At 72.3% G+C, this 55,949-nt stretch carries 49 protein-coding genes, 1 tRNA gene and 1 pseudogene (1 of these 51 cut by a window edge); 17 read left to right on the top strand and 34 right to left on the bottom strand.

What is annotated here, in order from left to right; genetic code table 11:
• Positions 1 to 163: 163 nt before the first annotated feature.
• On the bottom strand, positions 164 to 1,516 hold the full coding sequence (locus BZZ08_RS12090; RefSeq protein ID WP_104632179.1) for a M6 family metalloprotease domain-containing protein: 1,353 nt from the start codon (positions 1,514 to 1,516) through the stop codon (positions 164 to 166).
• A gap of 284 nt (positions 1,517 to 1,800) precedes the next feature.
• Between BZZ08_RS12090 and BZZ08_RS12085 the strand changes: the two genes are divergently transcribed.
• On the top strand, positions 1,801 to 3,690 hold the full coding sequence (locus BZZ08_RS12085) for a putative bifunctional diguanylate cyclase/phosphodiesterase (RefSeq protein WP_104632178.1): 1,890 nt from the start codon (positions 1,801 to 1,803) through the stop codon (positions 3,688 to 3,690).
• Here the strand turns inward: BZZ08_RS12085 and BZZ08_RS12080 are convergent.
• The 4 genes from BZZ08_RS12080 to BZZ08_RS12065 all read right to left on the bottom strand — a co-directional run bounded on the left by BZZ08_RS12080 (position 3,666) and on the right by BZZ08_RS12065 (position 6,446).
• On the bottom strand, positions 3,666 to 4,766 hold the full coding sequence (locus BZZ08_RS12080) for an LLM class flavin-dependent oxidoreductase (RefSeq protein WP_104632177.1): 1,101 nt from the start codon (positions 4,764 to 4,766) through the stop codon (positions 3,666 to 3,668). The two genes, BZZ08_RS12085 and BZZ08_RS12080, sit on opposite strands and share 25 nt — an antisense overlap.
• Before the next feature lie 88 nt (positions 4,767 to 4,854).
• The gene (locus tag BZZ08_RS12075; protein WP_104632176.1) at positions 4,855 to 5,319 is read right to left on the bottom strand and encodes a pyridoxamine 5'-phosphate oxidase family protein; all 465 of its coding nucleotides are present in this window, start codon (positions 5,317 to 5,319) and stop codon (positions 4,855 to 4,857) included.
• A gap of 79 nt (positions 5,320 to 5,398) precedes the next feature.
• On the bottom strand, positions 5,399 to 5,590 hold the full coding sequence (locus tag BZZ08_RS12070; RefSeq protein ID WP_104632175.1) for a DUF397 domain-containing protein: 192 nt from the start codon (positions 5,588 to 5,590) through the stop codon (positions 5,399 to 5,401).
• A 4-nt stretch (positions 5,591 to 5,594) separates the two neighbouring features.
• Complete coding sequence (locus tag BZZ08_RS12065) at positions 5,595 to 6,446, bottom strand: helix-turn-helix domain-containing protein (protein WP_104632174.1); 852 nt, start codon at positions 6,444 to 6,446, stop codon at positions 5,595 to 5,597.
• A gap of 217 nt (positions 6,447 to 6,663) precedes the next feature.
• Between BZZ08_RS12065 and BZZ08_RS12060 the strand changes: the two genes are divergently transcribed.
• Positions 6,664 to 7,074, top strand: a complete 411-nt coding sequence (locus BZZ08_RS12060; RefSeq protein WP_104632173.1) for an ATP-binding protein — start codon at positions 6,664 to 6,666, stop codon at positions 7,072 to 7,074.
• A gap of 8 nt (positions 7,075 to 7,082) precedes the next feature.
• Here the strand turns inward: BZZ08_RS12060 and BZZ08_RS12055 are convergent, their stop codons facing one another.
• From BZZ08_RS12055 to BZZ08_RS12035, 5 genes are all read right to left on the bottom strand, one after another.
• Positions 7,083 to 7,649, bottom strand: a complete 567-nt coding sequence (locus BZZ08_RS12055) for a dihydrofolate reductase family protein (RefSeq protein WP_104632172.1) — start codon at positions 7,647 to 7,649, stop codon at positions 7,083 to 7,085.
• A 255-nt stretch (positions 7,650 to 7,904) separates the two neighbouring features.
• On the bottom strand, positions 7,905 to 9,266 hold the full coding sequence (locus BZZ08_RS12050) for an AAA family ATPase (protein ID WP_104632171.1): 1,362 nt from the start codon (positions 9,264 to 9,266) through the stop codon (positions 7,905 to 7,907).
• Positions 9,263 to 10,897: a hypothetical protein gene (locus tag BZZ08_RS12045; protein ID WP_198601429.1), complete on the bottom strand. Its 1,635-nt coding sequence runs from the start codon at positions 10,895 to 10,897 to the stop codon at positions 9,263 to 9,265. Before BZZ08_RS12045 ends, BZZ08_RS12050 begins: the two co-directional genes overlap by 4 nt.
• A complete protein-coding gene (locus BZZ08_RS12040; protein ID WP_446750253.1) occupies positions 10,894 to 12,126 on the bottom strand; it encodes a hypothetical protein in 1,233 nt (410 codons plus the stop codon). Before BZZ08_RS12040 ends, BZZ08_RS12045 begins: the two co-directional genes overlap by 4 nt.
• Entirely contained in the window at positions 12,023 to 13,012 is a 990-nt protein-coding gene (locus BZZ08_RS12035) for a phosphatase PAP2 family protein (RefSeq protein WP_104632170.1), read from the bottom strand. Before BZZ08_RS12035 ends, BZZ08_RS12040 begins: the two co-directional genes overlap by 104 nt.
• Before the next feature lie 213 nt (positions 13,013 to 13,225).
• Between BZZ08_RS12035 and BZZ08_RS12030 the strand changes: the two genes are divergently transcribed.
• Positions 13,226 to 13,822, top strand: coding sequence for a histidine phosphatase family protein (locus BZZ08_RS12030; protein WP_104632169.1), 597 nt, complete (start codon positions 13,226 to 13,228; stop codon positions 13,820 to 13,822).
• A 222-nt stretch (positions 13,823 to 14,044) separates the two neighbouring features.
• On the opposite strand, the gene BZZ08_RS12025 is transcribed toward BZZ08_RS12030, so the two are convergent.
• The gene (locus BZZ08_RS12025; protein ID WP_104632168.1) at positions 14,045 to 15,367 is read right to left on the bottom strand and encodes a hypothetical protein; all 1,323 of its coding nucleotides are present in this window, start codon (positions 15,365 to 15,367) and stop codon (positions 14,045 to 14,047) included.
• 284 nt (positions 15,368 to 15,651) lie between these two features.
• Here BZZ08_RS12025 and BZZ08_RS12020 point away from each other — a divergent pair, with 284 nt between their 5' ends.
• On the top strand, positions 15,652 to 16,032 hold the full coding sequence (locus BZZ08_RS12020) for a hypothetical protein (RefSeq protein ID WP_198601428.1): 381 nt from the start codon (positions 15,652 to 15,654) through the stop codon (positions 16,030 to 16,032).
• A gap of 55 nt (positions 16,033 to 16,087) precedes the next feature.
• Entirely contained in the window at positions 16,088 to 16,957 is an 870-nt protein-coding gene (locus BZZ08_RS12015) for a spermidine synthase (RefSeq protein ID WP_104632166.1), read from the top strand.
• Between the two features lie 28 nt (positions 16,958 to 16,985).
• Here BZZ08_RS12015 and BZZ08_RS12010 read toward each other — a convergent pair whose 3' ends face one another.
• Positions 16,986 to 17,552, bottom strand: coding sequence for a hypothetical protein (locus BZZ08_RS12010; RefSeq protein WP_198601427.1), 567 nt, complete (start codon positions 17,550 to 17,552; stop codon positions 16,986 to 16,988).
• A gap of 119 nt (positions 17,553 to 17,671) precedes the next feature.
• Here BZZ08_RS12010 and BZZ08_RS12005 point away from each other — a divergent pair, with 119 nt between their 5' ends.
• The 3 genes and pseudogenes from BZZ08_RS12005 to BZZ08_RS11995 all read left to right on the top strand — a co-directional run bounded on the left by BZZ08_RS12005 (position 17,672) and on the right by BZZ08_RS11995 (position 21,484).
• Positions 17,672 to 18,376 carry a response regulator transcription factor gene (locus tag BZZ08_RS12005; protein ID WP_198601426.1) on the top strand — a complete coding sequence of 235 codons (705 nt, stop codon included), beginning with the start codon at positions 17,672 to 17,674 and terminating at the stop codon, positions 18,374 to 18,376.
• Complete coding sequence (locus tag BZZ08_RS12000; RefSeq protein ID WP_104632163.1) at positions 18,373 to 19,848, top strand: sensor histidine kinase; 1,476 nt, start codon at positions 18,373 to 18,375, stop codon at positions 19,846 to 19,848. The genes BZZ08_RS12005 and BZZ08_RS12000 overlap by 4 nt, the downstream gene beginning before the upstream one ends.
• 177 nt (positions 19,849 to 20,025) lie before the next feature.
• A pseudogene (locus BZZ08_RS11995) lies at positions 20,026 to 21,484 on the top strand (glycoside hydrolase family 18 protein).
• 115 nt (positions 21,485 to 21,599) lie between these two features.
• Here the strand turns inward: BZZ08_RS11995 and BZZ08_RS11990 are convergent.
• The 4 genes from BZZ08_RS11990 to BZZ08_RS11975 all read right to left on the bottom strand — a co-directional run bounded on the left by BZZ08_RS11990 (position 21,600) and on the right by BZZ08_RS11975 (position 26,425).
• A complete protein-coding gene (locus BZZ08_RS11990; protein WP_104632162.1) occupies positions 21,600 to 23,042 on the bottom strand; it encodes a GH1 family beta-glucosidase in 1,443 nt (480 codons plus the stop codon).
• Between the two features lie 114 nt (positions 23,043 to 23,156).
• Positions 23,157 to 24,068, bottom strand: coding sequence for a carbohydrate ABC transporter permease (locus tag BZZ08_RS11985; RefSeq protein ID WP_104632161.1), 912 nt, complete (start codon positions 24,066 to 24,068; stop codon positions 23,157 to 23,159).
• Between the two features lie 12 nt (positions 24,069 to 24,080).
• Entirely contained in the window at positions 24,081 to 25,094 is a 1,014-nt protein-coding gene (locus tag BZZ08_RS11980) for a carbohydrate ABC transporter permease (RefSeq protein WP_104632160.1), read from the bottom strand.
• A 5-nt stretch (positions 25,095 to 25,099) separates the two neighbouring features.
• On the bottom strand, positions 25,100 to 26,425 hold the full coding sequence (locus tag BZZ08_RS11975) for an ABC transporter substrate-binding protein (RefSeq protein ID WP_104632159.1): 1,326 nt from the start codon (positions 26,423 to 26,425) through the stop codon (positions 25,100 to 25,102).
• A gap of 364 nt (positions 26,426 to 26,789) precedes the next feature.
• Between BZZ08_RS11975 and BZZ08_RS11970 the strand changes: the two genes are divergently transcribed.
• Complete coding sequence (locus tag BZZ08_RS11970) at positions 26,790 to 27,845, top strand: LacI family DNA-binding transcriptional regulator (protein WP_104632158.1); 1,056 nt, start codon at positions 26,790 to 26,792, stop codon at positions 27,843 to 27,845.
• 121 nt (positions 27,846 to 27,966) lie between these two features.
• Here the strand turns inward: BZZ08_RS11970 and BZZ08_RS11965 are convergent.
• The 4 genes from BZZ08_RS11965 to BZZ08_RS38975 form a co-directional block, all read right to left on the bottom strand.
• Positions 27,967 to 28,039: transfer RNA gene (locus tag BZZ08_RS11965), tRNA-His, on the bottom strand.
• Between the two features lie 123 nt (positions 28,040 to 28,162).
• Positions 28,163 to 28,765 carry an oligoribonuclease gene (gene orn, locus BZZ08_RS11960; protein ID WP_003976007.1) on the bottom strand — a complete coding sequence of 201 codons (603 nt, stop codon included), beginning with the start codon at positions 28,763 to 28,765 and terminating at the stop codon, positions 28,163 to 28,165.
• Between the two features lie 170 nt (positions 28,766 to 28,935).
• Positions 28,936 to 30,126 carry a helix-turn-helix domain-containing protein gene (locus BZZ08_RS11955; RefSeq protein WP_104632157.1) on the bottom strand — a complete coding sequence of 397 codons (1,191 nt, stop codon included), beginning with the start codon at positions 30,124 to 30,126 and terminating at the stop codon, positions 28,936 to 28,938.
• A 386-nt stretch (positions 30,127 to 30,512) separates the two neighbouring features.
• Positions 30,513 to 30,791, bottom strand: coding sequence for a hypothetical protein (locus BZZ08_RS38975; RefSeq protein ID WP_198601425.1), 279 nt, complete (start codon positions 30,789 to 30,791; stop codon positions 30,513 to 30,515).
• 292 nt (positions 30,792 to 31,083) lie between these two features.
• On the opposite strand from BZZ08_RS38975, the gene BZZ08_RS11945 reads away from it, so the two are divergent.
• The gene (locus BZZ08_RS11945; RefSeq protein WP_104632155.1) at positions 31,084 to 31,611 is read left to right on the top strand and encodes a universal stress protein; all 528 of its coding nucleotides are present in this window, start codon (positions 31,084 to 31,086) and stop codon (positions 31,609 to 31,611) included.
• Positions 31,612 to 31,692: 81 nt separating this feature from the next.
• On the opposite strand, the gene glmS is transcribed toward BZZ08_RS11945, so the two are convergent.
• The 3 genes from glmS to BZZ08_RS11930 all read right to left on the bottom strand — a co-directional run bounded on the left by glmS (position 31,693) and on the right by BZZ08_RS11930 (position 34,794).
• Positions 31,693 to 33,510: a glutamine--fructose-6-phosphate transaminase (isomerizing) gene (glmS, locus tag BZZ08_RS11940; RefSeq protein ID WP_104632154.1), complete on the bottom strand. Its 1,818-nt coding sequence runs from the start codon at positions 33,508 to 33,510 to the stop codon at positions 31,693 to 31,695.
• Positions 33,511 to 33,561: 51 nt separating this feature from the next.
• Entirely contained in the window at positions 33,562 to 33,819 is a 258-nt protein-coding gene (locus tag BZZ08_RS11935) for a hypothetical protein (protein WP_003976012.1), read from the bottom strand.
• Positions 33,820 to 33,906: 87 nt separating this feature from the next.
• Positions 33,907 to 34,794, bottom strand: coding sequence for a DUF4429 domain-containing protein (locus tag BZZ08_RS11930; protein WP_104632153.1), 888 nt, complete (start codon positions 34,792 to 34,794; stop codon positions 33,907 to 33,909).
• A 114-nt stretch (positions 34,795 to 34,908) separates the two neighbouring features.
• On the opposite strand from BZZ08_RS11930, the gene BZZ08_RS11925 reads away from it, so the two are divergent.
• Complete coding sequence (locus BZZ08_RS11925) at positions 34,909 to 36,516, top strand: beta-N-acetylhexosaminidase (protein WP_104632152.1); 1,608 nt, start codon at positions 34,909 to 34,911, stop codon at positions 36,514 to 36,516.
• Between the two features lie 72 nt (positions 36,517 to 36,588).
• Here the strand turns inward: BZZ08_RS11925 and desD are convergent, their stop codons facing one another.
• From desD to BZZ08_RS11875, 10 genes are all read right to left on the bottom strand, one after another.
• The gene (gene desD, locus BZZ08_RS11920) at positions 36,589 to 38,373 is read right to left on the bottom strand and encodes a desferrioxamine E synthetase DesD (RefSeq protein ID WP_104632151.1); all 1,785 of its coding nucleotides are present in this window, start codon (positions 38,371 to 38,373) and stop codon (positions 36,589 to 36,591) included.
• Positions 38,370 to 38,927 carry a GNAT family N-acetyltransferase gene (locus BZZ08_RS11915; protein WP_104632150.1) on the bottom strand — a complete coding sequence of 186 codons (558 nt, stop codon included), beginning with the start codon at positions 38,925 to 38,927 and terminating at the stop codon, positions 38,370 to 38,372. Before BZZ08_RS11915 ends, desD begins: the two co-directional genes overlap by 4 nt.
• Positions 38,928 to 38,932: 5 nt before the next feature.
• Positions 38,933 to 40,213 carry a lysine N(6)-hydroxylase/L-ornithine N(5)-oxygenase family protein gene (locus BZZ08_RS11910; RefSeq protein ID WP_198601424.1) on the bottom strand — a complete coding sequence of 427 codons (1,281 nt, stop codon included), beginning with the start codon at positions 40,211 to 40,213 and terminating at the stop codon, positions 38,933 to 38,935.
• Complete coding sequence (gene desA, locus BZZ08_RS11905) at positions 40,197 to 41,639, bottom strand: lysine decarboxylase DesA (protein WP_104632149.1); 1,443 nt, start codon at positions 41,637 to 41,639, stop codon at positions 40,197 to 40,199. The genes BZZ08_RS11910 and desA overlap by 17 nt, the downstream gene beginning before the upstream one ends.
• 146 nt (positions 41,640 to 41,785) lie before the next feature.
• Positions 41,786 to 42,646, bottom strand: coding sequence for a siderophore-interacting protein (locus tag BZZ08_RS11900; protein WP_104632148.1), 861 nt, complete (start codon positions 42,644 to 42,646; stop codon positions 41,786 to 41,788).
• 25 nt (positions 42,647 to 42,671) lie between these two features.
• Positions 42,672 to 43,712, bottom strand: a complete 1,041-nt coding sequence (gene desE, locus BZZ08_RS11895; RefSeq protein ID WP_104632147.1) for a siderophore-binding protein DesE — start codon at positions 43,710 to 43,712, stop codon at positions 42,672 to 42,674.
• Between the two features lie 131 nt (positions 43,713 to 43,843).
• A complete protein-coding gene (locus tag BZZ08_RS11890; protein ID WP_104632200.1) occupies positions 43,844 to 45,004 on the bottom strand; it encodes an acyl-CoA dehydrogenase family protein in 1,161 nt (386 codons plus the stop codon).
• Positions 45,005 to 45,009: 5 nt separating this feature from the next.
• Positions 45,010 to 45,957 (bottom strand): hydroxymethylglutaryl-CoA lyase, encoded by a 948-nt coding sequence (locus tag BZZ08_RS11885; RefSeq protein WP_104632146.1) that lies wholly within the window; start codon positions 45,955 to 45,957, stop codon positions 45,010 to 45,012.
• Positions 45,954 to 47,900, bottom strand: coding sequence for an acetyl-CoA carboxylase biotin carboxylase subunit (locus BZZ08_RS11880; protein WP_104632199.1), 1,947 nt, complete (start codon positions 47,898 to 47,900; stop codon positions 45,954 to 45,956). Before BZZ08_RS11880 ends, BZZ08_RS11885 begins: the two co-directional genes overlap by 4 nt.
• Positions 47,901 to 47,938: 38 nt before the next feature.
• Complete coding sequence (locus BZZ08_RS11875; RefSeq protein WP_104632145.1) at positions 47,939 to 49,555, bottom strand: carboxyl transferase domain-containing protein; 1,617 nt, start codon at positions 49,553 to 49,555, stop codon at positions 47,939 to 47,941.
• Positions 49,556 to 49,661: 106 nt separating this feature from the next.
• On the opposite strand from BZZ08_RS11875, the gene BZZ08_RS11870 reads away from it, so the two are divergent.
• From BZZ08_RS11870 to BZZ08_RS11855, 4 genes are all read left to right on the top strand, one after another.
• On the top strand, positions 49,662 to 50,261 hold the full coding sequence (locus BZZ08_RS11870) for an SACE_7040 family transcriptional regulator (RefSeq protein WP_104632144.1): 600 nt from the start codon (positions 49,662 to 49,664) through the stop codon (positions 50,259 to 50,261).
• A 125-nt stretch (positions 50,262 to 50,386) separates the two neighbouring features.
• Complete coding sequence (locus tag BZZ08_RS11865; protein WP_104632143.1) at positions 50,387 to 51,544, top strand: acyl-CoA dehydrogenase family protein; 1,158 nt, start codon at positions 50,387 to 50,389, stop codon at positions 51,542 to 51,544.
• A gap of 10 nt (positions 51,545 to 51,554) precedes the next feature.
• Positions 51,555 to 52,427 carry an acyl-CoA thioesterase gene (locus BZZ08_RS11860; protein WP_104632142.1) on the top strand — a complete coding sequence of 291 codons (873 nt, stop codon included), beginning with the start codon at positions 51,555 to 51,557 and terminating at the stop codon, positions 52,425 to 52,427.
• Positions 52,428 to 52,432: 5 nt separating this feature from the next.
• Positions 52,433 to 53,413 (top strand): cation diffusion facilitator family transporter, encoded by a 981-nt coding sequence (locus BZZ08_RS11855; RefSeq protein ID WP_104632141.1) that lies wholly within the window; start codon positions 52,433 to 52,435, stop codon positions 53,411 to 53,413.
• Positions 53,414 to 53,422: 9 nt separating this feature from the next.
• On the opposite strand, the gene BZZ08_RS11850 is transcribed toward BZZ08_RS11855, so the two are convergent.
• Positions 53,423 to 54,211, bottom strand: a complete 789-nt coding sequence (locus BZZ08_RS11850; protein ID WP_104632140.1) for a phosphatase — start codon at positions 54,209 to 54,211, stop codon at positions 53,423 to 53,425.
• A gap of 209 nt (positions 54,212 to 54,420) precedes the next feature.
• Between BZZ08_RS11850 and speB the strand changes: the two genes are divergently transcribed.
• The gene (gene speB, locus BZZ08_RS11845) at positions 54,421 to 55,389 is read left to right on the top strand and encodes an agmatinase (RefSeq protein WP_104632139.1); all 969 of its coding nucleotides are present in this window, start codon (positions 54,421 to 54,423) and stop codon (positions 55,387 to 55,389) included.
• A protein-coding gene (locus BZZ08_RS11840; protein ID WP_104632138.1) for a thiamine pyrophosphate-binding protein crosses the window boundary here: on the top strand, positions 55,386 to 55,949 show its start. The gene runs 1,128 nt beyond the window's last position; only the first 564 of its 1,692 coding nucleotides appear in the window; it begins with the start codon at positions 55,386 to 55,388; its stop codon lies beyond the right edge, outside the window. The genes speB and BZZ08_RS11840 overlap by 4 nt, the downstream gene beginning before the upstream one ends.

Genomic DNA, 55,949 nt, shown 5'->3' with positions numbered 1-55,949 from the left:
GGGTGTTGCCGCGGGCTGTGGGTGTGGGCCGGTCCGGGTGTCGCCGTGGTCCCGGGGGTATGGCTCGCCCGCCGCGGTTGTGGGTGTCGGCCGGTCCGGGTGTCGCCCGCTGTGGCCGGGGGGGCGGCTCGGGCGGGGGTCCGTGGAGTCCGGGGACGGACGGTCAGCCGGGGGTGATCTGTACGGTCCAGGTGCCCGACTGTGTGCGGTCCTCGACCTCCACCCGTACGTTGTCGCCCGGCACCGTGAAGCTCTCGCCGAGTGCCACGGGAGCGTCGGCGAGCGGGGGGTAGACCGAGTCGGCCCAGCAGGCCTCGGTGTCCGGGTGGGCGTCGACCACCTCGACCGGCCCGCCCCCCGACTCCGCCCCGCTGTGCACCCGGTACACCAGCACCCCCGCCCGGCAGGAGGAGACGTCGTTGCCGACCGGCGTGCGCACCTCGAAGGCGAGCGCGCTGCCCGCGCCGGTGCGCACCACCGCCAGCTTCGTGCCCCGCCCGAGGCCGAAGGCCGGCGCGCCGGCGGCGCCGGTCACCACCACCCCGGGGCCCGCCCCCAGCGGCTCCAGCGTCAGCCGGGTCGGCTCGCCGCCCCGCACGCAGGCCACCTGCCGGGGCTGCAGCCAGCCCAGCTTCCACTTGTGCCAGCCGAGCAGGTCGGGAGAGAGCCCGAACTGGCTGCCCATCAGGTCCCAGTCGCCGACGTGCGTGTCCCAGTCGCCCTTGCCGTCCACCGGCCGGTGGTACAGGTCGGGCAGGTCGAAGACGTGCCCCGTCTCGTGGGCCAGCACCAGCCGGTCCGGCGGATGGTTCTCGAAGACCGTGACCACCCGCCGGATGTCGGTGCCGTCGGCCCGCATCGGGGTGTCCAGGTTGACGACCTTCGTGGCGTCGGAGTCCACCCCGGGCGCGTCCGGGTCCGCGACGAAGTAGACGACGTCGTACCGGGAGAAGTCGACGTACCGGTCGGACGCGGCCAGCGCGTCGCGCAGGTAGGCGGCCCGGTGCTCCGGGCTCCAGTCGCGCCGTATGGCGTACGACGTCGACGGGCTCGGCATCCGGATCCAGTCCCGCAGTGGATGCGGGCGGAGCGTGAAGGCGCCGTAGGAGGCGCGCCGGAAGAAGTCGCCGGTGGCGGGGAAGTGGTCGGCGGCCAGTTCCGCCGGTGACGTCAGCGGCTGGGAGTCGGGGAAGGACAGGAACACCATCACCGCGTCCAGGGTGCGGGCGGGCCGCGGGTACGTGGCGTTCCAGGTGTCCAGGCCCTCCGAGTGGTGCACGTCGGTGCGCTGGAGCGCGCAGGGCTCCGGGGAGAAGGGCTCGGCGACCGAGGGCGCGGTGATCAGCGAGGTCGCGGCGAGCGCCGACATCGTCGTGCACACCGCGGTGGTGCTGCGCAGCCTGCTCCGCGCCGCCCGCGCCGTGCCCGCCTCCCGGGGAGACCGCCTCAGGGGGAGCTGGCGCGGCACATGGACCTCCGGACGCGGTTGACGGGACACCGCGTCCAGCTTGTGCATGATTGTCGTATTGCGCCCTGTTCGCCTGCACCGGATGGGTGAGCCGGCCGGGATTTCGACGGAGTTCTCCCGGCCGACACCGCGAAGACACTCACGGAACGTCACAACTGGTCGGAGGCGTGACGGGCCCGTCCAGGTGTGAGCAGAAACGATCTGCCGGAGGGGTCGCTCGGTCCGGAACGCGGGACGGCGGCTGGAAGGGTCCGGTGTCAGCCTCTATGATCGGCACACTTTCCTGCACGAACAGAGCACGAACAGAGATCGAGGCACTGCGGGAGCGAGCGGTGAACGGAACCTCCGAAGGGCCGGCGCCCGCGGCAGACCTCGGCCCGGTGATTACAGAGAGTGACGACGGTCTGGCTCCCCGTGCCGGGCGTACGGGGCCGCCGACCTACCGGTCGGTGTTCACCGCGGCCCCGCTCGCCATGGCCGTCGTCGACGCCGAGGGCCTGGTCGTCAGCGCCAACGACACCCTGGGCACCCTGCTCGGCACCGACCCGGCCGCGCTGGCCGGCTGCGTGGCGGCCGATCTCGTCGACCTCGCCTCCGACGCCGGTACCTGGCACGCCTACCGCGAGGTGCTGCGCGGCCACCGGCCCCGGCTGCGCTGCACCAGACGGCTGAAGCGGGGCGACGGGCACTCCCTGTGGGCGCAGGTGACGGTCGAGCCACTGGCCGACTCCGGGGACTCCGGCGGCGGGGACACCCCGGGCCTGCTGCTCTCCGTCACCGACGTCAGCGCCCGGCGCGAGCTCCAGGCCCGGCTGCGCCACCTCCAGATGCACGACCCGGTGACCCGGCTGCCCAACCGCGCCCTGTTCTTCGAACGCCTGACGGCCGCGCTGGAGGCGGAGTCGTACGAGCACGGCGGCACCGGCCGGATCGGCGTGTGCTACCTGGACCTGGACGGCTTCAAGGCCGTCAACGACACCCACGGCCACCGCGTCGGCGACCGGCTGCTCGCCGCCGTGGCCGAACGGCTGACCAGGTGCGCGGAGGAGGCCGCCCACCCCCGGTCCGGCGCGCCCCTGGTGGCCCGGCTCGGCGGTGACGAGTTCGCCCTGCTGGTGGAGGACTCCACCGGCACCGACCAGCTCGCCGACCTGGCCGGGGCGGTCCTGGCGGCCCTCCAGCCGCCCTTCGAGCTCTCCGACCGCCGGCTGTCGGTCACCGCCTCGGTCGGCGTGGTCGAACGCCACACCGCCGGCACCACTCCCACCGCGCTGATGCAGGCCGCCGACACGACCCTGTACTGGGCCAAGGCCGACGGCCGGGCCCGCTGGACCCTCTTCGACCCCGAGCGCAACGCCAACCGCATGACCCGCCAGGCGCTGGCGGCCACGCTCCGTCCCGCCATCGAACGCGGCGAGTTCGCCCTCGAATACCAGCCGCTGGTCGGCATGGAGGACGGCCGGGTGCGGGGCGTCGAGGCGCTCATCCGCTGGAATCATCCTCAGTTCGGCGTACTGGCGCCGAATCGGTTCATCGCACTGGCGGAGGAGGATGGTTCGATCGTTCCCCTCGGCCGCTGGATCCTGCGCACCGCCTGCCACCAGGCCCGACGCTGGCAGCTGGCCCATCCGGACGAGCCGCCGATCTTCGTCAGCGTCAACGTGGCGGTCCGCCAGGTCTGGGACTCCGACCTGGTGGCCGACGTGGCCGGCACCCTGGAGGAGACGGGCCTCGCCCCGGAGCTGCTCCAGCTGGAACTGACGGAGTCGGCCGTGATGGGCTCGGCGGGGCGCCCCCTCCAGGTCCTCAAGGCGCTCAGCGACATGGGCGTCCACATCGCCATCGACGACTTCGGCACCGGCTACTCGAACCTGGCCTACCTCAGTCGCCTGCCGGTCTCGGTGCTGAAGCTGGACGGCGCGTTCGTCCGGGGCTTCCAGTACGCGGCCGTGTCCGACGCGGGACCCGGCGAGGTGGCCAACCCGGCCGACGAGGTCATCGTCGAGGCGATGGTCCAGCTCGCCCACCGCCTCGGCCTGACCGTCACCGCCGAGTGCGTGGAGACCTCGGACCAGGCGACCCGGCTGCGCCGCATCGGCTGCGACACCGGCCAGGGCTGGCTCTACTCCCGGCCGGTGGCACCGGACCGCATCTCCGCGCTGCTGGGCCACGCGGGACCCGGCGGCCCCGCCGGGGTTCAGGCGGGCGTCGGCAACCCGTAGGCGTCGGCGATCAGTTCGTAGGAGCGCAGGCGTACGTCGCCGCCGTGGGCGTTGGCGGTGAGCATCAGCTCGTCGGCGCCGGTGCGCTTCTGGAGATCGTCGAGGCCGGAGCGCACCTCGTCGGCGGTGCCGTGGATGACGTTGGCGTTCCAGGTCCGCACGAACTCCTCCTCCATCGGGCTGAAGTCGTACGCCTCGGCCTCCTCCGGCGCCGGCACCAGACCCGGGCGCCCGGTGCGCAGCCGGACCATGTTCAGCGCGGCCGCCAGCACCTGCCTGCGGGCCTCCTTCTCGTCGTCGGTGGCGAGCGCGGAGACCCCGATGAGGGCGTACGGGGCGTCCAGGACGGCCGACGGGCGGAAGGAGTCGCGGTACAGGTCGAGCGCCGGGACCGTGTTCTGCGCCGAGAAGTGGTGCGCGAAGGCGAACGGCAGCCCGAGGGTGCCGGCCAGCCGCGCGCTGAACCCGGAGGAACCGAGCAGCCACACCGGCGGCCGGTGCGCCGACTGCACGCCCCCGGGCGAGGTGGCCTGCACGGGGCCCGGGACGGCGTGGATCCGGGCGTACGGGTGGCCGTCCGGGAAGTCGTCGTCCAGGAACCGGATCAGCTCGGCGAGCTGCTGCGGGAAGTCGTCGGCGCCCTCGTTCAGCCGGTCGGTGCGGCGCAGGGCGGCGGCGGTGGCCCCGTCCGTGCCGGGCGCCCGGCCGAGACCGAGGTCCACCCGTCCCGGCGCCATGGCCTCCAGCGTCCCGAACTGCTCCGCGATGACGAGCGGCGCGTGGTTGGGCAGCATGACGCCGCCGGACCCGAGGCGGATGCGGTCGGTGTGGGCCGCCAGGTGGGCCAGGATCACCGCGGGGGAGGACGAGGCGACACCGGGCATGGAGTGGTGCTCGGCGACCCAGTACCGCTGGAACCCGCGGGCCTCGGCGAGCCGCACGATGTCCACGCCGGTCCGCAGCGCGTCGGTGGCGGTCCGGCCGGCCCCGACGGTCACCAGGTCCAGTACGGAGAGGGGGACGGGAGCGGTGCCGTGGGCGGTGCCCCGGATCTCCTCTGCGGCGTCTGCGGGCATGGTGGGGTGCCTCCTGGGCTCGACGTGTTCGTACGCGGGTCGTTTCGCGACGTAACAGGAGGGGGCCTCCGGTTATTCCCCGGCCCGGTCACCGCGCCAGCCAGGCCCCCTCACGCATGATGACCCGGCCGCGAAGCTCAGGTTCTCCTCGCCAGGCGCGCACCGTCGTCGGCTCGACGCGCAGGTAGAGGAAGGGGCCCTGTTCCGTCCGCGGATCCCAGCCGAACTTGGCCGCGAAGGCGTCGGCGGCCTCCCGCGGCACCTCGCTCGCGGGAAACGCCTGCGCCTCTCCCTGCAACATCACCACGTCGAAGGTGTCCGGCAGCGACAGGCGTACGCGCGGCTCCTCACGTACGTTGCGCGCGCTCGCGGAGGACGCACCGGTGCACATCCAGACCGCCCGTCCGTCCCACAGGAACCACAGCGGCACCTGGTGCGGCCCGTGGTCGGGGTGCGCGGTCGACAGCCACACGTCGCGTTCCGTGCTCAGCCGGTCCAGGGTGTCGCGCCTGCGCTCCGCCGTGGTGCGGCGGGTGGTCTCCGTAGCGTGCATGGACGCCGACCTTAAGCATCGCGGTCGCGACGCGCATCGGGCGCAGGTCCTAGGCCGAGGCGCCGACGCCCCGGCCGCGTCAGCTCCGGGGTGAGTTCCGGACGGCGGCGAGGAAGGCGGTGAAGGCGGGGGCGGGGAAGGTGAGCACGGCTCGGGCGGGGGCCTTGGAGTCGCGGACGGCTATGTGGGGGTGGTCGAGGGCGACCTCGACGCAGGCGTTGCCCTCGCCGCCGCCGGAGTACGACGACTTCTTCCATGCGCCGCGTGTCATCGGGTCACAGCTCCTTCGCCAGCCGGTGAATGAAGTCACGGGAACGTTCGGGCTCGAAGGCTACGTCTTCCACCCTACGGAACAACGTTCGAAAGTGGCTCAGTTGAGCTTCGGCATCGACGAAGACGGTGCCGTGTGGTGTGTCCCGGACGACGGTGTCCAACTGGGGGACGGGTCCGCCCGCGTACACCATCGCGCTGCCGGCGCCTGCGAAGCCGGTCACGGTGAACGGAATGACGCGTACGGTCACGTGGTCGGACTCGGAAACGCTCAGGATGTGGGCGAGCTGAGCCTTCATGCCGACGTCGTCGACCACCTTGATGCGCAAGGCCGCTTCATGGATGACGGCTTCGTACGGGATCGGCTCCGAGCGCTCGACGATGGTCCTGCGCTTCATGCGGTGATCAACCCAGCGCTGGATCTCCTCGCCCGAGAACTGAGGATTGACGTAAGAGAAGAGCGCACGAGCGTAGTCAGCGGTCTGCAAAAGCCCCGGCACGTGCAGGAAGTCCACGTCCCACCGGAAAGACGCGTGATGCTCCAACTCGGAGAGGTCCAGGAACGGGTGGGGCAGTGAGCCCCGGTACTCCTCCCACCATCCATATGTGCGACCGATGGCCATCGTCACCAGCGCCGCGATCAGGCCCTCGTCCGCACAGGCGTAGTGGGCGGCGAGACGTCGTAGACGCTCCTCGCTCACACCTGCGACGCCGGATTCGATCTGACTGATCTGAACGGAGTTCACGCCGAGGAGACTTGCCGCCTCGGTCGCCTTGAGGCCTGCGGACTCCCGCATCTTTCGCAGCTCGATCCCCAGGCGCTCCTGGCGCGCCGTGCGGGTGCGTCTGGGCGGCACGACTCCTCCTTGTTCAACGGCCGTCCGCGAGCGGCCCGTTCGAGGCAAGGTTACGCGATCCACTTGCTCTGTAATGAATTTATGCCCTACCTTCAGTGACGTAGGGCGCACTCGCTGCGACTTCGAGGTGCCGGAAGTGCACCGCTTTGCCCTGTCATGGCAAGGCGGCATAGACACCGGCCTGCTCGCACCCACCCCATCCCCGAAGGGAACCGGCATGCCCGAAAGCGATCCGTGGGAGTACTCCCTCTACATCCCGAACGATCCCAGAGCCGTCACCGTCTGCCGTCGGACCCTGCGGCTGATCCTGACCATGCACGGCCTGAGCGGGATGGTCGACCTCGCCGAACTGCTCGCCACGGAGCTGGTGTCCAACGCCGTACGGCACACCAAGGGCCCCGCCGCGCTGCGGGTGCGCTGGTCCGGGGGTGGAGTGCTCAGGCTTGGGGCCTGGGACGCGGACCCCTCGCCGCCGGAGCCGCCGCAGCCGTTCGACCGGGCCGTGGACCGGGAGGACGGGCGGGGACTGGCGTTGGTTCGGGCGTGTGCCGACGTGTGGGGGTGGCAGCCGCTGGCCCGTGAGGGCAACAGGGGCAAGTACGTGTGGTGCGAGCTGGGTGTGGCTTGACAGGCCGGTCAGCGGGTCACGCGGTGGCGGAGGTGGACGACGTTCGCGCCGAAGGTGCGGGACTCGGCGAGTTCGAGCTTCACCCGGCGCTCGGACCGGGGGAAATACGGGGTGCCGCCGCCGAGCAGTACCGGGTGGACCATGGTCCGGTACTCGTCGATCAGGTCGGACGCGGCGGCCCCGGCGGCGAGGGTCGCGCCGCCGATGGCGATGTCGCCGTCGCCCGGCTCGGCCCGCCAGCGCTCGATCTCCTCCGCCAGGGTGCCGGACGCCAGGCGGGTGTTGGTGCCCTGGACCGTCGACAGCGTCCTGGAGAACACCACCTTCGGGAGCGCCTTCCACAGCGCGGCCCACTCCAGCTCCGCGGCGCCGAGCGGCTCGTCTTGCTCGGCGGTCTCCCAGTACAGCATCGTCTCGTACAGCCGCCGCCCCAGCAGGTGGACGCCGGCCTCGCGGATCTCGTCCGTCCAGTACCGGAAGACCGCCTCGTCGGGGTCGCTCCAGTCGATGTCGCCGTTCGCGTCGGCGATGTAGCCGTCGAGGGACACGTTCATCGAATAGGTCACCCTGCGCATCGGAAGGCCTCCTCGGTAGCCGGTCGGGTCCGACAGTACGGGCACCGACGGCGGTGCGGGGCGACTGCCGGTGAACCGCGTGTCAGACTCCCGCGACCGACTTCCCCGCGGCGTGAGCAGGCGTCAGGCGGCGATGTCGGCTGCGAGCCGGTCGGCAGCGGTGCGGGGCTCGCGGCCGAGGAGTTCGGGGCGTCGGTCCCGGCGAAGGCGGACGTGTCCAGGCAGCCGGACCCCGAGAGGTTGCCGGGGCGGTGGTCAGGGCCGCCAGGCCGCGCGGTGTTCCGCGAGGTGGGCCAGCACCGCGTGGTTGGCCTCCCAGCCGTCCGGGAACTTCACCAGCGTTCCCAGTTGGACCGGTTCCGTGGACGGATAGTCGTCCAGGAGGTCGCCCACGCCCTCGCGGCAGACCACGATGCAGGCGTGCCGGTGCCGGGAGGCCAGGACGCACAGGCGGCCGGTCTCCAGGTGGAAGGCGGTGGCGTCGGGGCGGCCGGAGAGCGGGTGCAGGACGACCGTGACGTCGTACTCGCGGCCCTGGAGGCGGTTGGCCGTGTCGACGGTCACCCCGCCCACCCCGAGGTCGGCCAGCGCCGCACGGACGGCCGCCGCCTGGTCCCGGTGCGCGGTGCCTACGGCGATGCGGGCCGCGGTCAGCGGAGCGGGGTCCGGGGAGCGCTCGGAGGTCGCCCGGCCCTCCCGGTCGAGGAGACGCCGGACCACCGCCGCCACCGCGCGCACCGCCTCCGGGTCGGTGCGCGGCGTGTGCCGGGCGGGCAGCTCCAGCAGGCCCCAGCCCGAGGCGGCGGCCTCGTCGATCACCTGGTCGGGACCCGAGCCGTCCGACGGCACCGCGAAGGCCAGACTCCGGTCCCCGTGGTCCGTGCCGCTGCGGAACGGCGTGTACGGGTAGAAGGCGTCGGAGACCAGGCGGGCCGCCGACGCCGGGAGCCGCCAGGAGACCGGGAGGCGGTGCTGGGGGAGGCCCGGGTTGTGGGCGAGGAGGGTGGTCACCGCCGAGGACGACGGGTCGTAGGCCAGGCCCGCCCACTGCTCACTGCCCACCGTCGCGAACGGGTCCAGCTGGCCCGGGTCGCCCACGAACAGCGCCCGCTCGAAGAGCCCGGCGACCGCGAGCAGGGAGTCCGAGCGCATCTGGTAAGCCTCGTCGACGATCGCGTGCCGCCACGGCTCGTCCACCTTGACGTGTGCCCACTTCGCCGCCGTCGACAGGACGACGGCCTGCCCGGCGAGGTCGGCGGCCTTCGCCGACTTGCGGACGTTGGCCAGCGCGTCGAGCGCCTTGTCGTAGGGGTCGGCGTCACTGCTGTGCAGGCGGCCCACCGGGAGGTCCGGGTTCTTCTCGGCCAGGCGCAGCACCAGGTCGTCGACCTGGGCGTTGGTCTGCGCCACCACCATCAGGGGGCGGCCCGCCTCGGCCAGCTCCAGCGCCGCCCGCACCACCAGCGTGGACTTCCCGGCGCCGGGCGGGGAGTCCACGACGACACCGCGCTCCGTGCCGTGCAGGGTGTCGTGGAGGATCGCCGCGGTGGCGCGGGCGGCCTCCGCGCCGGGGTCGAACGCCGCGGGGGCGGGTGCGGCAAGGGCCTCGGCGGTCACAGCACGTCCTCCTCGGTCTGGGCGTCGGCGGCCTCCGGTACCGCGGCCGCCTCACCGGGCGGGCCGCCGTGCGTCCACGGCGTCTGCTCCGGGTCGGGGAGCTTCGCGCCGCCGCGCTGCTCGTGCTCGAAGAGCGTGAAGCAGACCAGGTCGCCCTTCTCCGGCACCGACCCCGCCTCGGGCTCCTTGCCGCGGCCCATCTTGTCCATGATCCGCAGGACCAGCGTGCCGTCGTCGGGGCCGCCGGCGGCGTCGTCGGGGTACGCCGGTCCGACGTACTCGGCCGTCTGGGGCTTGCCGCCCAGCGAGCGGTAGACCTTCACCCGCTCGCCCAGGTGCGGGCGGTCGTCCGTGCGGACCGTGACCAGCGGGCGCGGACTGGGCCGCTTGCTCTCGCTGTACGCCATCACGACATCGACGACCTCGCCCGCGAACGCCTCCCCGGACAGCCGCCGCCCGGCCATCACCAGCGGATCGTCCAACGCCTCCTGGGCCTCCAGGCGGGCCTGCTCGCGCTCGCGCGTGGCCAGCTTGTTCGCCGCCGTCACCGCGTCGTCGCGGCGCGGCTGCGGGGGCTCACCGGCCAGGATGCGGTCCCGGTGGGAGGTGAACGACCAGCGGTCGCGGGTCCAGCGCTCCTCGGCGTGCGCCCCTTCGGGCAGCTCCCGCAGCAGGTCCAGGCCCCGCCACACCGCGTCCCAGGTGGGCCGGGTCCGGCTGTCGACCAGGGCGCGGATCTCCCGTTCGGCGGCGGTGAGCGCGCCGAGCCGCTCGTCGGCCTCCAGGCCGTCCTCGGCGGCGGCCAGCGCGGTGCGGGCGCGGTCGTGGCGCTCGATGGCGGGAGCGAGCAGCTTGTTGTCGAAGGCCGGGTCGGTCGCCGGGCCCGCGGGCGGGCACCGCAGCTGGCCGTCGGCGTCGCGGGCCAGCTCGGCGCGGCGGGCGGCCTCGGCGCCGGTCAGGCCGGGCTCCGGCGCGTGCTCGGGCGCGATCCACGCGAGCAGGGCCCCCAGGTGCTGGTCCTCCAGCGTGGACTGCCCGGTCGCCCAGTGCCGGCCGAGCAGGTCGGTCATGGCGAGGAGGAGGGCGGAACCGGGCACGCGGGCCCGCTCGCCGTAGTGGGTCAGCCACCGGCCGAGCAGCGGCACCCGCGGCGGCGCCGGGTGCGGAGTCTCCGGGTCCTGCTCCGCCGTACGGCGAAAACGCATCGACCGGCCCAGCAGCCGTACGAAGTCGATGCCCGCGCGGCTCGGCACGACCAGCTGCGCGGCGTCCGCGCACAGGTCGACCTCGACCTTGACCCGCTTGCCCGTCTCCGGGTCGGTCTCGGTGCGCTCGGCGGCCTCGACGCTCTCCGCGTACGCCTCGATGTGCGGCAGCACGATGTCGGCCAGGTCGGCCAGGAACGCGAAGCGCAGATCGCGGTCGCGGGGCTGCGGCACGACCAGCAGGTGCGGCGCGTCCCGGTCGGTGCCGACCAGCGCGCCGAGCGGGGCCCCGGCCTCACCGGCGGTGGTGAGCGGTACGAAGACCAGCGGACGGTCGGACAGGTGCCGGTGCCGGACGGTGGCGGCGGGCTGGGCCCGGCCGGTGCGCACGGCCTCCAGCCGGGCCAGCGTGGTGATCAGCGTCACGCGGGCACCCCGCCCGCTCCGATGCCGCCGCCCGCGGCTGCGCCGGCCCCCGCCCCCGCCGTCGCGAGTGCCTCCGCGCGCAGCCGGGCCGCCCTGCGCAGCGCGGCCACCGCCGGGTCGTCCGGATCGCCGGCCTCCCCGCGGGCCGCGGCCAGCACGTCCTCGACCGTGGAGAGACCGCCCAGCTCGGCCCGCACCGGGCGGCCCAGGGAGGTGACCGCACCGGCCTCGCGGGACCGGGCACGGCAGTGGAAGGCCAGCTCGCACGCGGACAGGCACTCGGGCGCGTACGTCGCCGGGACCGCCTCGACCGCCGCCGCCAGCTCCTCGGCCGGCAGCTCCGGGGAGAAGCAGACGCCCTCCGGCAGCGCGTCGGCGATGTCCTCGACGCGGGTCAGCCGGGCCAGCTGGCGGGCGGTGACGGCACGCTGCTTGCGCACGTCGACGGCGGACGCGGTGGGCAGGTTGGAGAAGTCCTTGGGGCAGACGAGCAGCACCCGGTGGCGCACGCGCGGGGCCGGGTCGAGCCGGGCGGCGACCCGCTCCAGGGCCAGCACGTACACAGCCGCCTGCCGCGCGGCGGCACCGACCTTCGCCGGGTCGGCGGAGCCGTCCAGCATGGGGAAGGACTTGATCTCGACGACCGTCCAGCTGCCGTCCGGATGCACCACCACGGCGTCCGGCTCCAGGAAGGCGGGCGAACCGGCGACGTCCAGCGCGAGCATCGGATGGTCGAGCAGCGTCCACGCGCCGGGTGCGCCGCCGGCCTCGCGCAGGGCCAGCGCCGTGCGCGCCGTACGCCCCTCGGGTCCGGTCGCGGTCAGGTCGGGCACCTGCGCCCGGGCCTCGGCGGGCGGCTCGGCGCCCCGGTCCAGCTTCTCGTGCACGAGCCGCAGCAACTCGGCGCCGCCGTCCGCCTTGACCTTCGCCTCGAAGGCGTTGCCCCGGGTGAGGGCGAACTGCGACTGTCCGAAGGCCGACGGCGACCCCAGCGCACTGGCCAGGGAGGCCTTGTCCACGCCCGCGCCGTCGAGGATCGCGCGCCGGCGGCACCCCGGGTTGGCGGCGAGGGCGGCCAGGGCCCGGGCGTCCAGCGCCTTCGCCGGTACGTCGGGACCGCGCAGCTCAGCGAGCCGGTGCCGGAGTCTCGTCCCCCGCGTCCGAGGGGGCGGGGTCCGGCTCGGCCCCTGGTCCGAACCGCTGCTCGCGCTGCCGTGGAAATCGCTCACCCGCGGAAGTCTGGCATCCGCCACTGACAATCGCGGAACCCGCGCCGTCCCGGGCGGAGTCGGGGGCGGACGCCGAGGCGCTCGCGGAGTCGGCCGCGGCCGGTGCGAAACGGGCCGTGAACCGGGTCCGCGCCCGCTCCGCGATCCGCAGCACGAACGGCGTCAGCAGCAGCCCCGCACCCATCACGGCCGCACCGGCGACCGCGTCCAGGAAGTAGTGGTTCGCGGTGCCCATCACCACGATCGTGGTCACCAGCGGGTAGACCACACCCGCCACCTTCGCCGTGCGCGTGCCGCCGTGGCGCCACAGCATCACCCCGCACCACAGCGCCCAGCCCACGTGCAGGCTCGGCATCGCCGCGTACTGGTTGGTCATCCCGCCCAGGCCGCGCGGAGCGCTCGCCTCGCCGCCCCACCAGCCGTACGAGCTGTACTGGGCCATCGTGTCGACGAACCCGTGACCGGCGTCCAGCAGCCGGGGCGGGCAGGTCGGCAGGAGGGTGAAGCCGATGAGGCCGATGAACGTGGACGTCATCAGCCAGGTGCGGGCGGCCCGGTAGCGCACCGCACGGGAGCGGAAGAGCCAGATCAGGATCGCCGGCGTGACCACGTAGTGCAGCGACGCGTACCAGAAGTCCGCCGGTACGCCGATCCACGGCTCGCGCGTGAAGAGGCGGTTGAGGGGGTGCTCCGCGTTGAGGTGGAGCGCCTTCTCGATGTCCAGGATGGCCAGGCCGTGGTCGACGGCGTCGGAGACGTCGCCCCGCACGAGCAGGCGTCCGGCGCTGTAGCAGGCGTACACGAGGACGATGAGCGGCAACTCGGTCCACCAGCGCAGCCGAGGGTGCGGGGCCGCCTCGGTGCCCGGTGTCTCGGTGTGCGGCAATCCGATCGCCCTCCCCCTTCTCACGCTTCTCACTTCTCGCTCACTCGTGCGCCTGGACGGACACGGGCGAGCCACTCTACGGCCTCACCGCGACCGCTCCGCGAAGCGCCCTCGGACGTGATAGACGCGGGCGCCGCCCCTCGGGTTGCCCGTAGGGGCGGTACGGGATGATGGAGGGGTCCCCTCAGACATTTCTCCCGGAAAGGCCCCTTCATGGCACCGCGCATCCTGCTGGCCCGGCACGGACAGACGGAGTGGTCGCTGTCCGGCAGACACACCGGCAGGACCGACGTGCCGCTCCTGGAGGAGGGCCGGCGCGGCGCGAAGCTGCTCGGCGAGCGGCTGCACCGGGCGCCGCTGGACGGGCTGCCCGGCGTGGAGGTGCGGACCAGTCCGCTGGTGCGCGCGAGCGAGACCTGTGAGCTGGCCGGTTTCGGCGAGCGCGCCCGCGCGTGGGACACGCTGCTGGAGTGGGACTACGGGGCGTACGAGGGCATGACGCCGGAGCAGATCCAGGCCGTGCGGCCCGGCTGGCTGATCTGGCGGGACGGCGTCCCGGAGGGGGAGGGTGTGGCGGACGTCACCGCGCGCGCGGACGAGGTGGTGGCGTGGGCGCGGGAGGCGGAGCGGGACGTGCTCGTCTTCGCCCACGGGCACATTCTGCGGGCCATCGGGGCGCGGTGGCTGGGGCTGCCGCTGACCTTCGGGGCACGGATACGGCTGAACCCGACGTCGCTGTCGGTGCTGGGGTGGGCGTACGGGGAGCCGGCCGTGGAGGGCTGGAACGACCTGGGGCATCTGGTCGGCTGACGGTTGGTGCCGGTGCCGGTGCCGGTGCCGGTGCCGGTGCCGGTGCTCGTTTACGGTGCGCGGTGCTGTGGCTGGGCAGGGTGGGGACGCGGCCCGGCGTTGCGGGGTGCCGCTGCGCCCACCCGTGCCGCCCCAGCGGCACGACTGCCCGCAGCTACGGAGTGGTGCACGGCTGGCCGTGGCTACGGAGCGGGGCACGGCACGACTGCCCGCAGCTGGGGGCTATGCCGGTCGCGGCAGCGCTCCGTGGCGGTCCAGGAAGGCGGAGACGCCCGACGCGCGGCGGTGGGGGAGGAGGACCCGGGCCGTGCCCGCCAGCATCGTGTGGATGCGGGAGGACTGGACCTCGTCCAGCAGGTCCAGCACCCGCATGCCCGCCCCCGCCGCTTCGTCGGGGCGGCCGCCGCGGGCCAGGTCGTCCGCCAGCTCCGCCGAGTACAGCGCGAGGTTCCGGGTGAAGTGCGGGTCCTGGAGATCCGCCGCCCGCCGCGCGTGCCGGGCGGCCCGCGGCCAGTCGCCCAGGGTGGACCAGCACTGCGCTTCCAGCCCCTCCAGCTCGGCCTCGCCGTAGAAGCTCATCCACTCGGGGTCGGTGTCCGAGGGGCCCCGCTCGAAGAAGGTCTGCGCGCGGACCAGCGCCTGCTCGCAGCCGACGCGGTCCGCGAGCCCCGCCCAGCCGCCCGCCTCGCGCAGCGCGAGCAGGGACATCAGCCGGGCCGAGCCCAGCGGTCGGGCGGCGCGCTGCGCGGCCTGGGCCGCCCGTACCGCCTCGCGCGGGCGGCCGGCGTCGCGGGCCAGGAACGCCATGTTGCAGAAGGCGTGCGCCAGCCAGCCGACGGAGATCGCCAGTTCACCGGCGCCCGTGTAGAGCCGGTCCGCGGTCGCCTGCCGGGAGGCGCCGGCGTCCAGGAGCGCGTACGCGGTGCGCAGCGGGGCCGCCGCGCGCCGGTAGAGGCCGTCCGCGCCGTGCCGGTCGTCGAGCAGCCGGATCCGGCGGACGGCCTCTTCGAGGGCGCCGGCCTCGCCCGTCCCGGCCCGGCGCGTGGGGCGCCCGGCCGCCGCGGCGTCGAGGGCGAGTCCCAGGGGGCCCAGCGAGGCGGCGGCCACCGTGGCACCGCTCGTCATGAATGCGCGACGCAGCACGTCGCTCTCCTCGTTGTTGTCGTGCGTTTCGTACAGGTCTTGCGTGTCTCGCGTGTCATACGTCTCATACGGCTCACCCGCCCCTCGCGTCTCACCGGTGGTACGCGTCTGGCGTCCACGCACCGACGAGCGGGGCGCGAACCCCAGGTCGGTGAGCGTGCGGCCGGGGAACATGTGCAGGAACACCCGCTCGTAGGCGTAGTTGGGACAGCGGATCTCACCCGCCTCGACCCGGCCGACGTAGCGCGCGTCGCAGCTGACCCGCTCGCCGATCTCGCGCGCGGCCCGGCGGACCGCCGCCGCGAACTCCGCCGGGGAGCGCCGGCCGCGCAACCGCCTGAAGGCGCGGTTCGGCCGCGGTGGCCGTTCGGGCTGGGCGGAGGTCACCGTTGACGACGCCATGGCCGGGTCCTCTCGTGCGAACCGTCGAACCATGCCGGGACAGGGGCGAGCAAGGCTGGCGGCCCTGTTTCCGGCGAGCAAGAACGTACCGGCTGTGACGGAGCGGCCACGCGCTGTTTGGCTACAAACCGGATATCTCATCCACGATCTGCCATGAAGTGCCATCCTTTGCGGCGGCCCTGGGCCGTAGCCGTTGACGGTCCGCCGCGTTGAACGGGGTGGACCGGGAGGCCCCCGACTCCCGAGCCGCTCGTCCGAGGAGGAGTTCCGTGGTGGAGGCCGGGATGGACACCAGCATCAGCGATCCCCCCTGCGACGCCTGTGACGTCGTCACCGTGCCGACCCGTCAGGGTCTGGAGGCGGTCGACATCCTCAGGCGGGGAGCCGGTGAGGGGGTGGGCTCGGTGATCCACGACGACGGCTGCGACACCCTGGGGTTCCTGGTGCCGCCGGGCACCGCCGCCGCCTGGGACGTGCCGGGCAGCACCTGCACGGAGACGGACGGCCGCGGACTGAGCATCGTCCCGGCGCCCGAGCCGCCCGTGGAGGGCTCCGACTGGCTGCTGCCGCCCGGCGAGGCGGACCTGGCGACCGACCCCGCCGTCCTGCGGGCCGCGCTGGGCGAGGCGGCCCGGCTGATCAGGGCCGCGGACAGCTGCCGCTGAGCACCGCCGGGCAGGCCGCCGGGGCGCGGTCCCGCCGCCGACCGATAATGGCCCGATGGGAAAGTCCAGGAACGCCCGGCGCGGGCGCGCAGCCGTCGAGGCCGTCGTCGAGGACGTCGACGGGGGGCGTGCCGAGCTGGTGCCCGACCGGGACCGGCCGCGGGCCTGGACGCTGCTGATCGACGGCGCCCCGCAGTCGCACGTCGACCTCGACGACCCGGCGTACCTGTCCTTCGAGTACCAGCGCCGCATCGGCCACGTCATCGACCTCGCCGCCCCGCCGGGCAGGCCGGTCCGGGCCGTGCACCTCGGCGGCGGCGCCCTCACCCTCGCCCGTTACGTCGCCGCCACCCGCCCCCGCTCCACCCAGCAGGTCGTCGAGCGGGACGCCGCCCTCGTCCACCTGGTCCGCCGGGAGCTGCCCCTGGACCCCGGCGCGCGGATACGGGTGCGTTCCGCCGACGCCCGCGCCGGGCTGGCCAAGGTGCCCGACGGCTGGGCGGACCTGGTCGTCGCGGACGTCTTCGGCGGAGCCCGCACACCGGCCCACCTGACCTCCACCGAGTTCCTCGACGAGGTGCGGCGCGCACTCGTGCCCGGCGGGGTCTACGCCGCCAACCTCGCCGACGGCCCGCCGCTCGCCCACCTGCGCGGCCAGATCGCCACCGCCGCCGCCCGGTTCGCCGAACTCGCCCTCGTCGCCGACCCGGCCGTCCTGCGCGGCAAACGCTTCGGCAACGCGATCCTGGTCGCCGCCGACCACCCGCTGCCGGTCGCCGAACTCACCCGCAGGGCCGCCTCCGACCCGCACCCCGCGCGCGTGGAACAGGGCCGCGCGCTCACCGACTTCACCGGCGGCGCCCAGCCCGTGACGGACGCGGTGGCGGTGGACTCGCCCGCGCCGCCGGAGTCCGTCTTCAAGTGAGCCTCTCCCGGCTGCCGACCGCGTTGGTTCAGTAGCTGCCGATCTCCACCCGCGGCGGCCCGTCGTGCCAGGTGCAGAACACCGACACCCGGTCCGCGCCCGAGGTGAACTCCACCCGGATCCACGACTCCGTCTTCCACACCTGCATCGACCAGCCCGTGCCCGGCGTCGCCGACACCAGGGACGCGGACGACGTACCGAGGTCGAAGACCGCGCGGCCCCCGTCGGTGTCGTAACTCCTGACCTCGCCGGACGTGTCGGGTGCGGGGCTCGCCGGGTCCTCGGACGGTGTGGTGGACGGCGCGGTGCGCGACGGGGCGGGGGCGGGCTCGCGGGACGTCCCGCTCGGTGTCGGCGACGGGCTGCCCGACGACGGCGACGGCGACGGCGAGGGCCGGCTGGTGGACGACGCCAGGGGCTCCCCGTCGTCGCCCTCCCCGTCCCGCACGCTCGCGTCGGCCGCCGTGATCGGCAGCGCCCGGGGGGCGTCGTAGGCCGTGCCGGCCATCACCGTGTGCACGCCCCACCACGACAGCGTGACCGCCGCGCCGGTGGCGAGCAGCCAGGCGATCACGTGGACGAGTCCTCTGCGCATCGCGGCCATACTGCCTCACCCGCCCCACGCGTGTCGCCCGAAAGCGCTGTGACGCGGGTCCGGGTGGAGTTGTCCACAGGCTCGGACCGGGCCGGTTCGCATGGCGTACGGTGCCGCCCATGGCAAGTGTGCTCGTGGTCGAGGACGACCAGTTCGTACGCTCGGCGCTCATCCGGCAGCTGACCGACGCCTCGCACACCGTGCGCAGCGTGGGCACGGCACTGGAGGCGCTGCGCGAGGTCGCCCATTTCCGGTTCGACGTGGTGATCCTGGACCTCGGACTGCCCGATCTGGACGGCTCCGAGGCGCTGAAGATGTTGCGCGGCATCACCGACGTACCGGTGATCGTCGCCACCGCCCGGGACGACGAGGCGGAGATCGTACGGCTGTTGAACGCGGGCGCGGACGACTACCTCACCAAACCGTTCTCCGTGGAGCACCTGTCGGCCCGGATGGCGGCCGTCCTGCGCCGCGCCCGCGGCGGCCCCGCGGAGGCGGCGGCGCCCACGGTCCTGCGGGTCGGCGGCCTCACCGTCGACCCGCTGCGCCGCCAGGCCGAACTGGACGGCGCGGTCCTCGACCTGACCCGCCGCGAGTTCGACCTGCTCGCCTTCCTGGCCGGCCGCCCCGGGGTCGTCGTGCCCCGCAAGGAACTGCTCGCCGAGGTCTGGCAGCAGTCCTACGGCGACGACCAGACCATCGACGTCCACCTGTCCTGGCTGCGGCGCAAGCTCGGCGAGACCGCGGCCCGGCCGCGCTATCTGCACACCCTGCGCGGTGTCGGCGTGAAGCTGGAGCCACCACGACTGGAGCCACCGCGATGAGATGGGCCCTGGTCAAGGTCTCGCTGGCGGTCACCGCGATGGTCGTGGTCGCCTTCGCCGTGCCGCTCGGCCTCGTCATCCGGGAGATGGCCCGCGACCGCGCCTTCTCCAACGCCGAACGGGAGGCCGCCGCCGTCGCCCCGGCCCTGTCCATCACCACCGACCGCGAGCAGCTGGAACGCGTCGTCGCCTCCGCCGGTTCGGACGCCGGGATGGCCGTGCACCTACCGGCACCCGGCGCCGGGTCCGGGGACGCGGAGACCGGCGGCGCCACCGACCTCGGCCGGCAGCGCGCCACCGACGAGGACATCGCCGCCGTACGGGAGATGGGGCGGGCCTCCACCACCGAGGTGGGCGGCGGGTCCACCCTGCTCCAGCCGGTCGCGCTCAGCTCCGGACAGATCGCCGTCGTCGAGGTGTACGTCCCCGAGTCCGAGGTGACCAACGGCGTCGGCACGGCCTGGGCGGTGCTGGCCGCGGTGGGCGCCGCCCTGATCGTCGGCTCGGTCGCGGTCGCCGACCGGCTGGGCGTACGGATGGTGCAGCCCGCGCGGCGCCTGGTCGACGGGGCGCACGAACTGGGGGAGGGCAAGCTGGGCGCGCGGGTGCCCGTGGAGGGGCCGGACGAACTGCGGCGCGCGGCGGTCGCGTTCAACTCCATGGCCGACCAGGTCGTCCAGCTCCTCGCCAACGAACGGGAGCTGGCCGCCGACCTGTCCCACCGGCTGCGCACCCCGCTGACCGTGCTGCGCCTCAACGCCGCCTCGCTCGGCGACGGTCCGGCCGCCGAGCAGACCCGGGCCGCCGTCGAGCAGCTGGAGCGCGAGGTCGACACCATCATCCGCACGGCACGGGACGCCAAGCCGCAGACGGCGGCCGCCGGTCCCGGCGCCGGGTGCGACGCGGCGGAGGTGGTCCGGGAGCGGATGGGGTTCTGGTCGGCGCTCGCCGAGGACGAGGGCCGCAAGTGGCGGGTGGCCGGCGCCGACCGGCCGGTGCGCATACCCGTGGCCCGTGCCGACCTGGCCGCCTCCCTCGACGCCCTGCTCGGCAACGTCTTCCGGCACACCGCGGAGGGCACCGCCTTCGCCGTCGACCTGCACAACGGCGAGGACGCGGTGATCGTGCTGGTCTCCGACGCGGGCACCGGCATAACCGACCCCGAGGCGGCCATGGCCCGCGGCCGGGGCTCCGGCACCGACGGCTCGACCGGGCTCGGCCTGGACATCGTGCGCCGGATGGCCGAGTCGACCGGCGGCGACGTACGCATCGGCTCCTCCGTGCTGGGCGGCACCGAGGTGCGGATCTGGATCCAGCTGGACGGACGGACGGCGCCGGCGCGGCGCGGGCACCGCGGGGCGGTACGCCGACGCCGGCAGGGCCGTGCGCAGGCGCAGACTTCGGCACCGGCACCGGCACCGGCACCGGCACCGGCACCGGCACCGGCGGTCCGGCCTGGCCGCGCCCGTTGACCGGGCACGACCATTAATCGGCCCCGATCCCTTCCTTAAGCCCACCCTAAGATCACCAACCCCCGTCCGGATCAGGCTCTTTGCCCGTTTCCGGGTCGCTAGCGTGCTGCCACACCCCCACCCCGCCCCCGTCGGTCCTCCGCCGGGGGCATCGTGAACAGCGAAGGCAGGCACGTGATGCGCACGCACCGACGCAAGGTCAGTGGCAGGAACAAGGCGATCGGCGCCCTCGTCGCGGCGGCCGTGGCCGGTGGCGGGGCGCTGCTCTTCACCAGCACCGCCCAGGCGGCCTCGGTCGGCGCCGCGTACACGAAGACCAGCGAGTGGTCGACGGGCTACACCGCCCAGTACGTCGTCACCAACAACACCGGTCAGGCCAAGGCGGACTGGACCCTGGAGTTCGACCTGCCCGCGGGCGCGAAGCTCGGTTCGCTGTGGAACGCCGAGTCGAAGGCCGACGGGCAGCACGTCACCGTGACCCCGCCCAAGTGGGACACGGACGGGCTGAGGGCCGGCGAGTCCGTCACGGTCGGCTTCGTCGTCAACGGCACCGCGGACCCGACCGGTTGCCTGGTCGACGACGCCGCGTGCTCGACCGACGACGGCGCCACCCCCGAGCCCAGCGGCCGCCCCACCGAGCCCCCCGCGCCCACCCCCACGGCGTCCGACACCGCCGAGCCGACCCCGACCGACACCCCCACCGCTCCGGCGCCCACCGGCACCCCCGGCGACGGCACCGCGGCGGGCGCCGGCTTCGCGCCGTACGTCGACACCTCGCTCTACCCGGCCTTCGACCTGCTCGCGCACGCCGAGGCGACCGGGCGTGAAGGAGTACAACCTCGCCTTCGTCACCGACGGCGGCGGCTGCACCCCGAAGTGGGGCGGCGTCACCGACCTCGGCAGCGACGCCGTCGCCGACCAGATAGGCGCCCTGCGCGCCAAGGGCGGCGACGTCCGGGTCTCCTTCGGCGGCGCCTCCGGCTCCGAACTGGGCACGACCTGCACGTCGGCCGACGCCCTGGCGGCGGCGTACGGCAAGGTCGTCGACGCCTACCGGCTCACCAAGGTCGACTTCGACGTCGAGGGCGGCGCGCTGCCCGACACGGCCGCCAACACCCGCCGCGCCCAGGCGATCGCCGCGCTCCAGAAGAAGCACCCCGGCCTGGACGTCTCCTTCACCCTCCCGGTGATGCCCGAGGGCCTCACCCAGGCGGGCGTCGACCTCCTCGCCGACGCGAAGAAGAACGGCGTGGACATCGACGCCGTCAACATCATGGCGATGGACTACGGCCCCGCGTACAGCGACGACATGGGCACCTACGCCGAGCAGGCCGCCACCGCCACCCAGGCCCAGGTCAAGGGCGTCCTCGGCCGGTCCGACGCGGACGCCTGGAAGACGGTCGCCGTCACCCCGATGATCGGCGTCAACGACGTCGCCAGTGAGGTCTTCAAGGTCGACGACGCCGCCCAGCTGGTGGAGTTCGCCAAGGCCAAGGGCCTGGGCGCGCTGTCCATGTGGTCCGCGACCCGCGACAAGGCCTGCCCCGGCGGCCCGAAGCCCTCGGCCGACGCCACGTGCAGCTCCGTGGACCAGGAGCCGAACGCCTTCGCCAAGGCGTTCGCGGCCTACAAGTAGGCCGGGCTCCTCCCCGCGCGGGGCCGGGCCCCACACCGGCCCCACGAGCGGGGCGCGGCATCCCCCCGTCGGATGCCGCGCCCCGCTCGGTCCGTGTGCCGCCTCGCCGGAGGGACTACTGCCCCACGGCGTCCAGCGGCGGCAGCGTCCCCGTGCGGGCCGCCCGGCCGTACCACAGGGCGCTCGACTTCGGGGTGCGCTGCTGGGAGGCGTAGTCGACGTACACCGCGCCGAAGCGCTTCTCGTAGCCGTAGGCCCACTCGAAGTTGTCCAGCAGGGACCACAGGTAGTAGCCGCGGACGTCGGCGCCGTCGGCGATGGCCTGCCGGACCGCGGTGAGGTGGCCGTTCAGGTAGGCGACCCGGTCGGGGTCGTGCACCGAGCCGTCCGCGCCGGGCTTGTCGTCGTAGGCCGCGCCGTTCTCGCTGATGTACAGCGGCATGCCCGGGGCCTCCCGGTTGTACCGCATGATCAGCTCGTGCAGGCCGGTCGGGTCGACGCTCCAGCCCATTTCGGTGCGCTCGCCCGGCGGCTGGTGGAACGCCACGTCCTCCGCGGCGGGCCACGGCGAGTGGTCGCTCGCGCCGTGGCCGTCGGCGCGCGGCGCACGCGAGTCGGCGTCGGCCGCCGACACCACCGTGGGCGTGTAGTAGTTGAGGCAGATCGCGTCGATCGGCTGACGGATCTGGCCCAGGTCGCCGTCCTGGACGAACGACCAGTCCGTCACCGGCGCGGTGGCCTCCAGGAGCGTCTGCGGGTAGGCGCCGTGCAGGATCGGGCCGTGGAAGATCCCGCCGGACAGGTCGTCGATCTTCCGGGCCGCCGCCAGGTCCGCCGGGGTCTGCGACAGCGGCCGCACCACGGACGTGTTGAGGCTGATCGCCACCGAGTTGCGGGCCGGCATCACCGAACGCAGCGCGACCGTGCCCAGGCCGTGCGCCAGGTTCAGGTGGTGCGCGGCGCGCAGCGAGGCCGCCGGGTCGGTGCGGCCGGGGGCGTGCACACCGGAGGCGTAGCCCAGGAAGGCGGCGCACCACGGCTCGTTCAGCGTGATCCACTGCTCCACCCGGTCGCCGAGCGCCTCACCGACGATCTGCGCGTACTCGGCGAACCGGTAGGCCGTGTCCCGCTCGGGCCAGCCGCCCGCGTCCTCCAGCTCCTGCGGCAGGTCCCAGTGGTAGAGGGTGACGGCCGGCTTGATCCCGGCGGCCAGCAGCTCGTCCACCAGGCGGCGGTAGAAGTCCAGGCCGCGCTGGACGGCGGGGCCGCGGCCGGTCGGCTGCACCCGGGTCCAGGAGACCGAGAAGCGGTAGGCGCCGAGACCCAGGTCCTTCATCAGCGCCACGTCGTCGCGGTAGCGGTGGTAGTGGTCGACAGCGACGTCCCCGGTGTCCCCGCCGGCCGTCTTCCCGGGCGTGTGGCTGAAGGTGTCCCAGATCGAGGGCGTACGGCCGTCCTCCCGCACCGCGCCCTCGATCTGGTACGCCGAGGTGGCGGCGCCCCAGAGGAAGGCGGGGGGGAAGGTCACCGGGGTCACCGGCGTTGCGGACTCAGGCATGGAAGCGCTCCCATTGCGGGTCATGGCGGGTCGGGTCGTGGAAGACCGACGCGTGGAAGTACGAGGGGGGAAGGCGGGGCCGGGACGGTGCTGGCCCGGCCCCCGGGACGGGCGTCATCCCTTGACGGCGCCCTGCATGATGCCGCCCACGATCTGCTTGCCGAAGATCGCGAACACCAGCAGCAGCGGCAGCGTGCCGAGCAGCGCGCCGGCCATGATCAGGGACTGGTCCGGGGTGTAGCCGCGGCCCAGTCCGGCGAGGGCGACCTGCACGGTCGGACTGCCGTTCTGCGTCAGCACCAGGAACGGCCACAGGAAGTCGTTCCAGGACTGCACGAACATCAGCATGCCGAGCACGGCCATCGCGGGCCGCGCCGCCGGGAACACCACGTGCCAGATCACGCGCCAGCTACTGGCGCCGTCCACGCGCGCGGCCTCGATGATCTCGTCGGGCAGCGCCTGGAGCAGGTACTGCCGCATGAAGAACACGCCGAACGCGTTCACCAGGGACGGCAGGATCACCGCCTGGAGCTGGTCGGACCAGTCCAGCTGCGCGACCATCATGTACAGCGGGATGATGCTCAGCTGCGGCGGCACCATCATCGTGCCGATGACGATCAGCATCAGCGCGTTGCGGCCGCGGAAGCGCAGCTTGGCGAAGGCGAACCCGGCGATCGTCGACAGGAAGACGATGGTGAACGCCGAGATCCCGGCCACGATGGTGGTGTTGAGGAACGCCTCGCCGAGGTTGGCGTCGGTCCAGGCGATCTCGAGCTTGTCGAACAGGTTGCCGCCGAACCAGAGCGGCGGCGGAGTCTGGGCGAGCCGCTGGTTGTCGCGCGAGGCGGCGATCGCCGTCCACACCAGGGGGAAGAGCGAGCCGATGGTGAACAGCGCGAGGATGATGTAGGCGATCGGCCCGGCGTGCAGTGTGCCGCCCGCCCGTGCCGCCTTGGAACGTCGTCGGCCCCGCCGGGGCGGCTCGGGTGCCGCGTCGGCCGGGGGTTTCGTCATGGTCGTCGTCACGGCCGGTTCTCCTTAACTACTGGCGCGCAGCCGGCGCGAGATGACGGCGTTGAGGATCCCGATCACGATGAGGATCAGGAACATCGCCCAGGCGATCGCGGAGGCGCGGCCCAGGTGCTGGTTGACCCAGCCCTGCTCGTACAGGTACAGGCCGAGCGTCTGGAACTGGTGCTGGGAGCCGCCCGAGGCGCCCTTGTTCGCGTCGAACAGCAGCGGCTCGCCGAAGACCTGCGAGGCGCCGATGGTCGACACGACGACCGTGAACAGGATGGTCGGGCGCAGCGAGGGCAGCGTGACGTGGATGAACTGCCGCCAGCGGCTGGCGCCGTCCAGCGCCGCCGACTCGTACAGGTCCTGCGGGATCGCCTGCATCGCGGCCAGGTAGATCAGCGCGTTGTAGCCGGTCCAGCGCCAGATGACGATCGAGGACACGGCGAACTTGGACGCCCACGAGCCGTTCTGCCAGTCGATCTTGTCCAGGCCCACCAGGTCGAGGACCCAGTTGATCATGCCGTAGTCGCGGCCGAAGAGCAGCACGAAGACCAGCGAGGCCGCGGCGATCGACGTTGCGTACGGGGCCAGCATGACGACCCGGTAGAAGGTCGAGGCACGCAGCTTGTAGTTGAGGATGTGCGCCAGGCCCATCGCCATCAGCAGCTGCGGCACCGTGGAGATGATGCCGATCCACAGCGTGTTCTTCGCGGCGTTCCAGAAGAACTCGTCGTCGAAGATCCGGGTGTAGTTGTCCAGCCCGGTCCACTTCATGTCGGTGGGCGCGGTCAGCTCCACCGTGTGCAGCGAGGCCCAGCCGGTGTAGATCAGCGGGAACAGGCCGAAGGCGACGAAGAGCAGGAAGAACGGCGAGACGAACGCGTACGGGCTCCAGCGCATGTCCCGCTGCCAGCGGCGGGAGAGTTTCGCCCGCCTCTTGCGGTCCGCCTCGGCGGACGCCCTGGTACCGGGCGGGCGGCCCGGGGCCGCGCCCCCCTCGACGGGGGACGCGGCGGTGTCGTGCCGGGTGGTCATTCCGGTCACTTCTCCAGGTTGTTGTCGATGGTCTTCACGGCGTTCTCCCAGGCGTCCTTCGCGGACTTGCCCTGGGTGACGAGGATGACGCCGTTGTCGGTCAGACCCTGCTGGACGATCTGGTCCTTCGGGCCGATCACCTGGGTCGGGATCTGCTCGGCGGCCTTGGCGAACAGCTCGCCGATCGGCGCGTCACCGGTCATGTCGTTCTTGCCACCGGTCACCTGGGGGAGCTTGTACGCGGCGGGCGCGCTCGGGAAGCTGCCCATCTTGGAGAAGAGCTTGGCCTGCTGCTCGGGCGCGGTCAGCCAGGTCACCAGCTTCTGCGCCTCCTTCACGTGCTTGCCGCCCTTGGGCACGCCCAGGAAGGTGCCGCCCCAGTTGCCGGCCTTCGGGGCCTGGGCGACGTCCCACTTGCCGGCGGAGTCCGGCTGGGACTTGGCCTTGATGGTGCCGAGCATCCACGGCGGGCAGGCGACGGTGGCGAACAGGCTGTTGGAAATGGTCTGGTCCCAGGCCGGCTGGAACTGGGTCTGCGACTGGACCAGTCCCTTCTCGGCCGCCTCGGCGGTCAGGTCGAAGGCGTCCTTGACGGCCGGGTTGGTCTTGTAGATGACCTTGCCGGAGGAGTCGTAGAACTTCTCGTCCTCACTGCTGAGGACGGCGTTGATCAGGCCGCCGGGGGAGTCCATGAAGTAGGTGTCCTTGCCGGCACCCTTCTTGTACTTCTCGCCGGCCTCGATGAACTTGTTCCAGTCCCCGGCCCACAGCTTGGAGACCTCCTCGCGGTCGGTCGGCAGGCCGGCCTTCTCGAACAGGTCCTTGCGGTAGCAGATGGCCATCGGGCCGATGTCGGTGCCCAGACCGATCGTGGCGCCGGACTTGGCGGTGGCCTGCTGCCACTTCCAGTCGAGCCAGTTGCTCTTCTGGACACCCGCGGCCTTGGACATGTCCTCGAACTTGTCCGCCTGGGTGGCGACGACCTCGGCGATGTTGCCGACCTCTATCGCCTGCACGTCCTGGAGGCCGCTGTTGGTGGTGAGGTGGTTCACCAGGGCGGGGTAGTAGTTCTCGTTCCGCTCGGTGACGTTCTCCTCGATGTTGATGTCCGGGTTGAGCTTCTCGTACTCGTCGTAGAGACCGGCCTCCTTGAAGCCCATCGTCCCGAACAGACCGAGGGTGATCGTGGTCTTGCCGCTGCTGTCGCCCGACGACGAGCTGTCCTCGTCGTTCCCGTCGTCGGCACAGCCGGCCAGCAGCCCGGCGCCCAGCGACGCGATGGCCGCCATGACCACCACCCTGCGGGCCGATCCTCTGCGTGCTGCTCGCATTGCGTCCTCCTGTTGCCCTGACGTGCCGACCCCCCGGCCAACTACATGGTTGGACCCGCTGCTTCATGTGTTTCGTTCGTCGCTGCGGCTCGGGCGGGGAACGTGCGGGATGTGTAAGTGCCAGGTAGTGTGGGAGCGCTCCCACAAGTGATGTGTTGAAGAGTCGTCGGTCCGGGCGGGGGTGTCAAGGGAGCGGACGCGGCGAATTGCGTTCAGTTATCGGCCTGTTAACTGGACGTTGCGAACGGCGCGGAGACACCCCCGTACCGCCGGGGAGGGACCGGAGTCGGTCATTACACCCGACCGGCCTGTTAAATTCCAGGCCAGCCGCAGAGTGCGGGGGTGACGACGGGAGGCGGAGCCGATGGCAAGCCACGGAGTGCGTGGTCGGAGCGGTGGCCGGCCCACCCTCGAAGAGGTGGCGGCACGCGCGGGCGTCGGCCGCGGCACGGTCTCCCGCGTGATCAACGGCTCGCCGCGGGTCAGCGACGCGACCCGGGCGGCCGTCGAGGCGGCGGTCGCGGAGCTCGGTTACGTCCCGAACACGGCGGCCCGCGCGCTGGCGGCCAACCGTACGGACGCGATCGCCCTGGTGGTGCCGGAACCGGAGACCCGGTTCTTCGCGGAGCCGTACTTCTCGGACATGCTGAAGGGCGTCGGCTCCGAGCTGTCCGAGACCGAGATGCAGCTGCTGCTGATATTCGCGGGCAGCGACCGGGAGCGGGAGCGGCTCGCCCAGTACCTCGCGGCGCACCGGGTGGACGGCGTCCTGCTGGTCTCGGTGCACGCCGACGACCCGCTGCCCGACCTGCTGACCCAGCTGGAGATCCCCGCGGTGATCAGCGGCCCGCGCTCGGCGGCGGAACCGCTGGCGTCGGTGGACTCGGACAACTACGGCGGCGCCCGCTCGGCCGTCGAGCACCTGCTGTCCCGGGGCCGCGGCCACATCGCCCACATCACCGGCCATCTCGCCGTCTACGGCGCCCAGCGACGCGTCGACGGCTACCGCGACGCCCTGCGGGAGGCGGGCCACGAGGTGGATGAGGGGCTGATCGAACCGGGCGACTTCACCGAGGAGGGCGGGCGCCGCGCGATGGCGGAGCTGCTGCGCCGCCGTCCCGACGTGGACGCGGTCTTCGCCGCCTCGGACGTCACCGCGGCGGGCGCGGGCCAGGTCCTGCGCGAGGCGGGCCGGCGCATCCCGGACGACGTGGCGCTGGTCGGCTACGACGACTCGGCCATCGCCCGCCACATGGAGCCGCCGCTGACCAGCGTGCGCCAGCCCATCGAGGAGATGGGCCGCGCGATGATCGACCTGCTGCTCACCGAGATCGCCGACCGCCGCCCGGCCGCCTCACGGGGCCTGGAACGCCACCAGGTGGTCCTGGCGACGGAGCTGGTGGAGCGCCGGTCGTCCTGAGGCCGTACGCGGGGCCGCGCGCCGGGGTGCGCGGCCCCGGTCGGCACCCTCTGCGCGCGTGGTGAGTGCTCTCACGCAATCAGCCGGTGACTCTCGCGAGAGCCACCGGCTGATTACTCAGGGTGAGTGACGGGACTTGAACCCGCGGCATCCTGGACCACAACCAGGTGCTCTACCAGCTGAGCTACACCCACCAAGGCCGGTGCTCGAAATCCCGTGTGGCGGGGTTTCCCGACCGGCTGAGAAAAAGTGTACAGGGTCCGAAGGGGTGCTCGCGCCCGGCTTTCCGGAGGCCGCCGCCCGGCGGACCCGCGCCCCTAACCGGCGGAGACGACGTGCTTCGCGGCGATCGCCCTGGCCGTGTCGGAGTCGGGGCCGGGCTGCGGGACGAAGACCGCCTCCCGGTAGTAGCGCAGTTCGGCGATGGACTCGCGGATGTCGGCGAGCGCCCGGTGGTTGCCGTTCTTCTCGGGGCTGTTGAAGTACGCCCGCGGGTACCAGCGGCGGGCCAGCTCCTTGATCGAGGAGACATCGACGATCCGGTAGTGGAGGTAGCCCTCCAGCGTCGCCATGTCCCGCAGCAGGAAGCCGCGGTCGGTGCCGACGGAGTTGCCGCACAGCGGGGCCTTGCCCGGCTCCTTCACGTGCTCCCGCACATACGCCAGGACCTGGGCCTCGGCGTCCGCCAAGGTCGTGCCGCCGTCCAGCTCCGCGAGCAGTCCGGACGCGGTGTGCATCTCCCGCACCACCTCCGGCATCGTCTCCAGGGCCCGCTCCGGCGGGCGGATGACGATGTCGACGCCCTCGCCGAGGATGTTCAGCTCGGAGTCGGTGACGAGGGCGGCAACCTCGATGAGCGCGTCGTCGGACAGCGAGAGGCCGGTCATCTCGCAGTCGATCCACACCATGCGATCGTTCATGCGGGCCACTGTACGGGGGGCGCCTGTTCATCGGGGCCCCGGCGTCGGTGCGGGCCTCGCCGGGGGCTGCCGCCCCCAGGCCCCCGCTTCGGCCCTGAACGGGCCTCGTCCTCGAACGCCGGACGGGCTGAAACAGCCCGTCCGGCGTTCAGGGCGGTCAGCTCCTCACCTCACGGTGCGCTGCGCTGGCCCGGGACGCTTGCCGCGCCCGCCGGCATGGGGGTCGCCGTGCGGCGGGTCTGGAACGGGACCGCGTTCTCCGGGGGGAGGGCGGCCGGCGGGTCGGACGGGGGCAGGGGCCGGGAGGCGCCCGCGGTGTCCGGGTCGGGCTGGCGGTCGCCCTGGGGACGGCGGGCCCGGTAGGCCGCGCGGTAGGCGGCCGGCGACGAGCCCAGCTGGCGGCGGAAGTGGCCGCGCAGGGCGACCGGCGAGCGGAAGCCGCAGCGGCCCGCGACCTCGTCCACCGAGTAGTCCGACGTCTCCAGGAGGCGCTGCGCCTGGAGGACCCGCTGCGTGATCAGCCACTGGAGCGGGGCGCTGCCCGTCAGTGAGCGGAACCGGCGGTCGAAGGTGCGGCGGCTCATGTAGGCGCGCGCGGCCAGCGTCTCCACGTCGAACTGCTCGTGGAGGTGTTCCAGCGCCCAGGCGACGACCTCGGCGAGCGGGTCGGCGCCGATCTCCTCCGGTAAAGACCTGTCGAGGTAGCGCTCCTGGCCGCCGCTGCGGCGCGGGGGGACCACCAGTCGGCGGGCCAGCGCGCCGGCCGCCTCGTTGCCGTGGTCGGTGCGCACGATGTGCAGGCACAGGTCGATCCCGGCCGCGGTGCCCGCGGACGTGAGCACGTCGCCGTCGTCCACGAACAGTTCGCGCGGATCGACGTGCACCGACGGATAGCGCTTGGCCAGCGTCGGCGCGTACATCCAGTGCGTGGTGGCGGGGCGGCCGTCCAGCAGGCCGGCCGCCGCGAGGACGAAGGCGCCCGTGCACAGTCCGACTATGCGGGCCCCCTCCTCGTGCGCCCGGCGCAGTGCGTCGAGCGCCTCCTCCGGTGGCGGCGAGGTGATCGACCGCCAGGCCGGCACGACGACCGTGCCCGCGCGCGAGATCGCCTCCAGCCCTTGTGGCGCGGTGAGTTCCAGGCCCCCTGTGGTCCGCAGCGGGCCCTCCTCGCCGGCGCACACCAGCAACCGGTAGCGCGGCACGCCGGCGTCCTGGCGGTCGATCCCGAACACCGACAGCGGTATGGAACTCTCGAAGATGGGGCCGCCGCTGAAGAGCAGCACCGCGACGATCTCCTTGCGGCGTCGCCCGGAAAGCTTCCGGGCCGCGGCTTCCGGCGCGGCAGCGGAGTCGTGGCTCATACTGCTAAGCCCCCCTCGGTGGTCGCGGCGCCCTTCACCCTTCGGGTCTGTCGCTCCAACACGTTTCCCCTCGGTCCTGCACGAGTCCCCCGCCGTAGACGGTCAAGATCGAATCTACTGTGTCCCGCCGCGCCGAGTTGGCTGGTTCGGCACTTGGGACATTGTCGACATGGCAACTTGGCGTGAAGCAGTCGATCACGAAGCGTTGCACTCCGGGGCGCCCCTGGGAAGTGCGCCTTGTGTCAGTGGCCAATCCACGTAGGGTGCGGAGGGGTTCCGAGACCCTTTCCGTGCAGGTGGAACGGGGGTTTGGGGGTGGTGAGGGGTGCGGATGCGCCACCTGCGGAAGTTGGCTGAAAAGAAGCGGAACTGTGCGCGGAAACCGGTCAGTCGACCGGTGTGTTTTCCCCAGCGTGCCGCCCGCCCCTGCGGACCCGCGGCCGGGCCGCGACACGCTCGGAACGCCGCAGCAGCAGACGGCACACGCCGGTCACGGCGGCCAGGCCGAAGGCCGTGCCGGCGGCACCCGCGAACGAGGTGCCGTACCAGAGGAGCGCGACGGGGACGAGAAAGCAACTGAACGCCGCCCAGCGGACGAGATCGGTGACGCCGTCCCGGTCGGGTGGGCCGGACGTCGGGCCGGCGGGACGGTGCGATCCTGACACGGGTGCTCCCTGGGGTGGTGGCACGGTGATCAACGCCCGCGCGGCGCGTCGGTCACGACCGGTCACGGACAGTTGAATCCTGTGCAAACCGCCTGTACAGAGCAGCAACCATTGCGTTACGGGCGCCCTCTCGGGCATGCTCCGGGGAATCCCGCGGGGACCCCCTGCGAGATCTGGGCGAAGGAGGCGTGCCGCCGTACCCTTGGGGGTATGGGGTTGGGAAGACCATTCCCGGACACAGCTCCGCCGCACACTGTCGTCCCCCATAGAGGATAAAAACGCCGAGACAGCCATGGCCGGTCACGAATTCTTCGAACCCGCGGACCGCAAGCGGCCCGTCGCCGAACCTACGGCGGCCGAGCCCCTGGCGGCGGAAGAGCCACGCCAGTCGTGCGACCCAGCCTTCAAGCACGGTGTCGTCGTCGGCTTCGACGGCTCCACCTCCAGCGAGCGCGCCCTCGCCTACGCCATCGGCATGGCCTCCCGGCTGGGCTCCGGCCTGGTCATCGTGCATGTCGCCAACCGGCTGCCCACCACCGTGTGGGCCGGCTGCGAACCCCCGGTCTTCGTCGACGTGCCCGACCACCGCACCGAGGTGCTCGGTCTGGAGCTGGCCTGCGCGGACTACCTCGCCGAAGTGCCCTGGATCCTCGTCGAGCGCGGCGGCGACATCTGCCACGAACTCGAAGAGGTGGGGCGGGAGTACGAGGCGGACGCCATCGTCGTCGGCTCCAGTCACGGCCTGGTCGGCCGGATCTTCGGCTCCGTCGCCGGCCGGCTCGCCAAGCGGGCGAAGCGGCCCGTGGTGGTCATTCCCTGACGTACCGGACGAGTCCGGCGCGACGAACGGCCCCCGCCCGTGTCACCACGCGCGAGGGCCGTCCCCGAGGCATGCGGGCGGCTACTCCACCGTCACCGACTTGGCGAGGTTGCGGGGCTTGTCGATGTCCCGGCCGAGCGCCAGCGCCGTGTGGTACGCGAGGAGCTGGAGCGGGATGCCCATGAGGATCGGGTCCAGCTCGTCCTCGTTCTTCGGGACGACGATGGTGTGGTCGGCCTTCTCCTGCTCCTGGTGGGCGACGGCGAGGATCTGACCGCTGCGGGCCTTGATCTCCTCCATCGCCGCGCGGTTCTTCTCCAGCAGGTCGTCGTCCGGCACGATCGCGACCGTCGGCAGGGCCGGCTCGATCAGGGCGAGCGGGCCGTGCTTCAGCTCGGAGGCCGGGTACGCCTCGGCGTGGATGTAGGAGACCTCCTTGAGCTTCAGGGAGGCCTCGCGGGCCACCGGGTAGCCCCGCACACGGCCGATGAAGAGCATCGAGCGGGCGTCGGCGTACTGCGCGGCCAGCTTCTTGATGTCCTCCTCCTGCTCCAGCATCTCGGAGATCTGCGCGGGCAGCTTGCGCAGGCCCTCGATGATCCGCTTGCCGTCGCGGACCGAGAGGTCGCGGGTGCGGCCCAGGTGCAGGGCGAGCAGCGCGAAGGCGACGCAGGTGTTGGTGAAGCACTTGGTGGAGACGACGCAGACCTCCGGGCCGGCGTGCACGTACATGCCGCCGTCGGCCTCGCGGGCGATCGCCGAACCGACCACGTTGACGATGCCGAGGACCCGGGCGCCCTTGCGCTTCAGCTCCTGCACGGCGGCCAGCACGTCGTAGGTCTCACCGGACTGGGAGACGGCGATGTACAGGGTGTCGGGGTCGACGACCGCGTTGCGGTAGCGGAACTCGGAGGCCGGCTCGGCGTCCGCGGGGATGCGGGCCAGCTCCTCGATCATCTGGGCGCCGATCTGGCCCGCGTGGTACGAGGTGCCGCAGCCGAGGATCTTCACGCGGCGCACGGCGCGCGCGTCGCGGGCGTCCAGGTTGAGGCCGCCGAGGTGCACGGTGGAGAAGCGGTCGTCGATCCGGCCGCGCAGCACGCGGTCCACGGCCTCGGCCTGCTCGTGGATCTCCTTGTGCATGTAGGTGTCGTGGCCGCCCATGTCGTAGGAGGCGGCCTCCCACTCCACGGTCGTCGGCTCGGACGTGGTGCGGGTGCCCTCGGTGGTGTAGGTGCGGAAGTCGTCGGCCTTGAGGGTGGCCATCTCGCCGTCGTCGAGCGTGACTATCTGCCGGGTGTGGGCGACCAGCGCGGCGATGTCCGAGGCGACGAACATCTCCTTCTCGCCGATGCCGAGGACGACCGGCGAGCCGTTGCGGGCCACGACGATGCGCTCGGGGAAGTCGGCGTGCATCACGGCGATGCCGTACGTGCCCTCGATGACCCGCAGGGTCTCGCGGACCTTGTCCTCCAGCTTCTCGGCCTCGGAGCGGGCGATGAGGTGGACGAGGACCTCGGTGTCGGTCTCGGAGAGGAACTCGACGCCGTCCGCCTCCAGCTTGCGGCGCAGGTCGGCGGCGTTGTCGATGATGCCGTTGTGGACGACGGCGACCTTGTTGTCGGCCGACATGTGCGGGTGGGCGTTCACGTCGGAGGGGGCGCCGTGGGTGGCCCAGCGGGTGTGGGCGATGCCGGTGGTGCCCTTGAAGCGCGCCGGGACCTTGGCCTCCAGGTCGCGCACCCGGCCCTTGGCCTTGACCATCCGCAGGCCGGCCGCCTTCGGGGAGGTGACGACGATGCCCGCCGAGTCGTACCCGCGGTACTCCAGGCGCTGGAGGCCTTCGAGGAGCAGGGGCGCGACGTCCCGCTTGCCGATGTATCCGACGATTCCGCACATGTATCGGTAAACCTCGTGTCTCTCTTCGGCCTCTCGGCCGTAGCCGGCTTCTCAGCCGTAGACGATGCGGCGCAGCTGACGGAGCGACAGCTCCGGGGGTGCGACCGCCCGGTATTTCAGTTCCGCCTCGATCCGCTCGAAGATCGTCGCGTTCACCAGGCCCTGGGCCTGGAGCTCGCGGTGGCGGCGACGGACGTATTCCTCGGTCGTCTCGTCGAAGTAGGCGAGCACGTCCTGGACCACACGCAGCGCCTCGCCCCGGCTCAGGGGGGTGGACCGCGTCAGATGATCAACGAGTTCGTCGTGCACCCGGTAGATCCTGGGGTAAGAGAGACGCTTACGCAAGAATCCTGCCCGATATCGGGCAGGCTTGGGGAATGCTGTGTGTCGCCGTGACTACATGCGCTTCAGTACCGCCTGCTTCGCCAGGGTGAACTCCTCGTCCGTCAGTACCCCGGAGCGGTGCAGTTCGCCCAGCTCCCGCAGCCTTCGCAGCAGGGCGTCGTGGTCGTCCTCGGCGGCCGGTGGGGACGGGGGAGTGGCCGTCTCGTCGGCCGGGCGGGCGTCCTCCAGGGCCGTACGGGCGGCCGGGTGCGGGAGGCGGGCCTGCACGGCCGCGGCCACCAGGGCCATCAGCGGGTCCTTCTTGAAGCCCCACAGCTCCACGGCGTTGGGGTCGTACTTCGGCGGCACCTTGCTCGGCGCCGCCCGCACGGTGAAGCGGAGGTGGCCGTTCTCCAGGCCGACCGTCGGCTGCCACTCCACGGCGACGATGTCGGCGAGGGGCAGGGTGCGCGGTCCGGCGGCCGACTTGGCGTCCTCCGCCTGCCACTTCCACTCCAGGCGCACCCGTTCCCCGTCGAAGCTCGCGACCCCGTCCCCGGCCGACACCGACAGCGGCACCGAGGGCCCCGGCAGCAGATAGGCGTCCACCGGGCCGGACGGCACCTGGTCGAGGAGCAGCGCGTTGCGCACCTCGTCCACGAAGTACTCGGCCACCCCGTACCGGTCGGACTCCACCAGGAGCTGGTACGGGTCGTGCGGCTCGGTCAGCCGGCCGCCCGTCGCGTGCAGCAGGGGGTCGGCGCCGTCCCGCAGCCGCAGCCTGAGCCGCCCCGACTTCTTCCCCTGCTCGAACGATATGCCCGCCAACGCGGCCAGCGGCACGAGCAGTTCACCCAGTTCCCTGCGGAGCAGACTGACGTTCTTGTCCCGCCCGGGTGTCAGCCGCAGGGCGTCGCCGTCGAAGACCCACGTTCCGTCCTTCTGGATGATTTCCGCCATGCGGGGATTGTTTCATCGCTCCCGCGGGCGGTGATGGTGCGGGAGAGTGGTCCGCACCCGTCCCCAACCCCCGTCCCCGGACCCCTGATTGCACGCCTCGCGAAGGGAGCGCACGTGAGACCTCATCGACGGCACCACAGAACGACTCCCCGCATCACCCGGCTGCTGGGAGCGCTGCTGCTGGTGGCGGCGGTCGGCGCCATGACCACCGGCGCCGCCCCGGACCGGAAGACCGCCGCGGAACCGACCCCGCTGGACCGGGTGATCCCGGCCCCCGCCTCGGTCGACCCCGGCGGCGCCCCGTACCGCATCACCCGCGGCACCCACATCCGCGTCGACGACTCGCGCGAGGCCCGCCGCGTCGGCGACTACCTCGCGGACCTCCTGCGGCCCGCCACCGGTTACCGACTGCCCGTCACCTCCCACGGCCACGGCGGCATACGACTGCGCCTGGCCGAGGGCCCGTACGGCGACGAGGGCTACCGCCTCGACAGCGGACGCTCGGGCGTCACCATCACCGCCCGCGAGGCCGCCGGGCTCTTCCACGGCGTCCAGACCCTGCGTCAGCTGCTGCCCGCCGCCGTCGAGAAGGACACCGCGCAGCCCGGCCCCTGGCTGGTCGCGGGCGGCACCATCGAGGACACCCCGCGCTACGCCTGGCGCGGCGCCATGCTCGACGTCTCCCGGCACTTCTTCGGCGTCGACGAGGTCAAGCGCTACATCGACCGCGTCGCCCTCTACAAGTACAACAAGCTCCACCTGCACCTCAGCGACGACCAGGGCTGGCGCATCGCCATCGACTCCTGGCCGCGCCTGGCGACGTACGGCGGCTCCACCGAGGTCGGCGGCGGTCCCGGCGGCTACTACACCAAGGCGGACTACCGGGAGATCGTCCGCTACGCGGCCTCCCGCCACCTGGAGGTCGTGCCCGAGATCGACATGCCCGGCCACACCAACGCCGCCCTCGCCTCCTACGCCGAGCTGAACTGCGACGGCGTGGCACCCCCGCTCTACACCGGCACCAAGGTCGGCTTCAGCACGCTGTGCGTGGACAAGGACGTCACCTACGACTTCGTGGACGACGTCCTCGGCGAACTCGCCGCGCTCACCCCCGGCCGCTACCTCCACATCGGCGGCGACGAGGCGCACTCCACGCCGCACGCCGACTTCGTGACGTTCATGAAGCGGGTGCAGCCGATCGTCGCCAAGTACGGCAAGACGGTCGTCGGCTGGCACCAGCTGGCCGGTGCCGAACCGGTCGAGGGGGCGCTCGTCCAGTACTGGGGCCTGGACCGCACCAGCGACGCGGAGAAGGCCGAGGTCGCCGAGGCCGCGCGGAACGGCACCGGGCTGATCCTCTCCCCGGCCGACCGGACGTACCTGGACATGAAGTACACCAAGGACACCCCGCTGGGCCTGTCCTGGGCGGGCTACGTCGAGGTGCAGCGGTCCTACGACTGGGACCCGGCCGCCTATCTGCCGGGCGCCCCGGCCGAGGCGGTCCGCGGGGTCGAGGCCCCGCTGTGGACGGAGACCCTGTCCGACCCGGACCAGCTGGACTTCATGGCCTTCCCGAGGCTGCCGGGCGTCGCCGAGCTGGGCTGGTCCCCGGCGTCGACACACGACTGGGACACCTACAAGGTGCGGCTCGCCGGGCAGGCACCGCGCTGGGAGGCGATGGGGATCGACTACTACCGCTCGCCGCAGGTGCCCTGGGCCTGACCCGGACGGCACGACGGGCACCCCGGAGGACCGTCTCCGGGGTGCCCGTCCGTCCGTGGGGGCGCTGACCGCCTACCGTCCGGCCAGCGGATTCCTCAGGTTCCCGATCAGCTGGAGCGCGCCGGACGGGTCGGCGAGGTCCACCATCTGCCGGTTGTCGCGCAGCTGGAGCCGGTTGAGGCAGGACAGCGCGAACTCGGGCGCGAACATGTCGTACCGCTCGAACTTGTCGGCCAGCTCCGGCACCGACTCCTGGTACTCCCGGGTGACCTCCGCGACCGTCCGCCAGAAGGCGTCCTCCGTCAGGAACCCCTCGTCCGCGAGGTTCGCGGCCAGGAAGCGGAAGAAGCAGTCGAAGACGTCCGTGAAGATCGACAGGAGCTTCTTGTCGTCCGGCACGTCCACCGCGATGCGGGAGACCTCCGGCGGCAGCACGGCGTCCGGGTCCATCACCGCGATCTCCTCGGCGATGTCCTTGTAGATCGCCCGCCGGACCACCCCGTCCTCCAGGACCAGGATGACGTTCTCGCCGTGCGGCATGTACACCAGGTCGTAGGCGTAGAAGCTGTGCAGCAGCGGGACGTAGTAGGCCCGCAGGTAGCGCCGCAGCCACTCGGCGGGCGCGAGCCCGGACCGCTCGATCAGCGCGCCCGCGAAGGAGGCGCCCTCGTGGTCGACGTGGACCAGCGAGGCCATGGTGGCGAGCGTCTCGCCCTCCTGGAGGGACGGCACCGGACTCTCCCGCCACAGCGCCGCCAGCATCTTGCGGTACGGCGAGTAGCGGTCGGTGGCCTGCTCGTACTCCAGGTGCCGGTAGCCGACGGCCGCCCGCTCCCGGATGATGCTCAGCCCCGTCGCCTTCAGCACCGGGTCGCCCTCGATCAGCCGGGCGAGCCAGTCGTTGATGGCCGGGGTGGCCTCCATGTACGCCGCCGACAGACCGCGCATGAAGCCCATGTTGAGGACGGACAGGGCCGTCTTCACATAGTGCTTCTCGGGGTGCGAGGCGTTGAAGAAGGTGCGGATGGACTGCTGGGCCAGGTACGCGTCGTCGCCCTCGCCGAGGCAGACCAGGTGCCCGCGGGCGACCTCGGCGGCGAAGGTGACGGTGAGCTTGTTCCACCACTGCCAGGGGTGGACCGGGATGAGGAGGTAGTCGGCCGGGTCCAGGCCGCGCTCGCGCAGCACGCCGTGGAAGCGGTCGACGGTGGCCGCGCCCAGCTCGTCCCGGACGAAGGACTCGTACTCGATGCCCACGCCGGCCGTGAACGCCGCCCGCGAGCGGTGCGCGGCCAGCCACACCAGCCGGACCGGGCTCGCGGTCTCGGGGGCGTACGACAGGTACTCGTGGATGCCGAAGCCGAGGCGCCCGTTGTTGGCGACGAAGCAGGGGTGGCCCTCGGTCATGCCGGTCTCGACGGCCTGGAAGCCGCCGCGGGCCAGCTCGGCTGAGGTGAGCTGCTGCTTGGTCAGCTTGTAGCAGGTCCCGGAGAGGGTGGAGGAGATCTCCTCCAGATAGACGGGCAGGATCTCGTCGCTCAGGCCCAGCGTCTGCCGCAGCTCGATGAAGAAGTCCAGCGCGGCGAGCGGCAGTTCGGCGCCGTCGCGGTGGCGGGTGAGGGAGTCGGCGTCCACCTGCCAGTGGTCCAGGGCGCGGACGGTGGCGGTGAAGCGGTACACGGTCGTGCCGTCGTCGCTGCGGACGGCGTACGTCTGCCCGCCCCCGTCGTCCCGCTCCCGCTCGGGGGCCAGCAGCCGCTCGTGGGTGAACTCGGCCAGTGCCTTGCGGACCAGGAGGCGGTTGGCCCGCTCCCAGTGTGCGGGGGTCAGGTGGGCGACGGCGTCGGCGAGGCTCATGCGGACACCGCCTTCTCGAACCGCTCGCGGGTGCAGAAGCTCAGCAACGCCTTCTTCTCCGGCTTCTGGATCTCGCGCTCGGGCACGAATCCGACGGCTGCGTTCAGGGCGTGGACGGCGGTGTTGGCGACGTCCGGTTCGACGACGACCCGCCGGGTCGCCGGGTCGGCGAACAGCTCGGCCATGACGGTGGTGATCACCGCCCGGGTGAAGCCGTGCACGGGCCGGTCGGTCGGCGCGACCAGGAAGTGCATGCCGACGTCGCCCGGCTCGGGCTCGTACAGTCCGACCAGCTCGCGGTGGGCGGGGTCGTAGCGCTCCATCAGGAAGGCCGGGACCCCGTCGTGCAGGCCGAGGTGGGCCTGCTGGTGCTCGTCGGCGGCCAGCTCCATGTAGGCCCGCTCCACGTCCACCAGCCTGGCGTCCTGCATCATCCAGAACGCGGACTTGGGGTGGGTGAGCCAGCGGTGCAGCAGCTCGGCGTCCTTCAGCGGGTCGAGGGGGCGCAGGGTCAGCGCCCCGACGGCGGTGGTGGTGGTGCTCGTGCGGCTCATACGGCTCATACGGCGAACTCCTGGAACGCGATCGTCTTCTCGACCGGGTAGTACGCGCGGCCGAGCAGCTCCCGGACGATGCAGCTGTTGCGGTAGGCGCCCATGCCCAGGTCGGGGCTGGTGACGCTGTGCGCGTGGACTCCCGCGTTCTGCAGGAACACGCCGCCTCCGGTGACGTCCACGGCGTAGTTGCGGGCGATGTCGAAGTTGCCCCGGGAGTCGTAGCGCAGCCGGTCGCGGACGGGCTTGAGGAACTCCGGCTCGGCGTACCGGTAGCCGGTGGCGAGGACCAGGCCCTCGGTCTCGATCTCGAAGTCCTTGCCCTGCTCCTCCTGGCGGAAGCCGAGCGTGTAGGTGCCGTCCGCGTACCGGGCCCCGGTCAGCGCCGAGTTGGTGAGCAGGCGGGTGGGGACCGGTCCGGCGAGCCGCTTCCGGTAGAGCAGGTCGAAGATCTCGTTGATCAGGTCGCCGTCGATGCCCTTGAAGAGGCCCTTCTGCTCGGCCGTGAGGCGGTAGCGGGTGTCCTCGGGCAGCGCGTGGTAGTAGTCCACGTACTCCGGGGACGTCATCTCCAGGGTGAGCTTGGTGTATTCGAGGGGGAAGAAGCGCGGGGAGCGGGTCACCCAGTTCAGCCGGTAGCCGTGGACGTCGATGTCGCCCAGCAGGTCCAGGTAGATCTCGGCGGCGGACTGGCCGCTGCCGACCAGGGTGATCGACTTCTTCTTCACCAGCTCCGCCCGGTGCCGCACGTACCGGGAGTTGTGGAGGAAGTCGCCGGCCAGGCCCCGGCAGGCGTCCGGGATGTGCGGCGGGGTGCCGGTGCCGAGGACGAGGCGGCGGGCGCGGTAGGTGTCGCCGGAGGTGGTGGCGACGGCGTACAGCTCCGCCCGTTCGTCGTACGTGACCTCGGTGACCGTGGTGGAGAAGCGGACGCTGCTCAGCTGGTGCGCGGCCCAGCGGCAGTAGTCGTCGTACTCGACGCGCAGGGGGTAGAAGTTCTCCCGGATGTAGAACGAGTACAGCCGGCCCTTCTCCTTGAGGTAGTTGAGGAAGGAGTACGGCGAGGTGGGGTCGGCGAGCGTGACCAGGTCCGACATGAACGGGGTCTGGAGGTGGGCGCCGTCCAGGAACATCCCGGCGTGCCACTCGAAGTCGGGCTTGGACTCCAGGAAGACGCCGTTCAGCTCGGCTATGGGCTCGGTGAGGCAGGCCAGGCCGAGGTTGAAGGGGCCGAGGCCGATCCCCACGAAGTCGTACGGGGCGCTGGCTTCAGGAAGCGCGGTCAAGGGAGTCTCCCAGGTACTGCTCGGCGTGGCCGGCGATCAGGTCGAGGACGGCGGCGATGTCGGCCGGGGTCGTCTCGGGGTTGAGCAGGGTGAACTTCAGGTAGTGGCGGCCGGCCACCTTGGTGCCCGCGGCCACGGCGTCACCGGAGGCGAACAGGGCCTTGCGGGCGTACAGGTTGGCGCGGTCGATCTCGGCGGGGTCGGTGACGGCCGCCGGGATGCAGCGGAAGACCAGGGTGGACAGCGACGGCTGGACGACCACGTCGAAGCGCGGGTCGGCGGCGAGCAGTTTCCAGCCCTCGGCGGCCAGGTCGCAGACCTCGTCGAAGAGTTCGCCGATGCCGTCGGCGCCCATCACGCGCAGCGTCATCCACAGCTTGAGCGCGTCGAAGCGGCGAGTGGTCTGGAGGGACTTGTCCACCTGGTTGGGGATGCGTTCCTGCACCATGCGGCGCGGGTTGAGGTACTCCGCGTGGTAGGTGGCGTGGCGCAGCGTGGCCGCGTCGCGGACCAGCACGGCGGACGAACTGACCGGCTGGAAGAAGGACTTGTGGTAGTCCACGGTGACCGAGTCGGCCCGCTCGATGCCGTCGATGCGGTGCCGGTACTTCAGGGAGGCGAGCAGTCCGCAGCCGTAGGCCGCGTCGACGTGCATCCACACGCCGTACTGCTGGCACAGCCCGGCGATCTCCGGCAGCGGGTCGATCGAGCCGAAGTCGGTGGTGCCGCCGGTGGCGACGACGGCCATGGGGACCAGGCCGTCCTTCGCGCAGCGCTCCAGCTCACGGGCGAGGGCGACGGTCTGCATGCGCTTGTCGCGGTCGACGGGGACCGACACGACGGCGTCGGGGCCGAGGCCGAGCAGTTTCGCCGACTTCTTCACGCTGAAGTGGCTGACCTCGGAGGCGAAGATGCGGAGGTCGGCGAGTGATTCGGCTTTCGCCTCCTCGCGGGCGAGCAGCAGCGCCTGGAGGTTGGACTGGGTGCCGCCCGAGGTGAACACGCCGTCGGCCGCCGGGCCGAGGCCGATGCGGGCGCAGGTCCAGTCGATCAGCTTGCGCTCGATGAGCGTGCCGCCGGCCGACTGGTCCCAGGTGTCCAGCGAGGAGTTGACGGCGGACAGGACCGCCTCGCCGAGCACCGCCGGTATGACGACCGGGCAGTTGAGGTGGGCGAGATAGCGGGGGTGGTGGAAGTAGACGGCGTCGCGCAGGTAGACGTCCTCCAGCTCGTCGAGGACCGCGGCCGTGTCGTGCAGGGGCCGGTCGAGGTCGATCCCGTCGATGCGGGGGGAGAGGGCGTCGACCGTGACACCGGTGAACGGCCGGTCGGTGGTGGCGATTCTGGCGGCCACCCGCTCGACTCCTTCGGTCACGGAGCGGCGGTACTGCTCCGCGGTGGCGTCGTTGAGCAGGTGCGAGCGCATGTGGGGGTCCTCCGGTGGGGACGGTCCGAGAGGGGCGGAAGAGGGCGGAACCCTCGCTTCGACTTAGGTTAGCCTAACCTAAGTTGAGTCGATCAAATGCGTGCCCCTGGGTGACCGCTGTCACTGTGGCCTCATGGCGCCGGACGTCAGCCCTGCTCGCGGAGTTGTTCCTCCGTCAGGCCGCGGCGCCAGTAGCCGACGAAGGTGACGCGCCGGCGGTCGATGCCGCGCTCGCCCACGAAGTGCCGCCGCAGCTCCTTGACGCACCCTGACTCGCCCGCGATCCAGACGTAGGGACGTTCGGCGGGCGGGAATCGGGCGTCCCGGAGGGCGGCGAGGGTCGCCCCGGGTCCGCCGCCGGTGCCCCTGACCAGCCAGGTGACCTCGGCGTCCGCGGCCGTCCGGAGGTCCTGCACGTCCTCGGCGTGCGGCACCTCCAGCCAGACCCGGGCGCGGGTGCCGGCCGGGAGAGCCTCCACGATCGCGCAGGCGGCCGGTACGGCGGTCTCGTCGCCCCAGACCACCACCAGGTCGGTGTCCTCGGGCGGCCGGAAGCGGATCGCCCGGTTGTCGGCGATCGCGGGGCCGAGCACCAGTACGCGGTCGCCGGGGGCGGCGCCGGCGGCCCAGCGGGCGGCGGGACCGGCTTCGAGGGCGGCCCCGGCCGCGACCCCGTGCAGGACGAAGTCGACGTCGATCTCGGCGGTGTGCCCGTCGTCGCCCCGGCGCAGCGCCCGCAGCGTGTACGAGCGCATCACCGCCCGCACGTCGTCCGGCAGTTCGCGCCAGCCCTGCCACCAGCCCTCGCCCAACTCGACGGGGACCGCCGGTTCGGCCTGCCCCGGGTGCGGCAGGAACAGCGACAGCGACTGGTCCAGGCCGTCGGAGTGGAAGGCGCGCAGACCGGGCCCCGCGAAGGTGACCCGGGCCAGGGACGGGCCGAGCCGTCTCGTCCGTACGACCTGGAGGGAGAAGAAACGGAACGGGGCGGCAACGGCCGTCGTCATGAGGGGCTCCGGAGAAGGGGGTGGGTCAGCCGACCTTCTTGGCGTTCTCGATCGCCTCGGCCAGGTTGTCCAGCAGAGGGGTGCACTTGTCGTAGGACAGGATCGGCTCGGGGGAGCGGGCGATGACCTGGCCGGCCTTGACCGCGGGGAGCTTCTTCCAGGTGCCCTCGGTGATGTCGGCGGGCTGGATGGTCGAGGCGCGGTCGTCCATGATGATGACGTCGGCCGGGTACTTGTCGACGTTCTCCCAGCTCAGGCTCTCGAACCAGCCGCCGGTCGCCTTCTTGGCCTCCTCGGAGGGCTCGACGAAGTTCACGCCGAGGGCCTTGAAGTACTCCAGGTCCACCGAGAGGTTGGTGCCGGAGACGTAGAACAGGTCGGGGCTCGCGGAGCCGGCCAGCACCCGGATCTCGGGCCTGGCCCTGGCGGCGGCGCGCAGCCGGGCGGCGGCCTTGTCGAAGGCGGCCTTGGCGTCGGTGACCTTCTTGGCCTTCATGTCGGCGCCGAGCGACTCGGCCAGCTCCCACATGCGCTGGAGCGGCTGGGTGAGCTGCCGGTCGAAGACGGAGACCGCCACGCTCGGGGCGAGCTTGGCGATCTTGTCCTTCGACTCCTCCGGGACGGACCACAGGGTGCCCGCGGTGTCGAACGTCGTGGTGATGAGCACCTCGGGGGCGAGGGAGGCGTACTTCTCGACGTTGAGCTTGCCCCACTCGTTGCCGAGGACGGTGACCTTGTCCACGTCCAGGTCGCCGGCCTGCACGTCGGGCTTGCCGTCCTTGGTGGTGGTCGGGCCGAAGACGCCCTTGACCTGGACGCCGTAGTCGAAGAGAGCGGCGGCGACGCCGGTGAAGGCGACGATGGCCGTCGGCACCTGGTCCAGCTTCACGGTCGTGCCGCGGTCGTCCTTGAAGGACCAGGGACCGGACTTGGCGGCGCCTTCGCTCGTCCCGCCGCTGTCCTTGTCGCCGTCCCCGCAGGCCGCGAGCACGGCGCCGAGGCCGAGGGCGCCGCCGGCGGCGAGGATTCCGCGGCGGGTCGGGTGGGTAGCGCTGGCGTGGGGCATGGTGGTGGCTGCCTTCGAACGGTGCGGAGCGTCGTGCTCTGCGGGACAATTCGAAGGTAGGTTAGCCTAACCTCAGATCTTGTCCAGGGGTGGGGGCCCTGGTACCGCCCCCACCCCCGGCCGCCCGGGGCTCAGCTCACCAGCCCCAACTCCCGTGCGATCAGCATCCGCTGGACCTCGCTGGTGCCCTCGCCGATCTCCAGGATCTTCGCGTCCCGCCACATGCGGGCCACCGGGTACTCGTTCATGAAGCCGTAGCCGCCGTGGATCTGGGTGGCGTCCCGGGCGTTGTCCACCGCGACCGTCGACGAGTACAGCTTCGCCAGCGCCGCCTCCTTCTTGAACGGCTCGCCCGCCACCAGGCGCGAGGCCGCGTCCCGCCAGGCGAGGCGGGCCGTGTGGGCCTTCATCTCCATGTCGGCGATCTTGAACTGGATGGCCTGGTTGGCGCCGATGGGCTTGCCGAAGGCGTGACGTTCCTTCGCGTAGGCGACCGACTCGTCCACACAGCCCTGCGCGAGTCCCGTGCCCAGTGCGGCGATGGCGACCCGGCCCTCGTCCAGGATGCGCAGGAACTGCGCGTAGCCGCGCCCCCGCTCGCCGAGCAGGTTCGCCGCCGGGACCCGGACGTCGGCGAAGGACAGCTCACGGGTGTCCGAGGCGTTCCAGCCGACCTTCGAGTACGGGGCGGCCACCGTGAAGCCCGGGGTGCCCGACGGGACGATGATCGACGAGATCAGGGGCCTGCCGTCCGGCTTGCGGCCGGTGACCGCCGTGACCGTCACCAGGCCGGTGATGTCCGTGCCGGAGTTGGTGATGAAGCACTTGGTGCCGTTGATCACCCACTCGTTCGTGGCCTCGTCCAGGCGGGCCGTCGTACGGGTCGCGCCCGCGTCGCTGCCGCCGTCCGGCTCGGTGAGGCCGAAGGCGCCCAGGATCTCGCCCGAGCACAGCCGGGGCAGCCACGCGCGCTTCTGCTCCTCGGTGCCGAACAGGTGGAGCGGCATCGCGCCCAGCGAGACGCCCGCCTCCAGCGTGATCGCCACCGACGAGTCGACCCGGGCCAGCTCCTCCAGGGCCACGCCGAGGGCGAAGTAGTCACCGCCCATGCCGCCGTACTCCTCCGGGAACGGCAGCCCGAACAGACCCATGCGGCCCATCTCGCGGACGATCTCGTACGGGAACTCGTGCCGCTCGTAGAAGTCGCCGATCTTCGGCGCCACCACGTCGTGCGCGAACTGTTCGACCGTGCGGCGCAGTTCTTCCAGTTCGGGGGAGAGCTTGTGGTCCATGGTGTTCACGACTCCTGGTGGGAGAGGGCTCGAACGGTGCGGGACGGGCTCGGTCGGCCCAGGTGCGCGGCCATCCAGACGCTTGTGGCGACCAGACGGCCGAGGTCGACTCCGGTGTCGATGCCGAGGCCCCGCAGCATCCACACGAGGTCTTCGGTGGCGAGGTTGCCGGTGGCGGACTTGGCGAAGGGGCAGCCGCCGAGACCGCCGGCGGAGGCGTCGACCGTGGTGACGCCCCGCTGGAGCGCGGCCAGCGTGTTGGCCAGGGCCTGGCCGTAGGTGTCGTGGAAGTGCACGCCCAGCGCGGAGACCGGCACACCCGCTTCGCTCAGCGCGGTGAGCAGGGCCGTCACATGGCCCGGGGTCGCCACCCCGATGGTGTCGCCCAGGCTCAGCTCGTCGCAGCCCATCTCCAGCAGGGACCGGCAGACCCGCACCACCTGGGGGACCGGGACGGGGCCCTCCCACGGGTCGCCGAAGCACATGGAGAGATAGCCGCGGACGTGGACGTCGCTCGCCTTCGCCCGGGACACCACCGGCTCGAACATGGCCAGTGCCTCGTCCACCGTGCGGTTGAGGTTGGCCTTGGCGAAGGACTCCGTGGCGCTGGCGAAGACCGCGACGCGGCGCGCGCCGAGCGCGAGGGCCCGCTCCAGGCCGCGCTCGTTCGGCACCAGCACCGGCAGCTCGACGGGCAGGTCCGCCACCTCCGGGAACAGCTCCTCCGCGTCCGCCAGCTGGGGGACCCACTTGGGGTGGACGAAGCTCGTCGCCTCGACGGTGGTCAGGCCCGTGCCGGCCAGGCGCCGGATGAACTCCGCCTTGACGGCCGTCGGCACGGTCGCCTTCTCGTTCTGCAGCCCGTCGCGCGCGCCGACCTCGTGGATACGGACGCGGGCGGGCAGGCCCTCGGCCGGTACGGGCATCGGGAGGCCCAGTTCCGGTGCGTTCATGCCGTCTCCTCCGCTGCGTCGTCGGTGGGTGCGATGACCGCGAGCACCTGGTCCATGGCGACGGTCGTGCCCGGCGCCACGTCCAGCTCGGCGACGGTGCCCGCGTGCGGGGCGGAGATGACGTGCTCCATCTTCATCGCCTCCACCACCAGCAGGCTCTGCCCGGCGCTCACCTCGTCGCCGACGGCGACCTTCACCACCGTCACCGTGCCCGGCATCGGTGCGGTCAGCGAGTCGGCGCCCGCGTGGGCGGCCCGGTCGAGGGACGCGGCGACCGGATCGTGGTCGCGCACCTGCCAGGCGTCGCCGTCGCGGCCCAGCCAGTCGGCGGCACGGTGGAAGGTGTGCCGGACGCCGTCCAGGGTCACGGCGACCTGGTCGTCGGTGACGGTGTGGGCGCCGCGCGGCGTGTGCGTGACGGGTTCGAGTCCCGGTGCACGCAGCGGGAAGGAGACCGGCTTGGGCTCGCCGCCGGTGCGCCAGCCGCTGGGCACCGAGAACGGGTCCGTCCAGCCCTCACCGCGCGGGCGCAGCGCCTCCAGCCGTACGGCCGCCGCCGCCTCGTACACCTCCTCCGGTACGCCGGTGGCGACCAGGCCGTCGACCTCGCGCTCCACCAGCCCGGTGTCCAGCTCGCCCGCCACCACCGCCGGGTGCGCGAGCAGCCGCCGCAGGAACCCGGCGTTGGTCTGCACGCCCAGGGTGACCGTCCCGGCCAGCGCCGCCCGGAGCCTGCGCAGCGCGGTCTCCCGGTCGGGGCCGTACGCGATCACCTTGGACAGCATCGGGTCGTACAGGCTGCCGACCTCGGTGCCCTCGCTGAGCCCGGAGTCGGTGCGCACACCGTCGCCCTCGGGCTCGCGCAGCCGCAGCACCGTGCCGCCGGAGGGCAGGAAGCCGCGCGAAGGGTCCTCGGCGCACAGGCGGGCCTCGATGGCGTGCCCGGTCAGCCGTACGTCCTCCTGCGTGAACCCGAGCCGCTCGCCGGCCGCCACCCGCAGCTGCCACTCCACCAGGTCCAGGCCGGTCACCAGCTCCGTCACCGGGTGCTCGACCTGGAGACGGGTGTTCATCTCCATGAAGTAGTACTGGGAGGGGTCGCTCCCGGGGACGATGAACTCCACCGTGCCCGCGCCCCGGTAGCCGCAGGAGCGGGCCGCCTGCACGGCCGCCTCGCCCATCGCCGCCCGCGTCGCCTCGTCCAGCAGGACGCTCGGCGCCTCCTCGATCACCTTCTGGTGCCGGCGCTGGAGCGAGCACTCGCGCTCGCCCAGGTGCACCACGTTGCCGTGACCGTCGGCCAGCACCTGGATCTCGATGTGCCGGGGCCGGTCGATCCAACGCTCCACCAGCAGCGTGTCGTCGCCGAAGGAGGCGCGCGCCTCGCGGCGGGCGGCGGCGATCTCGTCGGCCAGCACGGCCGCGTCCCGCACCAGCCGCATGCCCTTGCCGCCACCGCCCGCCGACGGCTTGAGTAGCACCGGGGTGCCGATCTCGCGGGCGGCGTCGGCGAGCTGCTCGTCGGTGAGCCCGCTGCCGCTGGAGCCGGGGACGACCGGCACCCCGGCAGCCCGCACCGTCTCCTTGGCCCGGATCTTGTCGCCCATCAGGGCGATGGCGTCGGCGGACGGCCCGATGAAGACCAGCCCCGCCTCCTCGCAGGCCCGCGCGAAACGCGCGTTCTCGGCGAGGAAGCCGTACCCCGGGTGAACCCCCTGTGCCCCCGTCCGGGCCGCCGCCTCCAGCAGCCGCTCCACGGACAGATAGCTCTCCGTCGCCGGCGCCGGGCCGATCCGTACCGCCTCGTCGGCCTCCCGCACGTGCCGTGCGTCCGCGTCGGCGTCGGAGAAGACCGCCACCGAGCGCACGCCCATCGCGCGCAGGGTCCGGATGACGCGGACGGCGATCTCGCCCCGGTTGGCGACGAGCACGGTGTCGAACATGCGCGGCGTCCCGTTCGTGTTCTGCATGGGTCCCCTCCTCACATCCGGAAGACGCCGAACTGGGGCTCGCCCAGCGGCGCGTTGGCACACGCGGTCAGGGCCAGGCCCAGCACCTGCCGGGTGTCGGCGGGCTCGATCACGCCGTCGTCCCACAGGCGGGCGGTCGCGTAGTAGGCGTTGCCCTGCCGCTCGTACTGGGCGCGGACCGGTGCCTTGAAGGACTCCTCCTCCTCGGCCGGCCACTCCTCGCCGCGGGCCTCCAGCTGGTCCCGCTTGACCGTGGCCAGCACGGAGGCGGCCTGCTCGCCGCCCATCACGGAGATCTTGGCGTTGGGCCACATCCACAGGAAGCGCGGCGAATACGCCCGCCCGCACATCGAGTAGTTCCCCGCGCCGTACGACCCGCCGACGACCACCGTCAGCTTCGGCACCCGCGTGCACGCCACCGCCGTCACCATCTTGGCGCCGTGCTTGGCGATGCCACCGGCCTCGTAGTCCCGGCCCACCATGAACCCGGAGATGTTCTGCAGGAACACCAGCGGGATGCCGCGCTGGTCGCACAGCTCGATGAAGTGGGCGCCCTTCTGGGCCGACTCGGAGAACAGGATGCCGTTGTTGGCGACGATGCCGACCGGGTGGCCGTGGATGCGGGCGAAGCCGGTGACCAGGGTCTGCCCGTACTCGGACTTGAACTCGGCGAAGCGGGAGCCGTCCACCACGCGCGCGATGACCTCGCGGACGTCGTAGGGGGTGCGGGAGTCGACCGGCACCACGCCGTACAGCCCCTGCGGGTCCACCTTCGGCTCGACCACGGGCTCCACACCCCAGGGGAGCGCGCCGCGCTCCGGCAGGGTGGAGACGATCTGCCGCACGATGCGCAGGGCGTGCGGGTCGTCCTCGGCGAGGTGGTCGGTCACGCCGGACACCCGCGCGTGGACCTCGCCGCCGCCCAGCTCCTCGGCCGTGACCACCTCACCGGTGGCCGCCTTCACCAGCGGGGGTCCGCCCAGGAAGATCGTGCCCTGGTCGCGGACGATCACGGCCTCGTCGCTCATCGCCGGGACGTACGCGCCGCCCGCCGTGCAGGAGCCGAGGACGGCTGCGATCTGCGGGATGCCCGCGCCCGACATCCGGGCCTGGTTGTAGAAGATCCGCCCGAAGTGCTCGCGGTCGGGGAAGACCTCGTCCTGCATCGGCAGGAAGGCGCCCCCCGAGTCCACCAGGTACAGGCACGGCAGCCGGTTCTCCAGCGCCACCTCCTGCGCCCGCAGGTGCTTCTTCACGGTCATCGGGTAGTACGTGCCGCCCTTGACGGTGGCGTCGTTGGCGACGATCACGCACTCCCGGCCGCTGACCCGGCCGAGGCCGGCGATGACGCCGGCGGCCGGGGCCGCTCCGTCATAGAGCCCGTCGGCGGCCAGCGGCGCCAGCTCCAGGAACGGCGAGCCCGGGTCGAGCAGTGTGTCCACGCGGTCGCGCGGCAGCAGCTTGCCCCGCGCGGTGTGCCGGGCCCGCGCCCGCTCGCCGCCGCCCAGCCGGGCCGCCGCGAGCTTGGCGCGCAGTTCCTGAACGAGGACGGCGTGCGCCTCCTCGTTGGCCCGAAAGGCCTCCGACGCGGGATCCGCCGCCGTCGTCAGCTCCGGTGCCTCGTGCATCCTGCGGTCCCCTCACCCGATGGTCGATCGGTCGATCGGTTAATGAGCGTTAACGCATTTTCCTTCAGGTTAACGACCGCTAACCGCCCTGTCTAGAATTGGTCCCATGGCCACCAGAACCGACGCCCCCACCCGCCGCGAGCAGATCCTCAAGGAGGCCGCCCGGCTCTTCGCCGAGCGCGGCTTCCACGGGGTGGGCGTGGACGAGATAGGCGCCGCGGTCGGCATCAGCGGCCCCGGCCTGTACCGGCACTTCCCCGGCAAGGACGCGATGCTCGCCGAGCTGCTGGTCGGGATCAGCGACTCGCTGCTGACCGGGGCCAAGCGGCGGCTGGCGGAGGCGGACGGGGCGGCCGGCTCCGAGGCGGTCCTCGACTCGCTGATCGAGGGGCACATCGACTTCGCGCTCGACGACCGCCCGCTCATCACCCTGCACGACCGCGAGCTGGACCGCCTCCGGGACGCCGACCGCAAGATGGTGCGCCAGTTGCAGCGGCAGTACGTCGAGCTGTGGGTCGGGGTGCTCCGGGAGGTCTACCCGGCGGCCGCCGAGCCCGCCGCCCGCTCCGCCGTCCACTCCGTCTTCGGTCTCCTGAACTCCACCCCGCACCTGGGCCGCCCCGGCTCCCTCCCCGGCCGCGCGGTGACGGCGTCCCTGCTGCACCGGATGGCGCGGGGGGCGTTCGCGGCGGTGGGGGAGGCGTAGGGCCCCTCCGGCGGCAGGGGGAGTGACGAGGGTTACCCGCGTCCCGGTCTGGACGCTCCTCCCTACTCACCGGTACCGTGAAGTCTGAGCAAGCGCTTAGATATTCGTACCCTGGAGGTGGCGCGGTGCGCCGTACGGTGTTCAACGAGGACCACGAGGCGTTCCGGGAGACCCTCCGCGCCTTCATCGAGGCCGAGGTCGTCCCCGTCTACGACGACTGGTTCGCCGCGGGCCAGGCGCCGCGCGAGTTCTACTACAAGCTCGGCGAGCTGGGCATCTTCGGCATCAACGTGCCCGAGGAGTTCGGCGGCGCCGGCATGGACAGCCACAAGTTCGAGGCCGTCCTGTACGAGGAGACCGCCCGCGCGGGCGTCCAGTTCGGCGGCTCCGGCGTCCACGTGCTGCTCGCCCTGCCCTACATCAACATGCTGGCCACCGACGAGCAGAAGAAGCGCTACCTGCCGAAGTTCGTCACCGGCGAGGAGATGTGGGCCATCGCGATGACGGAGCCCGGCACCGGCTCCGACCTCGCGGGCATGAAGTCCACCGCCAAGCTCTCCGAGGACGGCACCCACTACGTCCTCAACGGCGCCAAGACCTTCATCACCGGCGGCGTGCACGCCGACCGTGTCATCGTCTGCGCCCGCACCGCCGCGCCCACGGCCGAGGACCGCCGCCACGGCATCTCCCTGTTCGCCGTGGACACCGAGTCCGAGGGCTACTCGGTGGGCCGCAAGCTCGACAAGCTGGGCCTGCGCACCTCCGACACCGCCGAGCTGGCCTTCGTCGACGTCAAGGTCCCCGTCGAGGACCTGCTCGGCGAGGAGAACAAGGGCTTCTCCTACCTCGGCCACAACCTGGCCTCCGAGCGCTGGGGCATCGCCTTCGGCGCCTACGCCCAGGCCAAGGCCGCCGTCCGGTTCGCCAAGCAGTACGTGCAGGACCGCACCGTCTTCGGCAAGCCGGTCGCCCACTTCCAGAACACCAAGTTCGAGCTGGCCGCCTGCCAGGCCGAGGTGGACGCCGCCGAGGCCGTCGTCGACCGCGCCACGGAGGCCCTGGACGCCGGCGAGCTGACCCCCGCCGAGGCCGCGTCCGCCAAGCTGTTCTGCACCGAGGTCGCCCACCGGGTCATCGACCGCTGCCTCCAGCTGCACGGCGGCTACGGCTACATGAACGAGTACCCGATCGCCCGCCTGTACGCGGACAACCGCGTCAACCGCATCTACGGCGGCACCAGCGAGATCATGAAGTCGATCATCGCGAAGAACATGGGCCTGTAAACCACAGGTCATGAGCGAAGCACTCCAGTCCCTCCTCGACCTGCTCGACCTCGAGCGGATCGAGGAGGACATCTACCGCGGCCGCTCCCGGTCCGCCGTCGTCCCCCGGGTCTTCGGCGGTCAGGTGGCGGCCCAGGCCATGGTCGCCGCCGGTCGTACGGTCCCCGAGGACCGGCACGCGCACTCCCTGCACGCGTACTTCCTGCGCCCCGGCGACCCCGGCGCCCCCATCGTCTACAACGTCGAGCGCCTGCGCGACGGCCGCTCCTTCACCACCCGCCGCGTCGTCGCCGTCCAGCACGGCAAGCCGATCTTCACCCTGTCGGCGTCCTTCCAGACGTACGAGGAGGGCCTCGACCACCAGGCCCCGATGCCGCCCGCACCGGACCCAGCGACCCTCCCCACCGGCGAGGAGCGGCTGCGGAGCTATCCGCACCTGCCCGCCGAGACCGTCGAGCGCTTCCTGGAGGCGCGCGCGGCCGTCGACCTGCGCTACGTCGACGACCCGCCCTTCGGCGACTTCGGCACCCCGCGCGAACCGCACTCCCAGGTGTGGTTCCGCACCAACGGCAAGCTCGCGGACGACCCCCTGCTGCACGTCGTCCTCGCCACCTACGTCTCCGACATGACCCTGCTCGACTCGGTCCTGCTCGCGCACGGCCGCGGCGGCTGGGCCGTCGGCGACGTCGTCGGGGCCTCGCTGGACCACGCCATGTGGTTCCACCGGCCCTTCCGCGCCGACGAATGGCTGCTGTACGACCAGCAGTCGCCGTCCGCGTCCGGCGGCCGGGGCCTCGGCCAGGCCCGCATCCACACCCAGGACGGGCAGCTCGCCGTATCGGTCGTCCAGGAAGGTGTGGTCCGCGTCCCTAGGGAACACTGAGGGGCATGGCGGACACCGGGGACACGGCGGAGGCGGAGAAGAACGGCGACAGCACCTTCACGGTGCTCGTCGCCGCCTTCGCCAATCTGGGCATCGCCGTCGCCAAGGCGGTGGCCGGCGTGATCAGCGGTTCCAGCGCCATGCTGTCCGAGGCCGCGCACTCGGTCGCGGACACCGTCACCGAGGTACTGCTGCTGACCTCGCTCAAACGCAGCGTCCGCCCCGCCGACGAGGACCACCCCCTCGGCCACGGCCCCGAGCGCTACATCTGGGCCCTGCTCGCCGCCGTCGCCACCTTCGTCGGCGGCGCCGTCTTCTCCCTCTACGACGGCATCCACACGCTCACCCACGGCGAGGACCTCGGCGACCCGCTGGTGTCGTACATCGTCCTGGCCGTCGCCTTCGTCCTGGAGGGCTACTCGCTGCGCACCGGGCTGCGGCAGGTCCGCGGCGAGGCCGACCGCCACCGGGTGTCCTTCGGCCGCTATCTGCGCCGCACCCCCGACACCGCCGTGAAGGCCGTCGTCATGGAGGACTCCGCCGCCCTGGCCGGCCTGCTGCTGGCCGCGGGCGGGCTGCTCGGCGGCCAGCTCACCGGCTCCGGCGTCTGGGATGGCGCCGCCTCGCTGTGCATCGGCGCCCTGCTGCTGTACGTCGCCTGGGTGCTGGGCCGCTCCAACGCCGAGTTCCTCGTCGGCCGCCCGCTGCCGCGCTCCGTGCGGGAACGGATGCGGGCGGAACTGGTGGCCGTCGAGCACATCGAGGCCGTACTGGAGCTGACCACCCTGGTGCAGGGGCCGCGGGAGGCGCTGGTCGCCGCCAAGGTCGACTTCCGGGACGTGTCGACGGCGGCGCAGATCGAGTGGGCCTGCGAGCGGGCCGAGCAGCGGCTGCGGGAGGAGTTCCCGATGGTGCGCCGGGTCTACCTGGACCCGACGCCGGGCTTCGCGCAGCGCCGCTCGGAGGGGCTGAACCCCTGGCCGTAGGGGCGCGGGCTACTTCAGCCCGGCCTCCGTCAGCAGGTACGCCGTCATCGGGTCGTAGTAGCGCGGGCTGACCACGTGGTCGTCCAGCGGCACCGCCACCTGGAGGGTGCCCTCGGACTCGGCGAGGAAGAGGGCCGGGTCGTTGCAGTCCGCGTAGCCGACCGAGTCCACGCCGTGCTGGGCGGCGTACCCGGCCCAGCCGTGGTCGGCGACCACCAGGTCCGGCAGCGGACGGCCCGCGCGCTCCAGACCGGTCAGGATCGCCTTCATCGGCTCCCCCGAGTGGGTGTGCCACAGCGAGGCCCCGTGCTCGAGCACCGAGACGTCCGCGAACTGCTGGACGTACCCCTCCTCCGTGGTCAGCCCCTCCGGGATCACCACGATCTCGCAGCCCGCGGCCCGCAGCGCGGCGGCCGTCGCCCGGTGCACGTCGAGCAGCCCGCCGGGGTGACCGGTCGCGAACAGCACCCGCTGCCCGCCGTCGGCCGCCTTGCGCAGCCGCCCCGCCATCCGCTCCAGCGCGGCGACGGTCAGCTCGGGGTCGATGGTGTCCTGCCCGTAGCGGTGCTCGGGGTCGTCGTTGACGCCGACCCGCTCCGCCATCACCGCGAGCACGTCCTGCTCGTCGTTCCAGCGGTCGCCCAGCTCCAGACCGAGCCAGAAGCCCCGGTCGCCGTTCGCCAGTTTCCGGTAGTGGGAGAGGTTGTTCTCGCGGGGCGTGGCGACGTCGCCCGCGATACGCGTCCTGACGAGGTGCTCGGCGAGTTCGGCGCGGCTGGGTGTCCCGGGTATCGGCATGGCTCCATTGTGAGGCAGCCCCGGTCCGGACAGCAGCCGGTCCCGGCGGGATAGCCGATTCCACCAGTCCCCGGCGCGCGTATGGACGGAATGTACATGTCGCGGCGGCAATTGGGCCATCTAGTCTGCGACGACCGGCTGCCCCGCTCACCAGTACAGTCGGACGGCAGCAGTACATACGCGACGAAGCGTAAGAAGGAAGGCAGTACATGAGCAGCAACGAGACGCCCCGCGGTCCCGTCGACTCCTCCCGGATCCCGCGGTACGCCGGGCCCGCGACCTTCGCCCGGCTCCCGCGCCTGGACGAGGTCGGCGCCGCCGACGTCGCCGTCGTGGGCGTGCCGTTCGACTCGGGCGTCTCCTACCGGCCCGGCGCCCGCTTCGGCGGCAACGCCATCCGCGAGGCCTCCCGCCTGCTGCGCCCCTACAACCCGGCGCAGGACGCCTCTCCCTTCGCCCTCGCCCAGGTCGCGGACGGCGGCGACATCGCCGTGAACCCGTTCAACATCCACGAGGCCGTCGAGACGATCGAGGCCGCCGCCGACGACCTCCTGGGCACCGGTGCCCGCCTGATGACCCTGGGCGGCGACCACACCATCGCCCTCCCGCTGCTCCGCTCGGTCGCCAGGAAGCACGGCCCCGTCGCCCTGCTGCACTTCGACGCCCACCTGGACACCTGGGACACCTACTTCGGCGCCGAGTACACGCACGGCACCCCCTTCCGGCGCGCCGTGGAGGAGGGCGTCCTCGACACCTCCGCGCTCTCCCACGTCGGCACCCGCGGCCCCCTGTACGGCAAGAAGGACCTCACCGACGACGAGAAGATGGGCTTCGGCATCGTGACGTCGGCGGACGTCTACCGCCGCGGCGCCGACGAGGTCGCCGACCAGCTGAGGCAGCGCATCGGGGACCGCCCGCTGTACATCTCCATCGACATCGACTGCCTCGACCCCGCCCACGCCCCGGGCACCGGCACCCCCGAGGCCGGCGGCATGACCTCCCGCGAGCTGCTGGAGATCCTGCGCGGCCTGGCCTCCTGCAACCTGGTCTCCGCCGACGTCGTCGAGGTCGCCCCGGCCTACGACCACGCGGAGATCACGTCGGTGGCCGCGTCCCACACCGCCTACGAACTGACCACCCTCATGTCCCGCCAGATCGCCGAGGCCCGTTCGAAGTGACCCACGACCACGACCTGGAACTCCGTCCGACCGCCGCCCAGACGGAGGCCGCGCTGAATCCTCCCCCCGGACGCATCGGCGGAGACCTGGTCGTGGAGACCCTGGCCGCCCTCGGCGCGACCACCGTCTTCGGCGTGCCCGGCCAGCACGCCCTCGGCGTGTTCGACGCCCTGCGCCGCTCCGATCTGCGCTACATCGGCCTGCGGGTGGAGAACAACGCGGGGTTCGCGGCGGACGCCTACGGCCGGATCACCGGCGAGGCGGCCCCGCTGCTGCTGTCGACCGGCCCCGGCGCGCTCACCTCCCTGGCCGCGCTCCAGGAGGCGCGGGCGGCCTCCGCGCCCGTCCTCGCGATCAGCAGCCAGGTCCCCACGGCGGGCCTCGGCGGCGGACGCCACGGCTACCTGCACGAACTCCCCGACCAGGCCGCCTCCTTCCGGGGCGTGGTCAAGTCCGTGCACACCGCCCGCACCCAGTCCCAGATCCCGTCCGCCATCGCGGAGGCCTGGGTCTCGGCGCTGACCGTCCCGCACGGCCCGGTGTGGGTGGAGATCCCGCAG

The sequence above is a fragment of the Streptomyces sp. MH60 genome (assembly GCF_002939385.1).
Classification (GTDB): Bacteria; Actinomycetota; Actinomycetes; order Streptomycetales; family Streptomycetaceae; genus Streptomyces.
The sequence above is the reverse complement of the archived record's forward strand: the minus strand, read 5'-3'. Positions and strand labels throughout refer to the sequence as shown.

What these genes read in the sequence shown, in the direction of transcription:
- BZZ08_RS12090 (WP_104632179.1), bottom strand. Translation starts at nt 1,516, where the DNA reads ATGCACAAGCTGGACGCGGTGTCCCGTCAACCGCGTCCGGAGGTCCAT.
- BZZ08_RS12080 (WP_104632177.1), bottom strand. Translation starts at nt 4,766, where the DNA reads ATGCCCGCAGACGCCGCAGAGGAGATCCGGGGCACCGCCCACGGCACC.
- BZZ08_RS12075 (WP_104632176.1), bottom strand. Translation starts at nt 5,319, where the DNA reads ATGCACGCTACGGAGACCACCCGCCGCACCACGGCGGAGCGCAGGCGC.
- BZZ08_RS12070 (WP_104632175.1), bottom strand. Translation starts at nt 5,590, where the DNA reads ATGACACGCGGCGCATGGAAGAAGTCGTCGTACTCCGGCGGCGGCGAG.
- BZZ08_RS12060 (WP_104632173.1), top strand. Translation starts at nt 6,664, where the DNA reads ATGCCCGAAAGCGATCCGTGGGAGTACTCCCTCTACATCCCGAACGAT.
- BZZ08_RS12055 (WP_104632172.1), bottom strand. Translation starts at nt 7,649, where the DNA reads ATGCGCAGGGTGACCTATTCGATGAACGTGTCCCTCGACGGCTACATC.
- BZZ08_RS12030 (WP_104632169.1), top strand. Translation starts at nt 13,226, where the DNA reads ATGGCACCGCGCATCCTGCTGGCCCGGCACGGACAGACGGAGTGGTCG.
- BZZ08_RS12025 (WP_104632168.1), bottom strand. Translation starts at nt 15,367, where the DNA reads ATGGCGTCGTCAACGGTGACCTCCGCCCAGCCCGAACGGCCACCGCGG.
- BZZ08_RS12020 (WP_198601428.1), top strand. Translation starts at nt 15,652, where the DNA reads ATGGACACCAGCATCAGCGATCCCCCCTGCGACGCCTGTGACGTCGTC.
- BZZ08_RS12015 (WP_104632166.1), top strand. Translation starts at nt 16,088, where the DNA reads ATGGGAAAGTCCAGGAACGCCCGGCGCGGGCGCGCAGCCGTCGAGGCC.
- BZZ08_RS12010 (WP_198601427.1), bottom strand. Translation starts at nt 17,552, where the DNA reads ATGCGCAGAGGACTCGTCCACGTGATCGCCTGGCTGCTCGCCACCGGC.
- BZZ08_RS12005 (WP_198601426.1), top strand. Translation starts at nt 17,672, where the DNA reads ATGGCAAGTGTGCTCGTGGTCGAGGACGACCAGTTCGTACGCTCGGCG.
- BZZ08_RS12000 (WP_104632163.1), top strand. Translation starts at nt 18,373, where the DNA reads ATGAGATGGGCCCTGGTCAAGGTCTCGCTGGCGGTCACCGCGATGGTC.
- BZZ08_RS11990 (WP_104632162.1), bottom strand. Translation starts at nt 23,042, where the DNA reads ATGCCTGAGTCCGCAACGCCGGTGACCCCGGTGACCTTCCCCCCCGCC.
- BZZ08_RS11980 (WP_104632160.1), bottom strand. Translation starts at nt 25,094, where the DNA reads ATGACCACCCGGCACGACACCGCCGCGTCCCCCGTCGAGGGGGGCGCG.
- BZZ08_RS11975 (WP_104632159.1), bottom strand. Translation starts at nt 26,425, where the DNA reads ATGCGAGCAGCACGCAGAGGATCGGCCCGCAGGGTGGTGGTCATGGCG.
- BZZ08_RS11970 (WP_104632158.1), top strand. Translation starts at nt 26,790, where the DNA reads ATGGCAAGCCACGGAGTGCGTGGTCGGAGCGGTGGCCGGCCCACCCTC.
- orn (WP_003976007.1), bottom strand. Translation starts at nt 28,765, where the DNA reads ATGAACGATCGCATGGTGTGGATCGACTGCGAGATGACCGGCCTCTCG.
- BZZ08_RS11955 (WP_104632157.1), bottom strand. Translation starts at nt 30,126, where the DNA reads ATGAGCCACGACTCCGCTGCCGCGCCGGAAGCCGCGGCCCGGAAGCTT.
- BZZ08_RS11945 (WP_104632155.1), top strand. Translation starts at nt 31,084, where the DNA reads ATGGCCGGTCACGAATTCTTCGAACCCGCGGACCGCAAGCGGCCCGTC.
- glmS (WP_104632154.1), bottom strand. Translation starts at nt 33,510, where the DNA reads ATGTGCGGAATCGTCGGATACATCGGCAAGCGGGACGTCGCGCCCCTG.
- BZZ08_RS11930 (WP_104632153.1), bottom strand. Translation starts at nt 34,794, where the DNA reads ATGGCGGAAATCATCCAGAAGGACGGAACGTGGGTCTTCGACGGCGAC.
- desD (WP_104632151.1), bottom strand. Translation starts at nt 38,373, where the DNA reads ATGAGCCTCGCCGACGCCGTCGCCCACCTGACCCCCGCACACTGGGAG.
- BZZ08_RS11915 (WP_104632150.1), bottom strand. Translation starts at nt 38,927, where the DNA reads ATGAGCCGCACGAGCACCACCACCACCGCCGTCGGGGCGCTGACCCTG.
- desA (WP_104632149.1), bottom strand. Translation starts at nt 41,639, where the DNA reads ATGCGCTCGCACCTGCTCAACGACGCCACCGCGGAGCAGTACCGCCGC.
- BZZ08_RS11900 (WP_104632148.1), bottom strand. Translation starts at nt 42,646, where the DNA reads ATGACGACGGCCGTTGCCGCCCCGTTCCGTTTCTTCTCCCTCCAGGTC.
- desE (WP_104632147.1), bottom strand. Translation starts at nt 43,712, where the DNA reads ATGCCCCACGCCAGCGCTACCCACCCGACCCGCCGCGGAATCCTCGCC.
- BZZ08_RS11890 (WP_104632200.1), bottom strand. Translation starts at nt 45,004, where the DNA reads ATGGACCACAAGCTCTCCCCCGAACTGGAAGAACTGCGCCGCACGGTC.
- BZZ08_RS11885 (WP_104632146.1), bottom strand. Translation starts at nt 45,957, where the DNA reads ATGAACGCACCGGAACTGGGCCTCCCGATGCCCGTACCGGCCGAGGGC.
- BZZ08_RS11880 (WP_104632199.1), bottom strand. Translation starts at nt 47,900, where the DNA reads ATGTTCGACACCGTGCTCGTCGCCAACCGGGGCGAGATCGCCGTCCGC.
- BZZ08_RS11875 (WP_104632145.1), bottom strand. Translation starts at nt 49,555, where the DNA reads ATGCACGAGGCACCGGAGCTGACGACGGCGGCGGATCCCGCGTCGGAG.
- BZZ08_RS11870 (WP_104632144.1), top strand. Translation starts at nt 49,662, where the DNA reads ATGGCCACCAGAACCGACGCCCCCACCCGCCGCGAGCAGATCCTCAAG.
- BZZ08_RS11860 (WP_104632142.1), top strand. Translation starts at nt 51,555, where the DNA reads ATGAGCGAAGCACTCCAGTCCCTCCTCGACCTGCTCGACCTCGAGCGG.
- BZZ08_RS11855 (WP_104632141.1), top strand. Translation starts at nt 52,433, where the DNA reads ATGGCGGACACCGGGGACACGGCGGAGGCGGAGAAGAACGGCGACAGC.
- BZZ08_RS11850 (WP_104632140.1), bottom strand. Translation starts at nt 54,211, where the DNA reads ATGCCGATACCCGGGACACCCAGCCGCGCCGAACTCGCCGAGCACCTC.
- speB (WP_104632139.1), top strand. Translation starts at nt 54,421, where the DNA reads ATGAGCAGCAACGAGACGCCCCGCGGTCCCGTCGACTCCTCCCGGATC.